This is a genomic window from Pseudomonas sp. KU26590 (assembly GCF_026153515.1).
Taxonomy (GTDB): Bacteria; Pseudomonadota; Gammaproteobacteria; order Pseudomonadales; family Pseudomonadaceae; genus Aquipseudomonas.
The window spans coordinates 1,495,155-1,552,825 of the sequence record NZ_CP110644.1 but is presented as its reverse complement, the minus strand read 5'-3'; the positions used below and the strand labels follow the sequence as shown (position 1 = coordinate 1,552,825).

Annotated in this window: 49 protein-coding genes (2 of these 49 cut by a window edge); 28 read left to right on the top strand and 21 right to left on the bottom strand. The window is 60.5% G+C overall.

Annotation, left to right across the window (positions count from 1 at the left end; translation table 11 throughout):
* The 4 genes from OKW98_RS07045 to OKW98_RS07030 form a co-directional block, all read left to right on the top strand.
* Positions 1-1,814, top strand: partial view of an RHS repeat domain-containing protein gene (locus OKW98_RS07045; RefSeq protein WP_265388526.1) — the 3' portion only. The gene continues 820 nt to the left of window position 1, outside the view; only the last 1,814 of its 2,634 coding nucleotides appear in the window; the start codon falls outside the window, past its left edge; its stop codon occupies positions 1,812-1,814.
* Positions 1,815-1,906: 92 nt separating this feature from the next.
* Entirely contained in the window at positions 1,907-4,351 is a 2,445-nt protein-coding gene (locus OKW98_RS07040) for an RHS repeat domain-containing protein (protein ID WP_265388525.1), read from the top strand.
* A 173-nt stretch (positions 4,352-4,524) separates the two neighbouring features.
* Positions 4,525-6,780 (top strand): RHS repeat-associated core domain-containing protein, encoded by a 2,256-nt coding sequence (locus OKW98_RS07035; RefSeq protein ID WP_265388524.1) that lies wholly within the window; start codon positions 4,525-4,527, stop codon positions 6,778-6,780.
* Between the two features lie 250 nt (positions 6,781-7,030).
* On the top strand, positions 7,031-8,554 hold the full coding sequence (locus OKW98_RS07030; RefSeq protein WP_265388523.1) for a fumarate hydratase: 1,524 nt from the start codon (positions 7,031-7,033) through the stop codon (positions 8,552-8,554).
* Between the two features lie 75 nt (positions 8,555-8,629).
* Here OKW98_RS07030 and OKW98_RS07025 read toward each other — a convergent pair whose 3' ends face one another.
* From OKW98_RS07025 to OKW98_RS07015, 3 genes are all read right to left on the bottom strand, one after another.
* On the bottom strand, positions 8,630-9,787 hold the full coding sequence (locus tag OKW98_RS07025; RefSeq protein ID WP_265388522.1) for a phospholipase D-like domain-containing protein: 1,158 nt from the start codon (positions 9,785-9,787) through the stop codon (positions 8,630-8,632).
* 149 nt (positions 9,788-9,936) lie between these two features.
* Positions 9,937-10,275: an amidase gene (locus OKW98_RS07020; protein WP_265388521.1), complete on the bottom strand. Its 339-nt coding sequence runs from the start codon at positions 10,273-10,275 to the stop codon at positions 9,937-9,939.
* On the bottom strand, positions 10,272-11,366 hold the full coding sequence (locus tag OKW98_RS07015) for a serine hydrolase domain-containing protein (protein ID WP_265388520.1): 1,095 nt from the start codon (positions 11,364-11,366) through the stop codon (positions 10,272-10,274). Before OKW98_RS07015 ends, OKW98_RS07020 begins: the two co-directional genes overlap by 4 nt.
* Before the next feature lie 195 nt (positions 11,367-11,561).
* Between OKW98_RS07015 and olsB the strand changes: the two genes are divergently transcribed.
* Both olsB and OKW98_RS07005 read left to right on the top strand, forming a co-directional pair.
* Entirely contained in the window at positions 11,562-12,317 is a 756-nt protein-coding gene (gene olsB / locus OKW98_RS07010; protein WP_265388519.1) for an L-ornithine N(alpha)-acyltransferase, read from the top strand.
* On the top strand, positions 12,317-13,105 hold the full coding sequence (locus tag OKW98_RS07005; RefSeq protein ID WP_265388518.1) for a lysophospholipid acyltransferase family protein: 789 nt from the start codon (positions 12,317-12,319) through the stop codon (positions 13,103-13,105). Before olsB ends, OKW98_RS07005 begins: the two co-directional genes overlap by 1 nt.
* Here OKW98_RS07005 and OKW98_RS07000 read toward each other — a convergent pair.
* Positions 13,066-13,662 carry an ACP phosphodiesterase gene (locus OKW98_RS07000; protein WP_265388517.1) on the bottom strand — a complete coding sequence of 199 codons (597 nt, stop codon included), beginning with the start codon at positions 13,660-13,662 and terminating at the stop codon, positions 13,066-13,068. The genes OKW98_RS07005 and OKW98_RS07000 overlap by 40 nt on opposite strands.
* A gap of 279 nt (positions 13,663-13,941) precedes the next feature.
* Between OKW98_RS07000 and OKW98_RS06995 the strand changes: the two genes are divergently transcribed.
* Genes OKW98_RS06995 through OKW98_RS06985 form a run of 3 tightly spaced genes read left to right on the top strand, consistent with a single transcriptional unit; the run spans position 13,942 to position 16,562 of the window.
* Entirely contained in the window at positions 13,942-14,250 is a 309-nt protein-coding gene (locus OKW98_RS06995; protein WP_265388516.1) for an ArsR/SmtB family transcription factor, read from the top strand.
* Positions 14,251-14,287: 37 nt separating this feature from the next.
* Positions 14,288-15,454, top strand: a complete 1,167-nt coding sequence (locus OKW98_RS06990; protein ID WP_265388515.1) for an MFS transporter — start codon at positions 14,288-14,290, stop codon at positions 15,452-15,454.
* 58 nt (positions 15,455-15,512) lie between these two features.
* Positions 15,513-16,562, top strand: coding sequence for an alkene reductase (locus OKW98_RS06985; RefSeq protein ID WP_265388514.1), 1,050 nt, complete (start codon positions 15,513-15,515; stop codon positions 16,560-16,562).
* 575 nt (positions 16,563-17,137) lie between these two features.
* Here the strand turns inward: OKW98_RS06985 and OKW98_RS06980 are convergent.
* From OKW98_RS06980 to OKW98_RS06970, 3 genes are all read right to left on the bottom strand, one after another.
* Entirely contained in the window at positions 17,138-17,995 is an 858-nt protein-coding gene (locus tag OKW98_RS06980) for an ATPase (RefSeq protein ID WP_265388513.1), read from the bottom strand.
* A 67-nt stretch (positions 17,996-18,062) separates the two neighbouring features.
* A complete protein-coding gene (locus OKW98_RS06975) occupies positions 18,063-19,061 on the bottom strand; it encodes an NAD-dependent epimerase/dehydratase family protein (protein ID WP_265388512.1) in 999 nt (332 codons plus the stop codon).
* An 87-nt stretch (positions 19,062-19,148) separates the two neighbouring features.
* Positions 19,149-20,048: a LysR family transcriptional regulator ArgP gene (locus OKW98_RS06970; RefSeq protein WP_265388511.1), complete on the bottom strand. Its 900-nt coding sequence runs from the start codon at positions 20,046-20,048 to the stop codon at positions 19,149-19,151.
* 109 nt (positions 20,049-20,157) lie between these two features.
* Between OKW98_RS06970 and OKW98_RS06965 the strand changes: the two genes are divergently transcribed.
* From OKW98_RS06965 to OKW98_RS06910, 12 genes are all read left to right on the top strand, one after another.
* A complete protein-coding gene (locus tag OKW98_RS06965; protein ID WP_265388510.1) occupies positions 20,158-20,556 on the top strand; it encodes an ACT domain-containing protein in 399 nt (132 codons plus the stop codon).
* Between the two features lie 36 nt (positions 20,557-20,592).
* Positions 20,593-21,195 carry a LysE/ArgO family amino acid transporter gene (locus OKW98_RS06960; RefSeq protein WP_265388509.1) on the top strand — a complete coding sequence of 201 codons (603 nt, stop codon included), beginning with the start codon at positions 20,593-20,595 and terminating at the stop codon, positions 21,193-21,195.
* Between the two features lie 442 nt (positions 21,196-21,637).
* On the top strand, positions 21,638-22,729 hold the full coding sequence (locus OKW98_RS06955) for a SagB/ThcOx family dehydrogenase (RefSeq protein WP_265388508.1): 1,092 nt from the start codon (positions 21,638-21,640) through the stop codon (positions 22,727-22,729).
* A complete protein-coding gene (locus tag OKW98_RS06950; protein ID WP_265388507.1) occupies positions 22,726-23,700 on the top strand; it encodes a diiron oxygenase in 975 nt (324 codons plus the stop codon). The genes OKW98_RS06955 and OKW98_RS06950 overlap by 4 nt, the downstream gene beginning before the upstream one ends.
* Positions 23,701-23,707: 7 nt before the next feature.
* A complete protein-coding gene (locus tag OKW98_RS06945; protein WP_265388506.1) occupies positions 23,708-24,931 on the top strand; it encodes an MFS transporter in 1,224 nt (407 codons plus the stop codon).
* A gap of 369 nt (positions 24,932-25,300) precedes the next feature.
* Positions 25,301-25,897 (top strand): superoxide dismutase, encoded by a 597-nt coding sequence (locus tag OKW98_RS06940; protein ID WP_065992213.1) that lies wholly within the window; start codon positions 25,301-25,303, stop codon positions 25,895-25,897.
* A gap of 311 nt (positions 25,898-26,208) precedes the next feature.
* Positions 26,209-28,260: a putative bifunctional diguanylate cyclase/phosphodiesterase gene (locus tag OKW98_RS06935; RefSeq protein ID WP_265388505.1), complete on the top strand. Its 2,052-nt coding sequence runs from the start codon at positions 26,209-26,211 to the stop codon at positions 28,258-28,260.
* Between the two features lie 214 nt (positions 28,261-28,474).
* Entirely contained in the window at positions 28,475-29,830 is a 1,356-nt protein-coding gene (locus OKW98_RS06930; protein WP_265388504.1) for an imelysin family protein, read from the top strand.
* A 268-nt stretch (positions 29,831-30,098) separates the two neighbouring features.
* On the top strand, positions 30,099-30,638 hold the full coding sequence (locus OKW98_RS06925) for an AP2/ERF family transcription factor (RefSeq protein ID WP_265388503.1): 540 nt from the start codon (positions 30,099-30,101) through the stop codon (positions 30,636-30,638).
* Between the two features lie 139 nt (positions 30,639-30,777).
* A complete protein-coding gene (locus OKW98_RS06920) occupies positions 30,778-32,205 on the top strand; it encodes a di-heme oxidoredictase family protein (protein ID WP_265388502.1) in 1,428 nt (475 codons plus the stop codon).
* Between the two features lie 27 nt (positions 32,206-32,232).
* Complete coding sequence (locus OKW98_RS06915; RefSeq protein WP_265388501.1) at positions 32,233-33,297, top strand: imelysin family protein; 1,065 nt, start codon at positions 32,233-32,235, stop codon at positions 33,295-33,297.
* A gap of 1 nt (position 33,298) precedes the next feature.
* Entirely contained in the window at positions 33,299-34,396 is a 1,098-nt protein-coding gene (locus tag OKW98_RS06910) for a DUF1513 domain-containing protein (RefSeq protein WP_265388500.1), read from the top strand.
* 49 nt (positions 34,397-34,445) lie between these two features.
* On the opposite strand, the gene OKW98_RS06905 is transcribed toward OKW98_RS06910, so the two are convergent.
* Positions 34,446-35,123 carry a hypothetical protein gene (locus tag OKW98_RS06905; RefSeq protein ID WP_172609551.1) on the bottom strand — a complete coding sequence of 226 codons (678 nt, stop codon included), beginning with the start codon at positions 35,121-35,123 and terminating at the stop codon, positions 34,446-34,448.
* A gap of 106 nt (positions 35,124-35,229) precedes the next feature.
* A complete protein-coding gene (locus OKW98_RS06900; RefSeq protein ID WP_265388499.1) occupies positions 35,230-35,919 on the bottom strand; it encodes a hypothetical protein in 690 nt (229 codons plus the stop codon).
* A gap of 341 nt (positions 35,920-36,260) precedes the next feature.
* On the opposite strand from OKW98_RS06900, the gene OKW98_RS06895 reads away from it, so the two are divergent.
* Together OKW98_RS06895 and OKW98_RS06890 are read left to right on the top strand one after the other, a co-directional pair.
* Positions 36,261-37,427 carry an efflux RND transporter periplasmic adaptor subunit gene (locus tag OKW98_RS06895; RefSeq protein ID WP_265388498.1) on the top strand — a complete coding sequence of 389 codons (1,167 nt, stop codon included), beginning with the start codon at positions 36,261-36,263 and terminating at the stop codon, positions 37,425-37,427.
* A 14-nt stretch (positions 37,428-37,441) separates the two neighbouring features.
* Positions 37,442-40,477: a multidrug efflux RND transporter permease subunit gene (locus tag OKW98_RS06890; RefSeq protein ID WP_265388497.1), complete on the top strand. Its 3,036-nt coding sequence runs from the start codon at positions 37,442-37,444 to the stop codon at positions 40,475-40,477.
* A 276-nt stretch (positions 40,478-40,753) separates the two neighbouring features.
* On the opposite strand, the gene OKW98_RS06885 is transcribed toward OKW98_RS06890, so the two are convergent.
* The 5 genes from OKW98_RS06885 to colR form a co-directional block, all read right to left on the bottom strand.
* Positions 40,754-40,981 carry a hypothetical protein gene (locus OKW98_RS06885; RefSeq protein WP_108120736.1) on the bottom strand — a complete coding sequence of 76 codons (228 nt, stop codon included), beginning with the start codon at positions 40,979-40,981 and terminating at the stop codon, positions 40,754-40,756.
* A complete protein-coding gene (locus OKW98_RS06880) occupies positions 40,978-41,697 on the bottom strand; it encodes a lipopolysaccharide kinase InaA family protein (RefSeq protein ID WP_265388496.1) in 720 nt (239 codons plus the stop codon). Before OKW98_RS06880 ends, OKW98_RS06885 begins: the two co-directional genes overlap by 4 nt.
* Before the next feature lie 7 nt (positions 41,698-41,704).
* Entirely contained in the window at positions 41,705-42,373 is a 669-nt protein-coding gene (locus tag OKW98_RS06875; protein ID WP_265388495.1) for a class I SAM-dependent methyltransferase, read from the bottom strand.
* Positions 42,374-42,534: 161 nt separating this feature from the next.
* On the bottom strand, positions 42,535-43,857 hold the full coding sequence (locus OKW98_RS06870; protein ID WP_265388494.1) for a sensor histidine kinase: 1,323 nt from the start codon (positions 43,855-43,857) through the stop codon (positions 42,535-42,537).
* Positions 43,847-44,530: a two-component system response regulator ColR gene (gene colR / locus OKW98_RS06865; RefSeq protein ID WP_237250785.1), complete on the bottom strand. Its 684-nt coding sequence runs from the start codon at positions 44,528-44,530 to the stop codon at positions 43,847-43,849. The genes OKW98_RS06870 and colR overlap by 11 nt, the downstream gene beginning before the upstream one ends.
* A gap of 235 nt (positions 44,531-44,765) precedes the next feature.
* Here colR and OKW98_RS06860 point away from each other — a divergent pair, with 235 nt between their 5' ends.
* Complete coding sequence (locus OKW98_RS06860) at positions 44,766-45,509, top strand: phosphatase PAP2 family protein (protein WP_265388493.1); 744 nt, start codon at positions 44,766-44,768, stop codon at positions 45,507-45,509.
* Positions 45,510-46,128: 619 nt separating this feature from the next.
* Here OKW98_RS06860 and groL read toward each other — a convergent pair.
* The 5 genes from groL to OKW98_RS06835 all read right to left on the bottom strand — a co-directional run bounded on the left by groL (position 46,129) and on the right by OKW98_RS06835 (position 50,903).
* The gene (groL, locus tag OKW98_RS06855; RefSeq protein WP_265388492.1) at positions 46,129-47,772 is read right to left on the bottom strand and encodes a chaperonin GroEL; all 1,644 of its coding nucleotides are present in this window, start codon (positions 47,770-47,772) and stop codon (positions 46,129-46,131) included.
* 49 nt (positions 47,773-47,821) lie between these two features.
* Positions 47,822-48,115 carry a co-chaperone GroES gene (locus OKW98_RS06850; RefSeq protein ID WP_037014630.1) on the bottom strand — a complete coding sequence of 98 codons (294 nt, stop codon included), beginning with the start codon at positions 48,113-48,115 and terminating at the stop codon, positions 47,822-47,824.
* A 253-nt stretch (positions 48,116-48,368) separates the two neighbouring features.
* Positions 48,369-48,875 (bottom strand): FxsA family protein, encoded by a 507-nt coding sequence (locus tag OKW98_RS06845; RefSeq protein WP_265388491.1) that lies wholly within the window; start codon positions 48,873-48,875, stop codon positions 48,369-48,371.
* 66 nt (positions 48,876-48,941) lie between these two features.
* The gene (locus OKW98_RS06840) at positions 48,942-49,673 is read right to left on the bottom strand and encodes a HugZ family protein (protein ID WP_265388490.1); all 732 of its coding nucleotides are present in this window, start codon (positions 49,671-49,673) and stop codon (positions 48,942-48,944) included.
* 222 nt (positions 49,674-49,895) lie between these two features.
* Positions 49,896-50,903, bottom strand: coding sequence for a DUF481 domain-containing protein (locus OKW98_RS06835; RefSeq protein WP_265388489.1), 1,008 nt, complete (start codon positions 50,901-50,903; stop codon positions 49,896-49,898).
* 160 nt (positions 50,904-51,063) lie between these two features.
* Here OKW98_RS06835 and OKW98_RS06830 point away from each other — a divergent pair, with 160 nt between their 5' ends.
* Positions 51,064-51,432 (top strand): MGMT family protein, encoded by a 369-nt coding sequence (locus OKW98_RS06830; protein WP_265388488.1) that lies wholly within the window; start codon positions 51,064-51,066, stop codon positions 51,430-51,432.
* 42 nt (positions 51,433-51,474) lie between these two features.
* Positions 51,475-53,040 carry an AmpG family muropeptide MFS transporter gene (locus tag OKW98_RS06825; RefSeq protein WP_265388487.1) on the top strand — a complete coding sequence of 522 codons (1,566 nt, stop codon included), beginning with the start codon at positions 51,475-51,477 and terminating at the stop codon, positions 53,038-53,040.
* 257 nt (positions 53,041-53,297) lie between these two features.
* Here the strand turns inward: OKW98_RS06825 and OKW98_RS06820 are convergent, their stop codons facing one another.
* Both OKW98_RS06820 and OKW98_RS06815 read right to left on the bottom strand, forming a co-directional pair.
* Entirely contained in the window at positions 53,298-54,146 is an 849-nt protein-coding gene (locus OKW98_RS06820) for a mechanosensitive ion channel family protein (protein WP_133772600.1), read from the bottom strand.
* A gap of 152 nt (positions 54,147-54,298) precedes the next feature.
* Entirely contained in the window at positions 54,299-54,784 is a 486-nt protein-coding gene (locus tag OKW98_RS06815) for a YajQ family cyclic di-GMP-binding protein (protein ID WP_265388486.1), read from the bottom strand.
* Positions 54,785-54,956: 172 nt separating this feature from the next.
* Between OKW98_RS06815 and OKW98_RS06810 the strand changes: the two genes are divergently transcribed.
* Both OKW98_RS06810 and OKW98_RS06805 read left to right on the top strand, forming a co-directional pair.
* Positions 54,957-55,877 carry a putative 2-dehydropantoate 2-reductase gene (locus OKW98_RS06810; RefSeq protein WP_265388485.1) on the top strand — a complete coding sequence of 307 codons (921 nt, stop codon included), beginning with the start codon at positions 54,957-54,959 and terminating at the stop codon, positions 55,875-55,877.
* A gap of 62 nt (positions 55,878-55,939) precedes the next feature.
* Positions 55,940-57,671, top strand: the 5' portion of a protein-coding gene (locus OKW98_RS06805; RefSeq protein WP_265388484.1) for a sensor histidine kinase. 317 nt of this gene lie beyond the right edge of the window; 1,732 of the gene's 2,049 nt are visible here — the first part of the coding sequence; its start codon is at positions 55,940-55,942; the stop codon falls past the right edge of the window.

The window sequence follows — 57,671 nt, the reverse complement described above, 5'->3', positions numbered from 1 at the left end:
TCGAGGTATTGCCCCGGGTTCTGGAGTGGACTCATTCAGCGGGAACGGACGCTACCGCGCTCACCCGCGCCTACGAATGGTCCGGCGCCCATAACTTCCTGGGGTTCGGCAGCGAACAGGCATTCGACTGGCAGCAAGGCCGCGACAACCTCTATCAAGTCGACCAGGATTACGAGTACGAAGTGGTTGAAACCCTGGCCGGCCCCCACGGTGACACACTTGCGACCCTCACCCGGACGTGGAACCGCTTCCACTTAATGACCCGCGAAGTAACACGCCGGGGCAGCGCCGAGAGCCGTATCGAAACCACTTTCGGCCTTGACCCCGAGGCCGACTGGGACGGCCAGCCCGCGTGGTACCAGCTGCCGCATCAGCAGACCGTCACCTACATCGACCATAGTCGCGCAGGTCTGCAACGCAGCGAGCAAACCGACTATCGCTACGACGTGTCGGGCAACCTCATATTCACCCGATCGCCCGCCGGTGTAGAAGAGCACAGCGAGTATTACCCCGCCGAAGGCATTCCCGCTTCGGCCGATGGCACCGGTTGTCCGCCCAACGCATTGGGCTTGGTCCGGCATCTGAAGAAGAAGACCATCAAACCTGCGCGCCTCGATGACGGCACTTACGGCGGCGCGCCCGTCATCTCCACCACCTACACCTACGAAGCGCTGGCCTCAAAGCTTGAAGGCGGACCCGCGTTTGTCGTGGTGAACAGCGAGACCGTTCGGGAAGAGAGCCATGGTCGCCTGCTGGAAACCACCACTCAGACCTACGCGACTGAACCGGGACCGCACTATGGGCGTCTCGACAGCAAAGTCACGACACTCAATGGCAAAGCCACCACGACGAGCTTCCGCTATGAGCTGAGCGAGGACGAGCTGGGTACGCACACCACTCTCACCGGTTTCGAGAACACCGAACTCGTGCGCGCGACTCAAAGCGGCGCCCGATCGCTCCTTACGGGAAGGCTCACACGGGAACGGAATCAGGCTGGCGTCGTCTCGCGTTACGCCTACGATGTGCTCGGTCGCGTGACGCTTGCGGTGACCGCCGATGACAGCCGCTACGAAGCCCGGCGCACTTCCACCTACCATGTGAACGATCAGAAAGCACACGATTGCAGGACCGGGAACGAGAATCCGCTGATGATCGAGCATCGTCATTCGACGGGTCAGCGTCGCCGCCAATGGCTCGATGGCGAGGGCCGCACTGTCCGCGTGGAGCTTGAAGACATCGACCACGCCCCTGACGTGTTCCGTGAAATTGCCTGCTGTGTGTTCGACGCCGAAGGCCGCACCGTCAGCGAAACGCAACAGGACTGGCTGCGCGATCCCGAGGATCCGGCGATCGTGACCGCACTCGGACTGACGACCCGGACGCACTACGATGACTGGGGCCAGGCAAGCCTGAGCATTACCCCCGATGGTGTCGAGAGTCATACCGAGCACAATCCGGTGAGCCTCACTGCCAACAGCTGGCAACAGGGTGGATCACTCAAGGGGCCAAGTACGCTCACGCAGCACAATGCGGCTGGCAGCGCGATCAAGGAACAGCTGCACGACGCCGACGGTGTGTTGATTCGGACCAAGGAATGGCAGCGGGACGGACTGGACCGTATTACCCGAACAACCCTCCGGGTACCTGGCGAGGCAGATCGCGTGACGTGCGTTGAGCTGGACGCATACGGGCGCATCGTCGAGCAGCGGCTGGCTGACGACACGGTCGTGAACTGGACCTTCGCCGCTCACAGCGATGACAACCACCCTGAGTCAATCGCCGTCACTGCGCCCCTCGTCACCCTGGCGTCTTGAGCACGGCATCCGAGCACCCGAAGTCATGAACGGGAAGCCTGCGGCAAATCGCAGGCTTCCCACTGGATGGGACATTTCGAAGGATCGAAAACATGAACAACGCCACGATAATCGGTCGTCAGACCTTCGACGGCCTGGGTCGTCAGCTGTCAGTCAGCGTCGGAGGCCATACCTCCCGCTTTCAATACCGCGTTGGGCAGCTACCGCCCTCCTCGACCAGGCTCGCCGACGGCAAGGAGGTCCGATTCACTTATGAGAAGGACCTGAACAATCACCTGCTCGGGGTCGAAGCCGATGGAGAGGCCCCGACGGAAATAACCCGGCATGCACAATTCGGGCACCCTTCGACGATCGCCGGTGAACTGGGCAGCCAGGCCTTTGCATTCAGCCCGGGAGGCCAGGCGACCAAAGACGGCTGGACTGTCGACGGGCAGACCCACACCACCGCATGGCGCTACTCGTTCAGCGGCCTGCTGCAAGGCTTTCACGATGCCAAGGGTATTGCTCATCGGCGCCAGTTCGATTCGTCTGGTCGAGTGAGCGCTACCCGCGTTGGCGAGGTGGACACCACCTATACCTATGACGCCCTGTCTCGACCGGCGACCGTCAGTGTGAGTGTCCCGGAAAGCGGCAGAGTCCTGACCACCGCGATTACCTACGACGCCGTTGGACGTGAGCACACGCGCACCTTCACGATCACGCAAACGGGCGAGGAGGAAAAAACCGACGTTCGAACGATCACCCAGACCCTTGCTTACACAGGACTGGACCAGATTGCTTCTCGAACCTGGGCCGAAGGCGCAGCGTGCAGCGAGGAGCGCTTCGAATACGATGTGCGCGACAGACTGGTGCGTTACCTCGCGGATGAGCACGCGGCGGCACCAGATCCCTACGGCAACCTCATCGTCGAGCAGGTGTTCACCTTCAATGCCTGTAACGGCCATGAGAAGGTGGTGAGCACCTACGCTGACGGGACCTGCGACGAAGCCCGTTTCACCTATGCCGTCGACGACCCTACCCGTCCGGTTAAAGTCACCCACACCCATCCGGCCTGGCCAGCAGAGGTCACGCTGGGTTATGACGCATGTGGTCGCGTGATCAACGACAGCCTTGGCCGCCACCTGCACTGGAACGCCCAGGGACGACTGACTGAAGTCCGTTCACCCTCAGGCACCTGCAAGTACCGCTACGACCCCAGTGGGCAACTCACTGACCGTGAAGTGGACGGCGTCCTGACCCGGGATTTCTACAGCGCCGATCAACTCACCCATCAATGTTGCGGCAAAGACAGCATCGAACTGATCTCCGACCTCAGCGCGTTGTTTGCCGTGAACAAAGTGACAGGAGGCATCCGCCAGACCCTCCTGCTTGGCACCGACGCACAAGGCAGCCTGCGCATTGAGGCCGGCAGCACAGTGCGCACACGGCGCTACACCGCCCACGGCGCCCAGGCATCAGACGTTGGCGACCTTGCATTCGGCTATACGGGCGAGCAGCTCGAACCCTTGTCTGGCCTTTGCATTCCGGGCGGCAATCGACCTTATGACCCGATACTAATGTGCTTTCTCGCACCTGACACCGACAGTCCGTTCGGGCCGGGCGGCATCAATCCATACGCATGGTGTGGCGGGGATCCGGTCAATCGTGTGGACCCTGACGGCCATAGCTGGGTGAACTACGCCATCGCCGGCGCCGGGCTGGCATTGGGGCTTGTCGCGGTGATTCCCGCGGTAATCGCTGCCTTGCCCGTGGCAGGTGCGTTGATCAGTTCCGGGGCAGCCCTGCTGACGACCGGGCAAATAGCGGGACTTGTCGGTGTGGCGCTGGACATCGTCGGCATGGCGACGGGCGTTGCCAGCCTGGCCCTGGAAGCGACCGGCGCTGACGGCGCCGCATCCGGCATTTTAGGCGGCGTTTCCATGGTCGCCAGCCTTGCCGGGGCAGGAATCGGCCTGAAACTGTTTACGCTGAAAAATGCAGGGAGCAGGCTCAAGGCAATGGACATCAAGCAGGGCTGGACCTTGCCCAAACCTGGTCGTCTTGGCAGTGGAGAGTTGCTTGCGCAACACACATCCAGAGGAGTGGACGTCGGTTTCATCGATACCTATCTGGGCAGCAACCGCGCCGCCCTCCTGACGCACGGAGATCTGAAACGCGCGCTGCTGATGGGGCCTGATGGTAAAACAATGCGAGCAGCCGACGTTGCAAGAGAGGTCATAGCCCCCCGACTCCAAGCGCTTGGCACTGGGGCTGATGACACCTTCGTGTTGCTGTCGTGCTGGGGCGGGAAGAACGGTGCTGCGCTGGAGATTGCCAAGGAGCTGGGCCGCCCCGTTCAAGGATTCACTGGGAAGGTGTTCGTCAAAGGCTTCGCCAATCTCCAATTGAACCCTAACGCGGCAAATATACCCACCCAAGCCACCTCCTACCTGGAGCGGATGCGTGCGACGGGCAACCCTTTCAAAGCCTTGAAGACCACTTACAAGGCGGCGAAATCCAATATTTATCACCCTGACGGCACAGTAGTCGCAGGTTGAATCGTGGACAGACTTGTCTGACATTATCTCGAGGGATTGGAACCATGACCCCTACTCTCATCATTGGTCGTCAGACCTTCGACGGCCTGGGTCGTCAGCTTTCGGTGGAAGCAGCGGGCTGTCTCACGCGCTTTCATTACGCGAAAGGACAACTTGCGCCGACGGCCAACACCTTGGCCGACGGCAAGCGCGTCGAATTCACCTACGAGCCGGAATTGAACAACCGTTTGCTCAGTGTCACCCCTCACGACCAGCCAGCGCAGACCATCGCCTATCACCCTTTGGGCATGCCCGCCTCGGCAAGCGGTGCGCTGGGCGCCGAGTCCTTCGGTTTTACCCCGTCCGGGCAGCCCGATCAGGACACGTGGACCGTTGGAGATGCCCGTCATGGGACCCGCTGGCATTATTCGCTGAACGGTTTGCTTCAAGGGTTCGATGACGCGATGGGCACGCCACATCGGCGCAGTTTCGACAGCCATGGCCGAGTTTCGGAAACACGGGTCGGTAATCTCGTTACCTGCTATCGCTACGACGCCCTTTCCCGCCTCGCTGAAATCTCCGTCAAGGATCAGCTCGACGCGGGAAAACTGACCACCGCACTGACGTACGACAGTCTGGGACGCGAGCACACGCGGACCTTCACCGCCGTGACGACCGACGGCCAGTCGCACACCTGCACTCAGACATTGAGCTATTCGGCGCTGGACCAGATCACCTCGCGCACCTGGACCGAAGACTCCCGGACCCTTAAGGAAACCTTCGAGTACGACATCAGGGGCCGCCTGGTCGCCTTTGCCGCAGACGCAGCCCCGCAAGACCCTTTCGGCAATCCCATCGTCAGCCAGGCCTTCACTTACAACTCGCTCAACGGTCATGAAAAGGTGGTGACCACCTATGCCGACACCAGCGTCGATGAGGCCCGCTTCACCTACGCCACCCACAACCCGGTTCAGCTGGAGGTGGTCACCCATACCCACCCGTCATGGCCCAGGGAAGTGAAGCTCAACTATGACGACTGCGGGCGCGTCGTCAGTGACAGCCTGGGACGTCGCATGGTCTGGAACGCCCATGATCGTCTGATTGAAATCCGCCAGGATGGCCGATCCTGCCAGTACGGCTACACGGCTCACGGCCGTCTGGTCGATCGCACGGTCGACGGCACGCTGAGCCGCAGCTTTTACAGCGGCGAAGAACTGACCCACGAAATGACGGGCGACGTCAGCCTGCAATTCAACTCCGGTGAAACGGGCCTGTTTGCCGTCAGTAAAGTCACTGCGGCTCTGCGCGAAACCACGTTGCTGGGAGCAGATGGGCAGGGAAGCGTGCGCCTTGAGTCCCGTAGCACCGTGCAAACACGCCGCTACAACGCTTACGGTGTCGAGGCCCGAAATACGCACGCGGTGCCATTCGGCTACGCAGGCCAGCGCCACGAACCGCTGACCGGCATACAGATTCTGGGGGACTATCGTCCTTACGATCCGGTGCTGATGTGCTTTTTAAGCCCCGACAGCGAAAGCCCTTTCGGCAAGGGCGGCATCCACCCTTACGCTTATTGTGCGGGGGATCCGGTGAATCGGATCGATCCTGATGGCCACAGCTGGGTCAATTACCTCTTGGCGGGGGCAGGTCTGGCGATGGGTATCGCTGCAGCGGTCGCCAGCTTTGGAGCGGCGTCCACGGTCATCGCCTCATTTGGTTATGCCGGGTGGGCCGCCCTGACGCCGAGTGCAGCGATGATCATCGGCGCGGGCGCCCTGGACGTCGCGTCCGTCGCCACAGGGGTTGCAGGGCTGATAAGCCAGGCCACCGGCGCGGATGAGAGCGTCGGCAACGTGTTGGGCTGGGTTTCGTTTGGGACAGGGCTGGCGGCTGGCGCGCTGAGCGGCCTCGCCGGATCGGTCGCCAGGATCGGAGGGCGCAAACCCGGCGGGCCTTCGGCGGCAGTGCGTCGAGAGTCCAGCGCTGAAGTACTCTTTGAAAAAACCCGCGGCGAACATGATGTGACGTTTCATAAAGCACTCTGGGGAGAGAGTGATTTAAAGGGCTTTGAAACACACGGCACGCCAGAAGGCTACCTGATGAACGCCAAGGGGATCTTCGAGCCGGCTGCCAATGTCGCAAAACGGGAGATCGCGCCTCGTCTGGCCGAATACGAGGCTCACCGGCCACTTGTGTTGTTGGCGTGCGAGGGTGGATCCAGCGGCGCCGCACAGGAAATCGCCAACGTACTGCGCAGGCCGGTCATCGGCTACGACGAGGTCATTTACGTTGGCGGTCCCAGCCATATTGGATCGTTTGGGTACCACCAAACCCATACAGGCATCGTGACTACCCTGCCCCTCAAACGGTTGAAAGGCGGAAGAGATCAGGGTTTTCACTTAGGCCCGAATTACGGATTCGCCACGCCGCGGACCTATTCTCCCGCTTGACTCGCCGGCGCCGCAGCGCTGCAGTGGCTGAAGCAGCGCCGGCACCTTGCCATTCAGAGCCCCCTGCTGTTAATACCAATGTTTACCCTGCGGCAGGGTGTCGCGCCGGCGGTCAGGCGCTATACTGCCGCGCCTTTTCCTGCCACGGCGCCTGATGGGCAGCCGGGCCAAAGGCCGTTCGCGCGAGTGTCCATCACACCCTGCGCGAACAGCCCTATTCAAAGTTCCCGCCTGAGAGAGGAGAACGCCCATGACCGTGATCAAGCAGGATGACCTGATCCAGAGCGTCGCCGACGCGCTGCAGTTCATCTCCTATTACCACCCCGTTGATTTCATTCAGGCCATGCACGAGGCCTACCTGCGTGAAGAATCCCCTGCCGCACGGGATTCCATGGCTCAGATTCTGATCAACTCGCGCATGTGCGCCACCGGCCATCGGCCGATCTGCCAGGACACCGGTATTGTTACCGTGTTCGTCCGCGTCGGCATGGACGTGCGCTGGGATGGCGCGACCATGGGCCTGGACGACATGATCAACGAAGGCGTGCGTCGCGCCTACAATCTGCCGGAAAACGTCCTGCGCGCCTCGATCCTTGCCGATCCGGCCGGCGCCCGCAAAAACACCAAGGACAACACCCCGGCGGTCATTCACTACTCCATCGTTCCGGGCAATACCGTGGAAGTGGACGTGGCGGCCAAGGGCGGCGGCTCGGAAAACAAATCGAAAATGGCGATGCTCAACCCGTCCGATTCGATCGTCGACTGGGTGCTCAAAACCGTGCCGACCATGGGCGCTGGCTGGTGCCCACCGGGCATGCTCGGCATCGGAATCGGCGGTACCGCCGAGAAAGCCGCGGTCATGGCCAAGGAAGTCTTGATGGAATCCATTGACATCCACGAGCTGATCAAGCGTGGTCCATCCAGCCGTATTGAAGAAATGCGCATCGAGCTGTTCGAGAAGGTCAATCAGCTGGGCATCGGCGCCCAGGGCCTGGGCGGTCTGACCACCGTGCTCGACGTCAAGATCATGGATTACCCGACCCACGCAGCGTCCTTGCCGGTGTGCATGATCCCTAATTGCGCCGCCACCCGTCACGCCCACTTCGTGCTCGACGGCTCCGGCCCGGCTTCGCTGGAAGCACCGCCGCTGGACGCCTACCCCGAGATCGTCTGGGAAGCCGGCCCGTCGGCTCGTCGCGTCAACCTCGACACCCTGACGCCGGAAGACGTACAGAGCTGGAAGCCGGGCGAAACTGTCCTGCTCAACGGCAAAATGCTCACCGGTCGCGACGCGGCGCACAAGCGCATGGTCGAGATGCTCAACAAGGGCGAAACCCTGCCGGTGGACCTGAAGGGTCGCTTCATCTATTACGTCGGCCCGGTCGATCCGGTCGGTGATGAAGTGGTGGGGCCTGCCGGTCCTACCACTGCGACGCGGATGGACAAGTTCACCCGCCAGATCCTCGAGCAGACCGGCCTGTTGGGCATGATCGGCAAATCCGAGCGCGGCCCGACCGCCATCGAAGCGATCAAGGACCATAAGGCCGTTTACCTGATGGCCGTCGGCGGCGCCGCTTATCTGGTCGCTCAGGCAATCAAGAAGTCGCAAGTGCTGGCCTTCCCTGAAATGGGCATGGAAGCGATCTACGAGTTCGAGGTCAAAGACATGCCGGTCACTGTTGCAGTCGACAGCAAGGGCGAGTCGGTTCACATCACCGGTCCCGCCATCTGGCAGAAGAAGATCAGTGAAAGCCTGGCGGTAGAAGTGCAGTAAGCGTTTCAAACGCTAAAACGGAAAAGCCCGACCTGCGTGTCGGGCTTTTTTGTGGGCGACATCAATGCAAGGCGCTTATCCCCGCCGATCCAGCACATTCACCACCAATCGATCCAGCCACCCCCAGACCCGCTCCTGGGCCCGTCGCCACAGCGGCCTGGATTTCCAGCCCTCCAGCGTAATTTCACTGCTGACGGCAAAGTCCTTGGTGAAGCTGGCCGCCACCGCGTCGGTCAGCGCGGGGTCAATGGCTTCGAGGTTGGCTTCCAGGTTGAAGCGCAGGTTCCAGTGATCGAAGTTGCAGGAGCCTACGCTGACCCAGTCGTCGATCAGCACCATCTTAAGGTGCAGGAAGCACGGCTGGTATTCGAAGATGTTCACCCCGGCCTTGAGCAAGCGCGGGTAATAACGGTGGCCGGCGTAGCGAACCGACGGGTGATCGGTGCGCGGCCCTGTGAGCAACAAGCGCACATCGACGCCCCGCGAGGCCGCTCGACGCAAGGCGCGGCGAACTTTCCAAGTCGGCAGGAAATACGGGGTCGCCAGCCAGATACGCGTCCTGCTGGTGTTCAGCGCGCGCACCAGCGACTGCACGATGTCCCGATGCTGACGGGAATCGGCGTAGGCCACACGGCCCAGACCCTGCCCGCCGTCGGGCGCCTCGGGCAAGCGCGGCAGACCGAAGTTTTCCGCTGGGCGCCACGCCCGTCGGCGAGGGTTGGCGTGAAACTGGCGGTCGAACAGCGCTTGCCAGTCGATCACCAGTGGGCCACGAATCTCGACCATCACTTCATGCCACTCACTGGTGTTCAGGTCCGGCCGCCAGAATTCATCGGTGACCCCCGTTCCACCCACCACTGCCAGTTCTTTGTCGACCAGCAGCAGTTTGCGGTGGTCGCGGTAGAGGTTGCGAAAGCCCCGCCGCCAATGCACAGGGTTATAGAAGCGCAGGATCACCCCGGCGTCGGTCAGTTGCTTGCGCAGGCTGAGCGTGAAAGCCGCTGCGCCGAAGCCATCGAACAGACAACGCACGATGACCCCGCGACTCGCCGCACTGACCAGCGCCTGCACGATCGCTTCGGCGCAGGCGCCGGCTTCCACCAGATACAGTTCGAGCTCGATCTGCTGTTGCGCGCCTTCGATCGCGGCGATCATGCGCGGAAAAAAAGCAGGACCGTCGATCAGCAGGTTGAACTGGTTTTCTTCGCGCCACGGGAAAATCGCGCCCCTCATGGGCGGCTCGCCGTGGCGATCAATAGGCGGGCTTGAGCAGCGCTTGCCGCGCGGGCAGGCGAGGATGGAATGCGAATGGACATGCAGACTCCAGAGGGTGCGATACGCAACCCTATCCGGCTGTCTGACCGCAGGCAAACTTCAACGTTCTACGGCACCGGCGATGACAACCGGCAGCCCTGGCGCTGGCCTTCCCAGCGCGCTTCGCTCTCCCGACCAAGCCCGGTGGCGGTGATGCGCTTGTTCAGGGCGTCCTCGTTGATCGTGCTGGGCAACCACTGTTTGACGTAGCTGTGGCAGTACTCCGCCGGGTTGTTCATGACGAAGCGACACGAGCAATATTCCTTGGCGGTGTAGGCGCTGATGATGCTGGGGAACACCTGCAGTTGAACGCGCCAGTTCCAGATCAGGACGGCAATGATCAGCAGCACCAATAGGCCGAGACTGCTGAACGGGCGGCGTCGGATAAATGCTTTACGAGCGTTCATTGATCACCCTCCCCGGTCACCGCCTTCAGCGCCAGCTTGAGCAGCTGGTTGTGGTCATAGCTGCCGTCGCGATCGTCGGCGTACCGAACGATCACCAGTCCTGCGCTGGGAATCACGTAAAGCGCCTGCCCCCAATGCCCGAGGGCGGCAAAGGTGTCGGCCGGTGCGTCTGGCCACGGGCCAGGTTTGCCATCGGCAGTCTTGTTCAGCCACCACTGACCGCCGGGGGCTTCATCGGTTGGGGTCGGGGTGAGGGATTTGAACGGCGTGAGGTTGAAATCAACCCAGGCCCTGGGCAGCAACTGGCGGTCTTGCCAGCGCCCGCCGCGTTCCATCAGCAGGCCAATGCGCGCCAGGTCACGGGCCGTCATGTACGCGTAGGACGACCCGACAAAAGTGCCGGTGGCGTCACGCTCCCATGTGGCGCTGGTGATGCCCAGCGGGTCGAACAACGCAGTCCACGGGTAATCCGCGTAAGCGCTGTCGCCGACCATGCCTTTCAGCGCAGCGGCGAGCACTGTGCTGTCGCCGCTGGAATAGCGGTATGAAGTGCCGGGCGCACTAGCGGCAACGTGTTCGGCGGTGTATCGCGCCATGTCACCGCGACCTAGGGTGTAAAGCATCGCCACGACTGACGAGTTGAGCGGCGCGTATTCGTAATCTTCCTGCCAGTCCAGCCCAGAAGCCCAGTGCAGCAGGTCCTGAAGTTTGATATCCGGATGCGCGCCGAACGGCGGGTAGAACCGGGCGACGGGGTCTTCAAGTTTGAAACGGCCTTCACCAAAGGCGACGCCCAGCACGCTGGCCAGGATGCTTTTGCTGATCGACCAGGTCAGGTGCGGGGTGTCTGCCCGGGTCACGCCGCCATAGCGTTCATACACCACTTCGCCGTCGTGAATGATCAGCAGCGCGTCTGTGCGCACGCCCTTGCGTTCAACCTCGTCGCGGGGCGGGAAGGCGTAAGTCTCGAGGGCACCCACGGCAGCGTTTCGACTGACCGGTTGCGTCGACCAGTCCTGTGAGGGCCAGGTTTCGGCGGCAGCAGCACAGGTGACGAGCGACAACGCGAGGGCAAACAGCAGACGGGTCATGGAAGGGTCTCGGGCTCGGATGAAGGCAACCTTAGCAGTCAAAAATGACAGCTCAGGGAACCCAAACCCCTGTCACGCAACCATCACCAAAGTTTAATAGTGGTGACACGGCCTCTCCCTAGCCTGAATTCGGACAGCAATGCTCGAACAATCAGTCGACCCGCCTGGACGAAGGCTGGATTACGGAGATGCCGCATGACTCAGATCGCCAGCATTCGAGACACCCGAACCGAACGTCGCCTGCAGGCAGAACGCCTGGTCGGTGAGAAGGCCCTGCAGGAAGCACAGGCTTTGCGCTTCAGTGTGTTCAGTGGTGAATTCAACGCCAAGCTCAAGGGGGCCGAGCTGGGCCTGGATATCGATGATTACGACGTTCACTGCATGCACATCGGCGTGCGAGACCTGAGCAGCGGTCGCCTGGTCGCCACCACCCGTTTGCTGGACCACAAGGCCGCCAGCACCCTGGGCAAATTCTACAGCGAAGAAGAATTCAGCCTGCACGGCCTGCGGCATTTGCAGGGCCCAATCCTGGAGTTGGGTCGGACCTGCGTTGATCCGTCCTACCGCAATGGCGGCACCATCGCCGTGTTGTGGAGCGAACTGGCCGAGATCCTCAACGAAGGCGGCTACAGCTACCTGATGGGCTGCGCCAGCATTCCGATGCAGGACGGCGGCATTCAGGCCCACGCGATCATGCAACGCCTGCGCGAACGTTATCTGTGCACCGAGCACCTGCGCGCCGAACCGAAGAATCCCCTGCCGACGCTGGACCTGCCCAACAACGTAATCTGCGAGATGCCGCCGCTGCTCAAGGCCTACATGCGCCTGGGCGCGAAGATCTGCGGCGAACCGTGCTGGGACGAAGATTTCCAGGTCGCCGACGTCTTCATCCTGCTCAAACGTGACGACTTGTGCCCCCGCTACGCCCGCCACTTCAAGGCAGCGGTGTGATGAGCACGTGGCGCAGTCATGCGCGCGTGATGCGGGTGCTGTGGGTCATTGCGCTGGGCCTGAGCATCGCCGGCACCTTTGCCCTGATGGAGCGCCTGCGTATCGGTAATTCCATGGTCCGTCGCCAGCGCTGGACCGCCTGGTTCATGGCGCGCCTGAGTGCCGCGCTGCCGTTTCGCGTGAAAGTCAGCGGCAAGCTGCCGAGCGAGCCGATGCTGTGGGTGAGCAATCACGTGTCGTGGACCGACATCCCGCTGCTGGGCATGCTGGCACCACTGTCGTTTCTGTCCAAAGCCGAAGTGCGCACCTGGCCGGTGGCGGGCTGGCTGGCGTTGAAAGCCGGGACACTGTTCATCCGCAGAGGCTCGGGCGACAGCAAGCTGATTCAGAAGCAGATGGGCCAGCACTTGCTCGGCAAGCATTCGCTGGTGCTCTTCCCGGAAGGCACCACCACGGACGGCCGCAGTTTGCGTACGTTTCACGGGCGCCTGCTGTCCAGCGCGATTGAAACCGCCGTGCCGGTGCAGCCGGTTGCCATTCAATATGTGCGTGACGGCCAGCCGGATCAGATTGCGCCGTTCATTGGCGACGATGACCTCCTCTCGCACCTGCGTCGGTTGTTTGCCAATGAGGTCAGTGAGGTGCACATCCAGCTGCTCTCGCCCATCGCGTCCCAAGGTAAAGAACGCGCGGCACTGGCGTTCGAAGCCCAGCAGGCGGTGCAGGTCGCGCTGTTCGGCGAGACGGTTCAACCGGCGATGGTACGTTCCGCCGCCAAAGCCGCTTGAGCAAACGCCCGAAGCTCAGGGTAAAACGCGCTGAAGTCGTCACTAAGCGGTCGATACAGCGCGTGCAGTTCCTGATAGACGCCGGCCAGCCCTTCCGGCTGTGACAGGCGTCGCGAGATGCCAGCCAGCGCATCGCCCACCACCGCAAATTCACGGTACGAACCCAGCCAGTCTTGCGCTGCCATGCGCGGCGCAATCAGCGCCAGACGCTCCGGCAACGCGGGCTCGTCGGCCAGCACGCGGTAAACCTTGCGGGTGAAGGTATCCAGCGGCTCGTCGGAATACACGTGCCAGTCCCGCGCCAGGCAATGGTCGAAAAACACATCCAGCGCGATGCCGGCATAACGCCGACGGCCATCGGGAAAGCGCCCCAGTGCTTGCTTGATCAGCGGGTGCGAATCGGTGAATGCGTCGATTCGCCGATGCAGACGTATCGCGCTCTCGATGTCGGCCGGGAAACGCCCGGGCAGCAGCCCTTTGACAAAATCGCCGTACAGGCTGCCCAGCAATTGCGCCGGCGCCTGACCGCCCAGGTGCAGGTGTGCGAGGTAATTCATGGTGCTTGCCTTATTGCTGCGGGTCTTCTTTTCGCGACGGATTCCGCTGCATGTGCGGGGAGTCATTCGCAATGACGCTCGTACAGTCGCCACATTCCCTGCGCCTGTAAAGCGCGATTGCCTGTGAACGCTCCACCCATAGATCAAGCCAGCACCCTATCGTTATAACCCGATATAACGATTTAGCCAGTGCTAAGCACCTATTCATATTTGTATATCGCGATTTACAGATATAAGGTTCGCCCCATCGCGATACAGCGCACCTGCACTGAGAACGACATGCCTACCGACATCGACATTGACGACATCATCAAAGCCCTGGCCCACCCGGTTCGCCGGCAGATTCTGGACTGGCTCAAAGACCCTGCCACGACCTTCCCCGATCAGCGACACATGATCGACAACGGTGTCTGTGCCGGCCAGATCGACCAGCGCGCCGGTCTGTCGCAGTCGACCATCTCAGCTCACCTGGCAACGCTTCAACGAGCGGGATTGATCACCAGCCACAAACACGGCCAGTGGCATTTTTTCAAGCGCAACGAAGACGTCATTCAGACGTTCTTGCAGCAACTGACGCAGCGGCTTTAAGCCCTTCGCCACATACCCGCCTTTCAGGAGACCCAACGTGCCCCTTTCACTCCTCATTCTGGCCCTGAGTGCCTTCGCTATCGGGACGACCGAGTTCGTCATCATGGGCCTGCTCCCCGACGTCGCCAGCGACCTGGGCGTCAGTATTCCCGGCGCCGGCTGGCTGGTGACTGGCTACGCCCTGGGCGTCGCGATCGGCGCGCCATTCATGGCGATGGCCACCGCCAGGCTGCCGCGCAAAGGCGCATTGGTCACCTTGATGGGCATCTTCATCATCGGCAACCTGCTCTGCGCTGTGGCGGCGGACTACAACATCCTGATGTTCGCCAGGGTGGTCACCGCGCTGTGCCACGGCGCGTTCTTCGGCATCGGCTCGGTGGTAGCAGCGGGCCTGGTCCCGGCCAATCGCCGCGCCTCGGCCGTCGCGCTGATGTTCACCGGCCTGACCCTGGCCAACGTACTCGGCGTGCCGCTGGGCACCGCACTGGGGCAACAAGCCGGTTGGCGCTCGACGTTCTACGCGGTCACGGTGATTGGCGTCATCGCGTTCATCGGCCTGATTCGCTTCCTGCCGAGCAAACGCGATGAAGAGAAACTCGACATGCGTGCCGAACTGGCTGCGCTCAAAGGCGTGGGCATCTGGCTGTCGCTGAGCATGACCGCGCTGTTCGCGGCTTCCGTGTTCGCGCTGTTCACCTACGTCGCGCCGTTGCTGGGCGAAGTCACCGGCGTCTCACCGCTGGGCGTGACCTGGACGCTGATGCTCATCGGCCTCGGCCTGACCCTGGGCAACATCATCGGCGGCAAACTCGCCGACCGCCGACTGGCCGCCACGCTCATCGGCGTATTCATCGCCATGGCGGTGATCTCCACGGTGCTGAGCTGGACCAGCACGGCGCTGATTCCGGCTGAGATCACCCTGTTCCTCTGGGCCACTGCCGCGTTCGCCGCCGTGCCTGCCCTGCAGATCAACGTGGTGACCTTCGGCAAGGCCGCGCCCAATCTGGTGTCCACTCTGAACATCGGCGCCTTTAACGTCGGCAACGCGCTGGGCGCCTGGGTCGGCGGCAGCGTCATCGCCCACGGTTTCGGCCTGACCACCGTGCCGCTGGCAGCCGGCGCACTGGCGGTACTCGCGCTGCTGGTCACGCTGATCAATTTCCGTCAGCGCAGCGATGCCGAAATGGCCCCTGCGACGAACTGATTTACCGAATTTGAAACCTGCGGATCCACCTTTTACCGACTGCACTGAGGATTTCACGATGACCACGATTTTTGACCCGATCAAGATGGGTGACCTGGAACTGGCAAACCGCATCGTCATGGCGCCGCTGACCCGTTGCCGCGCCGACGAAGGCCGCGTACCCAACGCGATGATGGCCGAGTATTACGTTCAGCGCGCCTCGGCCGGTCTGATCATCAGCGAAGCCACGTCGGTCATGCCGATGGGCGTTGGCTACCCCGACACCCCGGGCATCTGGTCCAATGATCAAGTGCGCGGATGGTCCAACATCACCAAAGCCGTGCACGCGGCCGGCGGCAAGATCGTGCTGCAACTGTGGCACGTGGGTCGCGTTTCCCACCCGACCTACCTGAACGGCGAAACCCCGGTTGCACCGAGCGCCATACAGCCAAAAGGCCACGTGAGCCTGGTGCGTCCGCTGTCTGACTTCGTCACCCCGCGTGCGCTGGAACTGGCGGAAATCGAAGAAATCGTCGACGCCTACCGCGTCGGTGCCGAAAACGCCAAGGCTGCCGGCTTTGACGGCGTCGAGATCCACGGCGCCAACGGTTACCTGCTCGACCAGTTCCTGCAAACGAGCACCAACACCCGCACCGATGCTTACGGCGGTTCGCTGGAAAACCGCGCGCGTCTGCTGCTGGAAGTGACCGACGCCGCCGTTGAAGTCTGGGGCGCTGGCCGCGTCGGCGTGCACCTGGCACCCCGCGCTGATGCCCACGACATGGGCGACGCCAACCTGGCAGAGACCTTCACCTATGTTGCCCGCGAGCTCGGCAAACGCGGCATCGCCTTCATCTGCGCCCGCGAACGTGAACTCGACGACAGCCTGGGCCCACGCCTGAAAGAAGCCTTCGGCGGCGTGTTCATCGCCAACGAGAAATTCACCAAAGAAAGCGCCAACGCCTGGCTCGCCAGCGGCAAAGCCGACGCCGTCGCCTTCGGTGTGCCCTTCATCGCCAACCCCGACCTGCCGGCACGTCTGGCCAAAGATGCCCCGCTGAACGAGCCTCATCCTGAAACCTTCTACGCCAAAGGCGCCGAAGGCTATCTGGATTACCCGACGCTGTAAGCGGGAAGGACGCAGAGCGTCACGGGATGCATTCCCGCGCAGAGCGTCAGGCCGGTTTTAACAATAAAACTGATGGCGCACTCACTGGCCCCTTCCCGGCTAAAGCCGGTCCCACGAAAAGCGATGCGTGCAGTCAGTGGGCCCGGCTTCAGGTGACGCGGAGCGTCACGGGATGATGCCCACGCGGAGCGTGGGAACAATCAGCATGCAAAGCCCCGTACAACCAGTAGGACCGGCTTCAGCCGGGAAGCTCTTGATCTGCTTTTGATCTTCCTGCGCAAAAAGCCCAGACACCGCCGATCGCGACTTGGGTGCAGGCTGAACGCAGGTTTCGCGCAGTGGGCCGAGCCGCATGGATGCGGCGAGAGCGCCGTCAGGACAGGGATGTCCGTTCGGCGCGGGCCCACGGAGCGAGACAGGAGTGAAGGAACCCGACGAAGTCGGGCCCAACCAGGAGCAGGGCCTTTTTGGTTACTTTTTCGGCTCTTGGAAAAAGTGACCCGCCGTAAGGGCGGAACCACACTCAGCAACACCGAGATGATGGATATACACGCCGTCACCCAGGACTACCCGAATCATTGCCCCCGCGCACTCATCTGCTGCGACAACGTCTGAATCTGACTCTGCAACGTATTGATCGTCCGCGTCATCTGACCACGAAACGCATCAAACTCCGCCGTGCTGGCACCAGACGAAGCCGCTGCCGCGGGACGATTATCCTGCTCGCTCTTGAGCACAATCATGTCCTGCTCCAGACGCTCGATGGCCTGGCTGTTGTTGCTCTTCTTCAGATTCGCCACATCAGCGCTGAGGCTCTTGAGCTCATTGTCCAGACGATCCTGGCTCGACTGCACCGACTTACCATCCGGAACCGCCGCCTTCAACGCCGCCAGCTCAGTCGCCACCGCCTTCAACTGATCCTGCAACTGCTGATTGACCGCCTGCTGCTGTGCACTCTGCGTACTGATCTGCTCCAGCCGCTTGTCCAGCCCGCCCTGCAAACCCGCCACACCCTGCTGCTGCTTGCCTTGATCAGCCAACTGATCCTGCAACTGCTTGATCTGCGCTTTCAACGCCTCACTGCTGCTCGCCATCGACTCCGTCGCCACCACCTTGCCGGAAATATCCTGCAAGCGCCCGGCCGCCTCCTCACTGATCCGCGCGAAGCTTTCCTGCGTCGCCACCAGTTGCTGCTCCATCAACGAGACCTGTTGAAAACTCCACCAGCCCAGGCCGCAGAACGCGATAAACAGCACACAGATCAACGCCCACAACGCACCGGTACCGGGCGCCTTCACCTTCACCACCGGCGTATCGCGGGAATACACGGTCGTGCGCTCGCGGGCGCCGGGCGGCGGCAGAAAATCATCGTCATCGTCTTTGGCGCTGAGGCTCGGGACGTCGTCGACGTCGTCATAGGGATCTTTGCGCATGGGTCTACCTTTGAAAAAACCGCTGAATCTGAATGGCTCGCAGTATAACCACGGATGTTGACGTCTCTTACAACGCGACGCCGTGCTGGGCTTTCCACCAGCCGCAGAACTCGTCGAGGGCGGTCCACACGCTGACGTCAGGCTGGTAATCCAGATAATGCCTGGCGCGACTGATATCAAGCGTGAAATCCCGGCTCATCACCTGCATCCCGATGCGCGACAGCGTCGGTTCAGGTTGCCCCGGCCAAATCAGGCACGCTGCCTCGTTCATGGCTGCGGCGGTGTACGCCAGGCCGTAAGACCGATAACGCCTCACCGGCGGCAATTCCATCTGGCGCATGACGTAATTGACCACGTCCCAGAGCGGGACCGGCGCGCCATTACTGATGTTGTAAACCTTGCCCAGCGCTGACCCTGCGGCAAGCAGACTGCTGAGCAGCGCTTCATTGAGGTTTTGAATGCTGGTGAAGTCGACCTTGTTCAAGCCGTTGCCGATGATCGACAGGCGCTTCTTCTGCTGCATCTGCAGCAGTCGCGGGAAAATGCTCGTGTCACCCGCGCCCGTCACAAAACGCGGGCGCAAGGCGATGACTTCCAGACCGAACTCCTCGGCACCAAACACCTTCTGCTCGGCCATATATTTGGTCGCGGCATAGTGATTGCCGAAGCGCTTGGGCACTTGCTCCTCACGGATATCGAGGTGCGATCGGCCATCGAAATAGATCGACGGCGACGACAGGTGCACCAGCCGCCGGACGCTTTGTTTCAGGCATGCTTCCACGACGTTTTCGGTGACCTGAACATTGCCCTGATGGAAGTCCTGACGCCGTCCCCATGTGCCGACCGCCCCCGCGCAATGGACCACGGCTTCGACGTCGTCACACAGCGCGTGAACAAGCTCCGGATCGCAGAGATCGCCCTGAATGAACTCGGCGCCGCGCCGTACCAGATGCTCGACACCCTCAGCGCGGCGGCCGTTGACCCGGACGCTCAAGCCTTGCTCCAGCGCGAAACGCGCGAAACGTCCGCCGATGAAGCCGCCTGCGCCGGTGACCAGAATTTTCATTGCCTGCTCCGATTAATCTTCTTTTGCCTGTGATCGCCGCGGCTGTTCTGCAACGATCCCACAATCTGCTGCGTCGCCTGTTGACGCTCACTTGGCTTGCAACGGCACCAGCCACTGCCCTGCTTTTTTCACCAGATGGTCCGTCAGCTCTGTGAGCAACCGACCGCCATTGCGCCAATGATGCCAGTACAGGGGCACATCGATGCAGTGATCGGCGAGCAACTCGACCAACTGAGCGCTCGCCAATTGCCCACGGACCTGCAATTCCGGCACCAGGCCCCAGCCCATTCCGGCTTCGACCATGCGCGTGAAACCTTCGGAAGAAGGACACAAATGATGCTCGAAACCGCCTTCGACCCCCAGGGAAGCGAGGTAGCGGTGCTGCAGGAAATCATCCGGGCCGAACACCAGCGCGGGCGATCCGGCCACCGCCTGCGGCGTCACGCCCTGTGGGAAATGCCGGTCAATAAAGTCAGGGCTGGCCAACGCCCGATAACGCATGGCCCCGAGCAATACACTCCGCGCCCCCGCCACCGGCCGTTCACTGCCACACAGACACGCGGCCACTTCACCGGCGCGCATGCGTTTGAGGCCGACGTCCTGATCCTCGACCACGAGATCCGTGAGCAATTGATGCTCGGCACAGAAGTCCCCGACCGCGAGGGCCCACCAGGTGGCCAGGCTGTCGGCATTCAGCGCGATGCGCAAACGTTCGGGCATGCCGCCTTCATCCAGCGCCGGCACCACGCTCTGCAGATCCCGCTCCAGCAAGCGCACCTGCTGCACATGGTTGAGCAGCCTGCGGCCGATCTCTGTCGGCGTGGGCGGCGTCGCCCGGACAAGCACTGGCTGACCGACCCGCGCCTCCAGCAGCTTGATACGTTGGGATACCGCCGACTGCGATAGGCCGAGCACCTGAGCGGCACGCTCGAAGCCGGCTTGCTCGATCACCGCCGCCAGCGCGGAAAGCAGTTTGTAGTCGAACATCAGTTTCTCTAATGGGTGATGAGTTTTATTGGTTTTTCTTATACTCGGTGTAGAGCAACAATCGCCAACACTGATTCACGGCACACCCTCAATGAACGGCGAACTAACAATGACTGGCGAAACCTCTCTCAACGCATTGCTGCGCAGCATGGACCCCGAACTGAACGACGGTGACTACGTGTTCTGCACAGTGGCTGACGGCAGCCAGGTGCAGGGCGTCGAGGTGATCGGCAGCTTCCGGGAGCGCGAGGGCCTGACCATCATCCTCGAACGCAGCCAGGCACAGCGACTGGGCCTGGACTGCGATTACGTCATGGCCTGGATCACCCTGACCGTGCATTCCTCACTGGCGGCAGTCGGGCTGACCGCAGCGTTCGCCAGCGCACTGGGCCAGGCGGGCATCAGTTGCAACGTAGTCGCGGGCTTTTACCACGACCACCTTTTCGTGGGTAAGGACGACGCGCAGAAGGCCATGACCACCTTGCGCACACTGGCCACGAGCGCCTGATCGCGTCCACCCCTGAACTGAACGAGGCCCGACATCATGTGGCAAAGCTACCTCAACGGCCTGCTGGTTTCCCTCGGGCTGATCATGGCCATCGGCACCCAGAACGCCTACGTGCTGGCGCAAAGTCTGCGTCGCGAACACCACCTTTCCGTGGCCTTGCTGTGCATCGTGTGCGACGCCCTGTTGGTGGCCGCCGGCGTGTTCGGGCTGGCCAATGTGCTGGCCCATAACCCCACGCTGCTGGCGGTGGCGCGCTGGGGCGGCGTGGTGTTTCTGCTGTGGTACGGCGCCATGGCCTTGCGCCGCGCGTTGTCGCCGCAGAGCCTCGCTCAGGGCGATATCAACGGCCAGCGCTCACGCCGCGCGGTACTGCTGACCGCCCTGGCGGTGACCTTGCTGAACCCGCACGTTTATCTCGATACGGTGCTGCTGATCGGCTCGCTTGGCGCACAGCAAGCAGTGCCCGGCGCCTATGTGGCCGGGGCGGCCAGCGCTTCAGTGTTGTGGTTTTCGACGCTGGCGATCGGCGCTGCCTGGCTGGCCCCGTGGCTGGCACGCCCCACTACTTGGCGCCTGCTGGACCTGATGGTCGCGATGATGATGTTCAGCGTGGCGGTGCAGTTGATCAGAACGGCGTAATCAGGCTTCTCGCCAACACCGGGCATGACATCACTGACCTGACAATCCGGCCGTATATTTCTGTCGCAAGAGAGTTGCTTATAACCCCCGCACTCACTTGGCGCACAAAAATATTGAACATCAACAACCACCTACCGATGGCATAAAGTTCAAGCACCTCGATTGTGCACCGCGCACCCGCAACGCACCAAAATATGAATTTAAACTTTCTAATTACATTGTTGACACACATGGAAATATATTCAAATCTAGCGCTGCCGAATGGTTCGGCCCGTCAATTAGATAAGGAAAGCACCATGACCGTTATCAATCTTGAATCTAAAGCCTTGGCAAACTGGACTCAACTTGCAAGCCCGGTGAAAACGCCGAGCAAGTGACGTGCGGGCCCGGAAGTGATACTTCCGGGCTTTTTTTCTTTTAAAGTGCCTCATGGAAGAGAACAGTGCCATCCTATATCAGCTCAACCATTTTTTTCCTGATCAAGAACAACCAACTGGTGCTATGGGACTACGCTGCGCACAAGCAGTATTCCATTCCCCAAGCGTACCTTTCACGGTTATTGCACCTCAGTCAGAATCCCCATGAAGATCCGGACAAGGATCATGCAATCGATCATGACCTGCTCGCGACGGGTCTGTTGGCGGAGCATTCATTTCCCGTGGTTGATTGGGGGTGGGATGATCTTTCCAAGATTTTCCATTTTGGGACAAGTCGTATCGACTATGCAGAGCAGCCAAACAACACTCGGGAGTGGGCAATTGCGTACCAGGCTGCCTGCGACAACGCAGTCGAAGTGCCTGTTCCAAAATTAAGGCATGAAGCTCAAGGCAGGAAGATAATAAATAGCATTGAGTTGGATGTCCCTGGCACCGCTCAAACCCATGACCTGCAACAGACATTACTCCAACGTCGCAGCGTAAGAGAGTTCCTGCAGGAGGCGATCACAAAAAAACAACTTGAGTCGATACTTTATTACTCCCTCGCTTACTTACCTTCGCGGTCTGCCGACGTTAGTAAGCTGTGTCCCGAGGGGCTGCGAGATCGCAGGAGCAGTCCCTCAGGCGGTGGGCTCAACTCGATCGACGGATACGTTTACATCAGAAACGTGGCAGAGATTCCTGCAGGGTTCTATTACTACAATCCTGCGTGCCACCGTTTGGAGTTAATCAGCAGCGACCGTGACTTTAGTATAGGTAGAGCACTCAATGGACAGTTTTTCGCAGAGGACATCCCCTTCGGAATCTTTCTAACCTGCCAGTTCGACCGCCTCTGGTGGAAGTATCCTCATTCAAGAGCCTACCGCGTAGCGCTTCTTGATGCAGGTCATATATCGCAAACCGTGCAGCTCGTCTCGACTTCATTGGGTCTTGGTACGTGGGTCTCTGCAGCGATTGATGAATCCTGTCTGGAGCCAGTCATGAATCATCTCGACCGGTCAGCACCCCTTCTGTTTGTCGGTGCCGGCGTCAGCACTGGCCGGGATATGCCGACAGCCCTGGAAGAACTGCACGCCAACGGGGAGAGTACCCAATGATGATTAACAGCTGTGCCAAGACTGAACGCGACGCGCTGATGGTCTTTGGAGACTGGGACAAGGCTTCTACCGTACGCTCGCAACCTTATGCCTATGACCTTTCAGGCTGGACACGGGAAGGAGAACTCCGCAAGGACTGGTTTGTGCCAACCGCGCTTCCCTGGCTGGCTGACGAAGCCGTTCACTCCCGCGGAGAAGAGGTCAGGCAGGCATTGCTGGCGAGGTATCTAGTGATGTTTTTAGACTATACAACTGAACTGGAGACTCGGATTGTCAATCGCTCGATTCTCTCAATCGCCCATGATCGAGTCGGTTTTGGATTATCTCCGGCGCTGAAGCTGACAGGGCTGAAATTGTATGCAGATGAAGCCTACCATGCCGTGATTTCAGCAGCCGTGGCTAATCAAGTATGCACTGTTTACCGTATCGAGAACCGCGAGATAGCGTCTGAGCGTGTTCAGAATATTCGTGCACTGGCACGCACCGTTGACCCGGTCCACACTGAACTGGCCTGGTTCATCATCGGCTTCGTCTCAGAGACCGTGATCACCAAAGAATTCCTCAAAATCTCCAAGGCAACTATATACCAACCCGTCTACCTGATGCTTCGTGACCACCTAGAGGATGAACTAAAACACTCTCTCTATTTTTCCAATCTGTTTAGCATTGTCTGGCAACGCGCGTCGACTGCTCAGCAGACGTTCATTTCAACCTTCATCATCCACGCCATTTACGAGTTTTTTAGACTGCATACATCATGGCTGTATGAAACCCTTAGATGTGTGGGCATTGACGATACCAGCGCGCGGATTATCCATGAACGGCAACAAGGAGCTTTGCCACACCGAGTCAGAGCAAAAGCGGGCTGCACCGCGACAATAACGGCAATGAAGCGCAGCGGTTTTTTTAAAGACACTCAGAATGTAGAACGCTTCGTTGATGCTGGACTTCTCTCACTAAACGACAGTTGAATAGACCATGAACAAACCGGCCGGACCGTCCTCAAAAAAGTCTGCATTGTTTCTGCTTTCGTTAATGGTTGTGCTGGGCATGTTCCCCCTTGATGTGATGCTCCCCTCCTACCCTGCACTGGCAAATGCCTTTGGAATGAAGATAAATGAGGTGACGCTTTTTGTTGCAATGTTCGCAGTGGGGTTCTCCGGTTCACAAATTTTGATCGGGCCTCTTTCAGATAAGTATGGACGGCCCATCATGTTGAAAATCGGGCTTGTGATATCACTGATGGGTGTTATGGGATGCCTACTTTCAAACACTCAAACCGCCTTCGCCATAGCGCGGGTCGTGCAAGGCGCTGGGTGCGGGTGCTTTGTGCTAGCCCAGGCCATCGTCCAGGATGTATTCACTGTCGAAGACCGGCAAAGAATTCGTATCTATTTGCTTTCCTTAAGCGGCATCTGCATCTCCTTCTCACCTTTGCTCGGGACGTATCTGCAATATGCGCTGGACTGGCAGGGAAGTTTTTACTTATTTGCAACCCTGGCGTTCATTCTTCTAGGCCAGATCATCTTCTATTTTCCTAACTTGCAGGATCTGCCGTTATCCGCTCGAGACGAGAAACTCAATATCGTGGCGCGCTACGCAGACATTGTTACCTTCAGGCCCTTTGTATGTTCCTGGTTAACGTCCGCGCTGGCATTCTCTTGCCACTTCGGCTTTATCGCCGTCTCCCCCATTATTTTCCTGGATACACTGCAGGTATCGTCTCTTGCCTACGCGCTTGTGCTGTTACTTTATGGAGCCGCGTATGTGGTAGGGGGATTGGTCGCTACACGGCTATCCAGGACCTTGGTCATCGATGCCCAGATAAAGATAGGGTTGGCGATCTCGGGGCTGTCCGGGTTGATCATGGTCAGCATGATTCAACTTCAGCTTTCGATTGCCACGGTCGCCATCCCAATGATTATCTGCACGATTGGAACTACCCTCGTCAGGCCAGCAGCGGCCTCGCGCGCAATGGAGATGTTCAGCGAAAAAGCGGGGGCGTCTTCTGCAGCGGGCGGCACCATCATGTTCGTGACTGCCGGGTCAGTCAGCGTGATCCTCTCCAACGCACCACTGCCCCCTCTGGAAAGCCTTTCAATTTTCATTTTAATTGCTACTGCGCTTGGCTATGCGCTCAACAAATGGGGTGTCCCCGACGGTCCGGTTCTCGTAGATCCACAGGCGGGGTCCTCACATTAATCACCGGCCAGCAGGCACGATAACGGGCGCTGCGCTCCCGCCCGCAAGGCGAAACAGCAGGACGGGGAAACACCCTCGACTCTTGACCCGTCAATCTTTTTAACAAAATACCGATGGGTGCCGAGAAATTTTGCCCAGTTGCGGCCGTGCCACCCGTTGGCCAGAGCGACCGCTGCCTGCACTCGGTCATTTCAGCGCAATGCTCTGGAACCTCTATCCCACACAGTTGTTGCGTGGTTAAGGTCAGGGGCCGGTGCTATGATCCAGCCCCTGCGCTGCAAAGAGTACAAACTCGCCAGCGTAAGTTCTGTCTGGCCGCCCGTGATCGGCCTTGCGCAAACCGCAACTGACCTGATTAGGAGAATTACCATGGCTTTTGAATTGCCTCCGCTGCCGTACGCACATGATGCTCTGGCACCGCACATCTCCAAGGAAACTCTGGAATACCACCACGACAAGCACCACAACACCTATGTCGTGAACCTGAACAACCTGGTGCCAGGCACCGAGTTCGAAGGCAAGACTCTGGAAGAAATCGTCAAGACCTCGTCGGGCGGTATCTTCAACAACGCCGCTCAAGTCTGGAACCACACGTTCTACTGGAACTGCCTGGCGCCAAACGCCGGCGGCCAACCGACTGGCGCTCTGGCTGACGCGATCAACGCTGCTTTCGGCTCCTTCGACAAGTTCAAGGAAGAATTCAGCAAAACTTCCATCGGCACCTTCGGCTCCGGCTGGGGCTGGCTGGTGAAGAAAGCTGACGGCTCCCTGGCACTGGCCAGCACCATCGGCGCCGGCAACCCGATCACCAGCGGCGACACCCCGCTGCTGACCTGCGACGTCTGGGAACACGCTTACTACATCGACTACCGTAACCTGCGTCCAAAGTACGTCGAGGCGTTCTGGAACCTGGTCAACTGGAAGTTCGTTGCCGAGCAGTTCGAAGGCAAAAGCTTCACCGCCTGATAAATGCTTGAATGCTCGAATAAAAAAAAGCCCGGCACGTCCGGGTTTTTTTTCGCCTTCTGTTTGTCGTTTATGTATTGTCTGGAAGCGGCAGCGGACTACTATCAAATTTCGTGCTGATTCAAACGGCTGGGCTCAAGTTTTCCCAGGGTATGACCGACACAGTGCCGATAGCCTGAGTGGTCTGCGTATTAACTGTTTTCCCGATTGATGGGGTCACGCGCAAGCCAGAAGCGCCTGATACGAATGCCTGCATTGACAGTGTTTGAACGCAGTCAAGCCGCTATCAGCATGGATGAAGGAATGGCCATTTGAAGCTGGAACTCAAACACAGCTTGTCGGTGAAGCTGCTTCGCGTTGTGCTGCTTTCAGCGCTGATTGTGGGGGTCGTGCTCAGTTGCGCACAGATCGTCTACGACGCGTACAAAACCCGCCAGGCCGTTGCCTCGGATGCGGCGCGTATCCTCGACATGTTTCGCGACCCGTCGACGCAGGCCGTCTATAGCCTGGACCGGGAAATGGGCATGCAGGTCATCGAAGGGTTGTTTCAGGACAAAGCTGTGCGTCTGGCGTCAATCGGTCATCCCAACGAGACGGTGCTCGCCGAGAAATCCCGCGACCTCGACGCCACCCCCACCCGCTGGCTGACCGATCTGATCCTTGGCCAGGAACGCAGCTTCACCACGCAACTGGTCGGCCGCAGCCCGTACAGCGAATATTACGGCGACCTGCGCATCACCCTGGACACCGCCACCTACGGCGAAACCTTCCTCACAAACTCCCTCATCATCTTCATCTCCGGTGTGTTGCGCGCGCTGGCAATGGGGCTGGTGTTGTACCTGGTTTATCACTGGCTGCTGACCAAACCGCTGTCCAGAATCATCGAGCACCTGACCAGCATCAACCCCGACCGCCCCAGCGAGCACCAACTGCCTTTGCTCAAAGGTCACGAAAAAAACGAGTTGGGGGTCTGGGTCAACACCGCCAATCAACTGCTGGCGTCCATCGAACGCAACACCACCCTGCGCCACGAGGCGGAATCCAGCCTGCTGCGCATGGCCCAGTACGACTTCCTCACCGGTTTGCCCAACCGGCTGCAACTGCAGAAGCAGCTGGACAAAATCCTCGTCGACTCCGGAAAGGTGCAGCACCGCGTCGCGGTGTTGTGCGTCGGCCTGGATGACTTCAAAGGCATCAACGAACAATTCAGTTATCAGGCCGGCGACCAGTTGCTGCTGGCCCTCGCCGATCGACTGCGCAGCCACAGTGGACGCCTCGGCGCCCTTGCCCGCCTGGGCGGCGACCAGTTCGCGCTGGTTCAGGCCGATATCGAACAGCCCTACGAAGCCGCCGAGCTGGCGCAGAACATCCTCGACGATCTGGAAGCGCCCTTCGCCGTCGATCAGCAAGAGATTCGTCTGCGCGCCACCATCGGCATCACGCTGTTCCCCGAAGATGGCGACAGCACCGAGAAGCTGCTGCAGAAAGCCGAACAGACCATGACGCTGGCCAAGACCCGCTCGCGCAATCGCTATCAGTTTTATATCGCCAGCGTCGACAGCGAGATGCGTCGGCGTCGCGAGCTGGAAAAAGACCTGCGCGAAGCCATGGCCCGCGAGCAGTTTCATCTGGTCTATCAGCCGCAGATCAGCTATCGCGATCACAGCGTGGTCGGTGTCGAGGCGTTGATCCGCTGGATTCACCCGGAACATGGCTTCGTGCCGCCGGACCTGTTCATCCCGCTGGCCGAGCAGAACGGCACGATCATCGCCATCGGCGAGTGGGTGCTGGATCAGGCCTGCAAACAGCTGCGCGAATGGCACGATCAGGGCTTCAGTGACCTGCGCATGGCCGTGAACCTGTCCACCGTCCAGCTGCACCACGCCGAACTGCCGCGGGTGGTGAACAACCTGCTGCAGATCTACCGCCTGCCGCCCCGAAGCCTGGAGCTGGAAGTCACGGAAACCGGCCTGATGGAAGACATCACCACCGCCGCGCAGCACCTGCTGAGCCTGCGCCGCTCCGGGGCATTGATCGCCATTGATGACTTCGGCACCGGTTATTCATCGTTGAGCTATCTGAAAAGCCTGCCGCTGGACAAGATCAAGATCGACAAGAGCTTCGTACAGGACCTGATCGATGACGATGACGACGCGACCATCGTGCGCGCCATCATCCAGCTCGGCAAAAGCCTGGGCATGCAGGTCATCGCCGAAGGCGTTGAGACCGCCGAGCAAGAGGCGTACATCATTTCCGAGGGTTGCCACGAAGGTCAGGGCTATTTCTACAGCAAGCCGCTTCCGGCGCGCGAGCTGCTGGTCTACCTGAAACAGGCGCAGCGCACTCATAGCGAGGCGCTGTAGCACACCCGCCTTCCGACACGAAGGCAGCCGTTGCGCAGTTGCCCCTCGCCATTCTGACGCCGCAACGCGGTCCTCCCCTGAAACAGCTTGAAATATCTCCCGTCGCCGGCCTGGGCAAATGGCCTTTACACAGAATGCAAATCTTTCGCATTATGTCGCAGCATTTTTTGGCGTTCGCCACCGTTCACACCTCTTCTCGATGCAGGATTCCGTCATGATTCGTATGCCCCTGGCAACCGCAAGTCTGCTGGCTGTCGCTATTGCTCTGGCCGGTTGTGATCAAGGCAAGGACAAGCCCGCCGCTGCAGCGCCTGCCCCTGCACCGGCCGCAGCCGCCGCCCCGGCGCCAGCGCCGACCTCCGCCGCAGCGCCTGCCCAATCCAGCGAAGCCGCCACCAAAGCCGTGGTCGCCAATTACGCCAACATGGTATTTGCCGTCTTCAGCGACGCCGAATCCACGGCCAAAAACCTCAGCACGGCCGTCGACGCTTTCCTCGCCACACCCAATGACCAGACCCTGAAAGCAGCGCGTGCAGCGTGGGTGGCGGCGCGCGTGCCGTACATGCAGAGCGAAGTGTTCCGCTTCGGCAACACCCTCATCGACGACTGGGAAGGCCAAGTGAACGCATGGCCACTGGACGAAGGCCTGATCGACTATGTCGCCAAGGATTACCAGCACACGCTGGGTAACCCAGGCGCCACCGCCAACATCATCGCCAACAAGTCCGTGCAGGTGGGCGAGGACAAAGTCGACGTCACGGAAATCACCCCTGAAAAACTCGCCAGCCTGAACGAACTCGGCGGTTCGGAAGCCAACGTAGCAACCGGTTATCACGCCATCGAATTCCTGCTCTGGGGCCAGGACCTGCACGGCACCGGCCCTGGCGCCGGCGAGCGTCCGGCCAGCGACTACATCGAAGGCCAGGGCGGCACCGGCGGCCACAACGACCGCCGCCGCGCCTACCTGAAAGCCGCCACCGACCTGCTGGTCAGCGATCTTGAAGAAATGGTCAACAACTGGAAGCCGGGCGTTGCCGACAATTACCGCGCCACGCTGGAAGCCGAATCGGGCGAGAGCGGGCTGCGCAAAATGCTGTTCGGCATGGGCAGCCTGTCGCTGGGTGAACTGGCGGGCGAACGCATGAAAGTCGCGCTGGAGGCCAATTCCAGCGAGGACGAACACGATTGCTTCAGCGACAACACCCACAATTCGCACTTCTATAACGGCCTGGGCATCCGCAACGTCTACCTGGGCGAATACACCCGCGTCGACGGCAGCAAAGTGACCGGCCCAAGCCTGTCGTCGCTGGTGGCCAAGGCAGACGCTGCTACCGACCAGACCGTGCGCGCCGACCTCGACGCGACACAGGCAAAACTGCAGGTCATCGTCGACCACGCCAACAAGGGCGAGCATTTCGACCAGCTCATCGCGGCGGGCAATACAGCAGGCAACGAGGTGGTGCGCGACGCCATCGCCGCGCTGGTCAAACAGACCGGCGCCATCGAGCAGGCGGCCGGCAAGCTGGGCATCACCGACCTGAACCCGGACAACGCCGACCACGAGTTCTGATCCCCTCCTCGTCCGCTTCAACACCCGTGGGGCAGCCCCTTCTGGGGTGAAGTCGGCCCTGCTGCAAACGAATGCCGACCCGACCACGGGCCGGCATTTTTTCCGTCAATCGACGCCGGAAAGCCCCACCAAAACGGCCTTATCCGGGGACCGGTCTGTAAGCTTTGTAGGGCGTTTCCTGTTCGTTCCTTGTCGGATTGAACACGCCTGCCCCGCCGCCGATCATGCGCACTTCCTTGACCCCACCCTATCCAGGAGGAGACAGAAAGTGCCCAAGAGAAACAATAAAAGGCGCCGCGTCAGTAAGCTCAAAGCCAACGATTACGGTATCCACCTGTTGGTCGGCATCAAGGGCCCGCGTGCCTGGAAGGTGACCATCTACCGCGACGGCAGAACCTTCAACCGGCTGTTTTCCTTCTCCCGCTACGGCGGCCGAGACCCGGCACGCCAAGCCGCCGATGCCTGCCGTGACCAGTTGCTGCTGGCCCACTTGCCCAAGCTCAGCCGCGACATCCGTCAACGCATCATCGCCACCAACACCAGCGGCTATCCGGGGGTGCACTACCGCTGCTACACCGGCATCGCCTATTGGGTGGCGCGGACCACCCTGCGCAACGGCAGCAGTGTCACCAAGTCGTTCAGGGTCGAGCATTACGGCTACGAGCGGGCCAAGGAGCTGGCGATCCGCGAACGCGAACGGCAACTAGACGGGATTGGCGACTACCGGTCGTTCAAGGTGGTCGAGGGCGAACGGCGCCTGATGCAATTACTCGTGGAAAACCCGGCCCTGGAGATCGCCGGTGCATGAGTTTTGCCGGCCCGTTTCCTGCGGATGATTTGGTAACAACACGTTACGAGAGGACCTTCAAACGCTAATCTCTCTTATTCATCAAACACGGGGCTGGTAAGCTTGCTCGCCCCGATTTCCACCCCTTTGCAGGACCTGTATGACTGCGCGGCTCCGTCCTTCGTTTCTCCTGCTGATGGCGCTGGCCGTCAGTGGGTGCGATGACGCCCCGCGTTTCACCGCCGCCGAGCCGGGCGAGTCGCGTTCTGGCGGCGCCACCACCGTCAACAAAAGCGACCGCAACGCGTTTTCCCTGCCTTCGGCCAACCTGTCGCCCACCCGGCGGCTGGACTTCAGCGTCGGCAACAGTTTCTTTCGCAATCCCTGGGTGATCGCCCCCTCGACCACCACCGCGCGGGACGGTCTAGGTCCGCTGTTCAACACCAACGCCTGCCAGAACTGCCACATCAAGGACGGGCGCGGCCACCCGCCCGAGTCCGGCGCCGACAACGCCGTGTCGATGCTGGTGCGCCTGTCGATTCCCGACGACCCGGCATTCGCCGAGCACATCAAGCAGTTGGGCCTGACGCCTGAGCCCGTTTACGGCAAGCAACTCCAGGACATGGCCATCCCCGGCGTGACGCCTGAGGGCAAGGTGCGGGTCGACTACGATTCGATGACCGTGCATTTTCGCGACGGCACCCCGGTGCACCTGCGCCGCCCTACCCTGCAGATCACCCAGCCCGGTTACGGCCCGATGCACCCGCAGACGCGAGCTTCCGCGCGCATTGCTCCGCCGATGATCGGCCTCGGGCTTCTGGAAGCCATCCCACAAGCAGCGATTCTGGCCAACGCCAACCCGAACGATGAGCAGGGCACCGGCATTACCGGCAAACCCAACTGGGTCTGGGACGACGCGCAGCAGAAATCCGTCCTCGGCCGTTTCGGCTGGAAAGCCTCGCAGCCGAGCATCAAACAGCAGAATGCCCACGCACTGGCGGGTGACATGGGCCTGACGTCCACACTGATGCCGGTCGACGACTGCACGCCGTCACAGACCGCGTGCCTTGCCGCGCCCAACGGCAATGGCCCGAACGGTGAGCCGGAAGTCAGCGACAACATCCTGCGGCTGATCACTTTCTACACGCGCAACCTCGGCGTTCCGGCGCGTCGCGACGTGGCTGAGCCGCAGGTGCTGGCGGGCAAGAATCTGTTTTTCAAAGCGGGCTGCCAGCAATGCCACACCCCGCAATTCACCACCTCCGCCGACGCCGCCGAGCCTGAGCTGGCGAGTCAGGTCATCCGCCCCTACACCGATCTGCTGCTGCATGACATGGGCGAAGGCCTGGCCGACAACCTCAGCGAATTTCAGGCCAGCGGCCAACAGTGGCGTACGCCGCCTTTGTGGGGCATCGGCCTGACGCAAGCCGTCAGTGGCCACACCCAGTTTCTGCACGACGGGCGCGCCCGCAACCTGATGGAGGCCGTGCTTTGGCACGGCGGCGAGGCGCTGCCGGCGCAACGTCAGGTGCTGGCCTTCGACGCCGAGCAACGCGCGGCGCTGCTGGCGTTCTTGAATTCTCTCTAACGTATTTCTGAAGATAAGGAGTCGGGCATGTTCCGCCCCAAGTTGTTGCTCACCAGCCTCGCCGCATTGGCACTGGGCGCGTGCGCGCCGTCGGACCCGCAAGCCGTGACGTCTGCCGCCATCGCCAGTCAGGTCATCCTCCCGACCTACAGCCGTTGGGTCGATGCCGACCGGCAACTGGCGATCAGTGCGCTTTCCTACTGCCAGGGCAAATCAGACTTGGACACCGCCCGCGCGGACTTCCTCCACGCACAAAAAGCCTGGGCCGAGCTGCAACCGCTGCTGATCGGCCCACTCGCCGAAGGCAATCGCGCCTGGCAGATTCAGTTCTGGCCGGACAAGAAAAACCTCGTCGGTCGTCAGGTGGAACAACTGGTCACTGCACAGCCGCAGATCAGCGCCGACGCCCTGGGCAAATCCAGCGTGGTGGTTCAGGGCCTCTCGGCGTATGAATACATTCTGTTCGACGCCGACATCGACATGGCCAACGCCGAGCAGAAAGCCCGTTACTGCCCGCTGCTGGTGGCCATCGGCGAGCGTCAGAAGGCGTTGGCCGAAGACATCCTCAACAGCTGGAACAGCAACGACGGCATGCTCGCTCAGTTGAGCAAGTTTCCCAATCAGCGTTACGCCGACTCCCACGAAGCCATTGCCGAGTTGCTGCGCGTGCAAGTGACCGCGCTGGACTCGTTGAAGAAAAAGCTCGGCACCCCGCTCGGCCGTGGCACCAAGGGCGTGCCCCAGCCGTTTCAGGCCGAAGCCTGGCGCAGCAAGGCCTCGCTCAGCAGCTTGCAGGCGAGTCTGGCCAGTGCGCAGACCGTCTGGGCCGGCGTTGATAACAAGGGTTTGCGCGGGCTGTTGCCGAAGGAGCAGAAGCCTTTGGCCGAGAAGATCGACGCCGCCTACGCTGAGAGCAATCGACAACTGGCCGCGCTGAAACCGCCGCTCGCGGATCTGCTGGCCACCGAAGAAGGCCGCCAGCAGCTCAACGCTTTCTACGACAGCCTCAACGTGGTCCATCGCCTGCACGAAGGCGAACTGGCCAAAGCGCTGGGCATTCAACTGGGCTTCAACGCCAATGATGGTGACTGATATGTTGCGACGTCAGGCTCTGGGTCTGGGCAGCCTGCTGCTTAGCGCCGTCACGTTTGGCGGCTGGACGCTGTTCGCGAAAAAAGGCGAAAGCCCGCTGCTGCTGTCCGCCCGGGACGACGGCAATGGCCAGCACTTTGCCGTGGGTTATCGCGTCGACGGCACGCAGGTGTTTGCCACCGCCGTCGCCCAGCGCTGTCACGACATCATCAACCACCCAAACCTGCCGATCGCGCTGTTCGTCGCGCGCCGGCCGGGGACCGAAAGTTACCTGATCGACTTGCGCGACGGTCGTCTGCTGCAGACCATCACCTCGCAACCCCATCGACACTTCTACGGCCACGCGGTCATTCACAAGGATGGCGAATGGCTGTACGCCACCGAAAACGACACCACGGAACCGGGCCGCGGCCTGTTGGGCATCTATCGATTCGTGGATGAGCGGCTGCAACGCACCGGGGAAATTTCCACCCACGGTGTAGGGCCGCATCAGGTGTCATGGATGCCGGACGGCGAAACCCTTGTAGTCGCCAACGGCGGCATTCGCACCGAAGCCGAGAGCCGCGTTGAAATGAACCTCAACGCCATGGAGCCCAGTCTGGTGCTGATGCAACGCGACGGCACGCTGCTGAGCAAAGAGACGTTGTCGCAGCAGATGAACAGCGTGCGGCATATGGCGATCGCCAGCGACGGCACCATCGTCGCGGGGCAGCAGTTCATGGGGCCTTCCCACGAATCCGCCGAGCTGCTCGCCATCAAGCGGCCGGGCCAGCCGTTTCAGGCCTTCCCTGTGGCGGAGCAACAGTTGCAGGCCATGGCGCATTACACGGCCAGCGTCGCCATTCACAACGACCTGCGGCTGGTGGCGCTGACCGCGCCGAGGGGCAACCGATTCTTCATCTGGGACCTGGACAGCGGTGCGCTGAAGCTCGACGCACCGCTGCCCGACTGCGCGGGGGTGGGCGCCGTGCCGGACGGCTTCGTTGTGACCTCGGGTCAAGGGCGCTGCCGTTTCTATGACTGCCGCGAGACGGTGCTGGTCGCCAAACCGCTGGAGCTGCCGGCAGGGTTGTGGGACAACCATCTGCATTTGGTTTGATTGGGGATATGCGGCGGCCAGGCGGCGGCTGTGCAATGAGAAACCTCATTCATTTGCCGTCGCCCCCCAGGCGAACCTTCTGCATCTTTTCAAAGTCAGGCACCGCTCGTCCGTCGAACTGCTTCGTCCCATCGGGATAAACGAAAGTGATGTAATCACCCCTTTTGTGTTTTTTGGGCTCCGCCGATCGCACCACATAGTCTCTATGCAGTACGGGCTCGAAATATATGTTTCGAGCTTGACGTGCCTCGTAGGTAAACGTACCTCCTTCCTCATCGGCAAGCATGGCCCACTTCTGATGCCCCCGAATGTAACTTTCGTGTATCCATGGATAGTAATCTTTCACAACATTCAGATCAGGCCCCTCTGCCGTCCAGGAATAGCCCGTTTGAAGTTGAGGATTATTGTGATCGAACACCACAATGATGTTCCCACCTGCCCCCTCTATGACGTCCTCCCCCAAGACATTGGGCACAGGGTACGAAACGCCGAACCTTACGTTGCTTAAATGCCACTCGCATGGACCACCACCGTCAACAAATAACTGTGCGGTAAAGGTGTCGTCATTTCCTGCACGCTTGAGCTCCATCTCATACCCGTTGTATCCATCAAGCGGTTCGGGACGCCCGTTACTGTCGTGCGCAATGCGTTTACAGATTGAGGACCGGTACATGACATGCATTGAGTCAGTTATCAGGTCCTTGGGCACCTTGACCGTAATAGTCACCTTCTCGCCTCCCGGGGTGGGAGAAAAGCTGAGGTCTTTCGCGCAGCCACCCACGGAACCGAATATCAGAAGACAGGCCACGGTAGTTCTTGAACATGAAGCAATACTAAACATTCCATGCCCCTGATGTACTGACACTCGCATCAAGACGCAGCAAAGCTTCGGGGCCGCCTTCTGCTTGCCGCGTCACTTCCAGTGCAGCACAGACTTCCTCATGCATCACAAGAAACAGACGATTGCGTTCAAGCTCATCCAATACATGCCGTCGGTCGAGCGCTTCGTAAGGCGCGGTGAAACCCGAGAAGCTTGCGTCTGGAAAATGATAAACAGGCAATGGCTTGCGCTTCGCCAATTCAGGCCTGACAACCGGCAGCCCATCGCACAACTGCCCGATTCGCAGGTAGTGGTAATCATGGCCTTGCTCATGCGCTGTCTTTTCAACAGGCGAAAAACCTGAACGCTGCTCGCCATACAGCGGCGTGCTCTCACCGAACCCGGGCCTGTCGGGCTCTGGGCGCACAGCTCGCAAACGCCTTTGTGGCAGCACCTGAGCCAACGGCGTTGCCGGCATCAGCAAGGTCATGTCGAGTGGGTAAAGATCCTCAAGCCGAATAACACCTTCGGCATCGGTGATACCTGTGTATTCGGGAACGCATCCATCCCGCCACGGCAGATTGGCCAATGGCTTGCCGAGTTCGTCCACCAGTTGAAATTCAACCCAGTGTTTTTTCTGCGGGCCGGCGGTCACGGCCTTGTAGGTGCAAAATATATCGGTTTGGTGCTGTCTGTCGCTCATGACGGATCCTTCCTCATTGAAAGTATGAAGTTGCTTCAGGTAGTCGTGCATCGCGGCAGGCGGTAAGTCCGCTGCGCGTCAAAGCGAGCGAAGATGCGTGATTTGAAAGTGCGACTCCATAGGGGAAACACGAAGGGGACGCGTCCTAACGAAGATCCGGAATCGCCCTACACGAATCCAGATTCAGGGCACCACATTTATCAACGGTGCTGCCGGAGCGGGCAGGCGAGCTCCTACAGTCCGCGGGAAGCGCCCTCAAAATCCACCACTGCCACTGGCAACTAAATCGCGACAAGACTAACGTGCTCGCCTGATTCATCGGTTTTCCAAGGAAGTGGAATATGTTGCGTCGCCGCATGTTGATCATGTTGGGCATTGTCCTGATCGTGGTGCTGGCCCTGGGCGGGTACAAGGCGTTTTCGGTCTATCAACAGATCCAGCAATTCACGGCGCCGAAGCCGCCGATCAATGTCGCGGTGGCGGTTGTCGAGGAGCGCCCGTGGCAGAATCGTCTGCCGGCCATCGGCACGCTCAAGGCATCGCAAGGCGTGGATCTGTCGCTGGAAATCGCGGGCACGGTCAAGGCCGTGCAGTTCGAGTCCGGGCAGAAGGTCAAGGTCGGTCAGCCGCTGGTACAACTCGACAGCGATGTGGAAAAAGCCCTGCTCGGCACCGCCGAAGCGGACCTCGGTTTGGCGCAGGTGGAGTACGGACGCGGCAGCAAACTGGTGGGCGAATCCGCCATCTCGCGCGGCGACTTCGACAAGCTCGCGGCCACGCAGAAAAAAGCCGCTGCCACCGTCGCGCAACTCAACGCCTCCCTGGCAAAGAAGCGCATCCTCGCGCCCTTCAGCGGCACCATCGGCATTCGTCAGGTCGACGTCGGCGATTACCTTGCCAGCGGCACGGTGATCGCCACGCTCCAGGACCTGAGCAGCCTGTACGCCGACTTCTTCGTGCCGGAGCAGATGCTGCCGAAACTGGCCCTCGGCCAACAGGTGCAGGTGAGCGTCGCGGCCTACCCTGACAGCGTCTTCACTGCGCGCATCAGCGCCATCAATCCCAAGGTCGAAGACACCACCCGCAACGTGCTGATTCGCGCCACCCTGCCCAATCCCGACAGCCAACTGCTGCCCGGCATGTTCACCAGCCTGCAGGTGCTGCTCGGGCAAGACACGCCGCAACGGGTGCTGCCGGAAAGCACGATCACCTACACGCTGTACGGCAATTCGGTCTACGTCGTGGTGCCAAAAAAGAACGCCGACGGTCAGCCGGAAAACAACAGCAAAGGCGAGCCTCAGCTCATGGTCGAGCGGCGCTTTGTCGAGACCGGCGAGCGTCGCGGCGGGCTGGTGATCATCAGCAAAGGATTGAAGGCCGGCGAGCAAGTGGTCACCGGCGGTCAGCTCAAACTGGATAACGGTGCCGCTGTTGCTATCGCGGCGGACCCGGCGACAGCGCCAAAAACCACTCCGGCGGCGCAGAACAGTCAGCCCAAAGCGGACTGATCAAGGAATCGATCATGGCCTTTACAGACCCGTTCATCCGTCGCCCGGTGCTCGCCAGCGTCATCAGCCTGTTGATCGTGCTGCTGGGTTTTCAGGCGTTCAGCAAGCTGACCATCCGTCAGTACCCGCAGATGGAAAACGCCCTGATCACCGTGACCACGGCCTATCCCGGCGCCAACGCCGAAACCATTCAGGGCTACATCACTCAGCCTTTGCAGCAGAGTCTGGCAAGCGCCGAAGGCATCGACTACATGACCTCGGTCAGCCGGCAGAACTTCTCGGTCATTTCCATTTACGCGCGCATCGGCTCAAACAGCGACCGCCTATATACAGAGCTGCTGGCCAAGGCCAACGAGGTCAAGAACAAGCTGCCCCAGGACGCCGAAGACCCGGTACTGAGCAAGGAAGCCGCTGACGCCTCGGCGCTGATGTACATCAGCTTTTACAGCGCCGAACTGAGCAATCCGCAGATCACCGATTACCTGTCCAGAGTCATCCAGCCGAAGCTGGCGACGCTGCCGGGCATGGCCGAAGCCGAGATTCTGGGCAATCAGGTGTTCGCCATGCGCCTGTGGCTCGATCCGGTGAAGCTCGCCGGTTACGGCCTGACCGCCAACGACGTCACCGAGGCCGTGCGCAAGTACAACTTCCTGTCCGCGGCGGGCGAGGTGAAAGGCGAGTACGTGGTCACTAGCGTCAACGCCAGCACCGACCTGAAATCCCCCGAGACCTTCGCGGCCATCCCGCTCAAGACCGTGGGCGACAGCCGCGTGCTGCTGGGCGATGTGGCGCGGGTGGAAATGGGCGCAGAGAACTACGACACGGTCAGCTCGTTCGACGGCACGCCTTCGGTGTACATCGGCATCAAGGGCACGCCCAGCTCGAACCCGCTGGACGTGATCAAGGAAGTGCGGCGCATCCTGCCGGAGCTGGAAGCCCAGTTACCGCCGAGCCTCAAGGCGTCCATCGCCTACGACGCCACGCTGTTTATTCAGGCCTCGATCCATGAGGTGGTGAAGACCCTGATCGAAGCGGTGCTCATCGTCATCGTCGTGGTGTTTCTGTTCCTGGGCGCCCTGCGTTCGGTGCTGATCCCGGTGATCACCATCCCGCTGTCGATGATCGGCGTGCTGTTCTTCATGCAGTTGATGGGCTACTCGATCAATTTGCTCACGCTGCTGGCGATGGTGCTGGCCATCGGGCTGGTGGTGGACGACGCCATTGTGGTGGTGGAAAACATCCACCGTCACATTGAGGAAGGCAAGACGCCGTTCGATGCGGCGATCGAGGGCGCTCGCGAGATCGCCATGCCGGTGGTGTCGATGACGATCACCCTGGCAGCAGTGTATGCACCCATCGGTTTTCTGCAGGGACTGACGGGTGCGCTGTTCAAGGAGTTTGCGCTGACGTTGGCCGGCGCGGTGGTGATCTCCGGCATCGTCGCGCTGACCCTTTCGCCGATGATGTGCGCCGTGCTTCTGCGCCGGGACGAGAATCCCAGCGGTCTTGCGCACAAGCTCGATCACGCCTTCGAAAGCCTGAAAGGCCGCTACCAGCGCGTCCTCCATGGCACGCTGAACACGCGGCCGGTGGTCATTGTGTTTGCGGTGCTGGTGCTGTGCCTGATTCCGGTGTTTCTCAAACTGAGCCAATCGCAACTGGCGCCGGACGAGGACCAGGGCATCATCTTCATGATGGCGACCGCACCGCAGCCGACCAACCTCGATTACATGAACAAATACACCGACCAGTTCATCAGCATTTTCAAAGCGTTCCCGGAGTATTACTCGTCATTCCAGATCAACGGCTTCAACGGCGTGCAAACCGGCATTGGCGGTTTCCTGCTCAAGCCATGGGATGAGCGCAGCCACACGCAAATGGAGTTGCTGCCGCAGGTGCAGGCCAAGCTCAACGGCATCACCGGGCTGCAGATTTTCGGCTTCAACCTGCCGTCGTTGCCCGGCACCGGTCAGGGGCTGCCTTTTCAGTTCGTGGTCAATTCACCTGGCGACTACGCTGCGCTGCTGGAAGTGGCCGATCGCATCAAGAAACGCGCTTCGGACTCGGGCAAGTTCGCGTTTCTGGACATCGATCTGGCCTTCGACAAGCCGGAAGTAGTGGTCGACATCGACCGCGCCAAAGCCGCGCAGATGGGCGTGTCGATGCAGGACCTTGGCGGCAGTCTGGCGACGCTCCTCGGCGAGGCGGAAATCAACCGCTTTACCATCGACGGGCGCAGCTACAAGGTCATCGCGCAGGTCGAGCGCGCCTACCGCGACAACCCGGCCTGGCTGGCGAATTACTACGTCAAGAACGCCGACGGCAAGATGCTGCCGTTGTCGACGCTGATCACCGTCAGCGACCGGGCCCGGCCGCGGCAGCTCAATCAGTTCCAGCAGCTCAACTCGGCGATCATCTCCGGCTTCCCGCTGGTGAGTCAGGCTGAGGCAATTGAGCTGGTGAAACAGATCGCTATCGAAGAATCGCCGCCGGGTTTTGCCTTCGACTACGCCGGCGCGTCCCGTCAGTACGTCCAGGAAGGCAATGCGCTGTGGGTCACGTTCGGCCTGGCCCTGGCGATCATCTTTCTGGTGCTGGCCGCGCAGTTCGAGAGCTTCCGCGATCCGCTGGTGATTCTGGTGACCGTGCCGCTGTCCATCTGCGGCGCATTGATTCCGCTGTTCCTCGGCATCTCGTCGCTGAACATTTATACGCAGGTGGGCCTGGTCACGCTGATCGGGTTGATCAGCAAGCACGGCATCCTGATCGTGGAATTCGCCAATCAGCTGCGCCGCGACAAGGGCCTGACGGCGCGGGAAGCGGTGGAGGAAGCCGCAGCGATTCGTCTGCGGCCCGTATTGATGACCACCGCCGCGATGGTGTTCGGCATGGTGCCGCTGATTCTCGCGACGGGCGCGGGCGCGGTCAGCCGGTTCGACATCGGTCTGGTGATTGCCACGGGCATGTCGGTGGGGACGTTGTTCACGCTGTTTGTGCTGCCATGCGTGTATACGCTGCTGGCGCGGCGCGATGATGCGCAAGCCCGATAGCAGCGCCATCGGCGATGCGGGTAGCCATACGAGTACCGGTGCCTGACTCAAATCCGTAGGAGCCGGCTTGCTGGCGAACGCGACCGTCCCGATACATCGTCGGCGTTTGGCGTAAACGGTTCGCCAGCAAGCCGGCTCCTACAGATCACATCAAGCCGATAGATCTCATCAAGCCGATGCCCTGAGTACAAGAGGCACGCCAAGCACTGACACTTCAGGCTGCAACAAAAAAGGCCCCGATCTTCGGGGCCTTCTGGTCAGCGCAACAGGAAGGAATCAGCCTTGCGGTCCGCTCCCTTGGGCCAGGCCGAACATCAACAGCAGCAGATCGTGATCGGGCCGGGCCGTGTCAGACATTTTGGCCACCCGAGGCAGCGGGCAATGGCCTTCACCATGCACGGCACTCAAAATCTTTGGCCCGGGCTGATCCCAGGCGGCCAAAGCGATGGAGGTCACTCCCAACGCCCCGACCAAAAACAAACCTCGCGCCATTTCTAACTTCATCGCTGTAAACCTTTGATGGGCCTGCCAAACGCGGTCTCGTAAAAGTAGACCAGCTTGGTCCAGTCTGCAGGCTGAAACGACGAATGGCGACGTAGCTGTTTCATGTCGTGCTGAGCGGCGGCATAGGACGTGAGGCGCTGGCGGCACTTCTCGAGATCCAGCAGCGCGACCTCAGCCTTGGCATTGGCGCCCTCGCCCACGACGCGGACGAACACATGCTTGATGTAAATGCAGCTGTGCTGCCAGCGACCCTTGTGCATACGGGCCAGATTGCTGGCGATTTCCTGAAGCATCTGCTCGTACACCACTTCGCCGTGCTGCTCGCGACCGCCGGCGCGCAGCCAGTTTTCAAATTCGTCGAAGCCATCCAGCGAGGCCGTGACCAGCAACGCACGCCATTCGTTGTTCTCATCGCGCTCTGCGCCACAGAACACCATGCGCGGCACATTGACGTCGAGCTGGCGAAGGCCTTCGAGGGCATCTCGCTCGCGCAGCACCGTCGGACGGCCAAACGGGTGCAGCCAGCTGCGATAGATGTGGCCTGTCTGGCGCTTCACATACAGCAGCCGACCGTTTTCCGAGACGACACGCTGCACGCCACTTTCACCGCCACGGCGCACATTGGGTTCTTCGACCCACTCGCCCCGCGTGTTCCAGAAATAGGCGAAGCGGTCCTTGGCGGGAACGGCTAACTCTGTTGCGAAATCCACGGCCATCCTGTTCTTACCTCTTACGTAAAAGATACACACGCCACATGGCGTACATCGGCAGGAAATCCAGGCGCTCCTGAATCCGAAACCCTGCCTGTTCAAATTCGGCCTCTACGGTCGCCACCGGCAGCACGAAGCGATTCTGATAATCACGTTGCTGCCGGGAGCCCTCGGCGCGGCGACGCTTCCAGGCCTTGAAATTGCCATCAACCCACAACGACACGATCACGCTGTCCCGGCTCACCCGGTGAAACTCTTTCAGCAGCACGGCGCGGTCTTGCGCATTGCCGATGTGGTGCATCAGGCGCATGCAGAAGATGCTGTCGACGGCGTTGTCCGGCATCTCGATGGCAAACGCCGATGTCTGCAACGGCTGGACGCGTTTGACGACCTCGGCGGGTTGCGACTCGCAGGCGATCTTGACCATCGCTGCCGAGTTGTCCGCCCCGATGATCACCCGGTTGGCTTTCTCCGCCAGGACCGGCCAGAAACGTCCGGCGCCACAGGGCAGGTCCAGCACCAACCCCGGTTCGCCTGCCAGTGCCAGTGCGCGGCGAGCCAGCTGTTTGTCCCGGCGATCAGACAAGCGTCTTGCCAGTCCGTCGTTGTGTTTGCGCAAGTACCTTTTAGCGTGTTCGTCGTCGTATTTACGTGAAAAATCCAGCTCGATCCGCTTGCTCATGACTGCATCTCCAGAATTGAGATGGCCAAACTAGGCAGCGGAGCGTCACGTTCAGGTCACATCAATGTGAAAAAAACGTGCGAAAAAGTGAACATATGTTACGAGATTATTCAAGGACTTAGGGCCAGCATACGGCCATGTTCCGATGAGCCTAAGCACTTTTACACAGGCGATACATTTGCCGACGGCGACCGTATCGGCTCTTTAACAGGGCGCGAACCCATGTCTACGCTGAACCGACAGCCATTGGGCTCCATGGTGTCCAGGCTCACCGACCACCCCTGGTTTTCGCAAATGCGCTGCACCAACGACAGTCCCAGGCCCAGACCTTCGCCTCGTTGCTCGGTGCCGCGCACGAACGGCTGAAACATCGCCTCACGTTTTTCTTCCGGGATACCCACACCAGAATCCTCAACCATGAACCCGCCTTCGCGCAGTGTCAGGCGGATAAAGCCGGTGTCGGTGTAGTGCAACGCGTTGCGCAGCAAGTTGCCCATCACGGCATAGAGAAAGGTGGCGTTGTAAGCGGTTTCGGAGGGCTCGCCGGGCAGGTATTCCAGGGTCAGGCCTTTGCTTTCGATCGGCTCGCGCCACAGGCTGATGAGCTGTTGAGCGGCTCCCTGCAGCGTCAGTTGCGGGTAGAGGGCAAGGTCGTCGCGTTGAGTGCGGGCCAGCATCAGGAACGTCTGCACCAGATCGCGCATTTCTTCGCACGCCCGCGCCACGCGTTCGACCTGGGCCCGTGCGCGCTGATCCAGCGCCGGGTTTTCCAGCAGCAGCTCACAGGAACTGGCCAGCACCATCAACGGCGTGCGCAGCTCGTGGCTGACGTCGCTGGTGAACATCCGCTCGCGGGTCAGGGCATCACGCAGACGGCCCAGGGTCGCGTCAAAGGCCACCGCCAGCTCACCCACTTCGTCGGCGGCGTAATCAGGGGCCAGCGGCGGCGCAAGGCCGAGCAACTGATCGCGATGACGCACCTGCCGGGCCAGCCGCACCACCGGCGCCATCACCCGACGCGCCAGTATCCAGCCGAGGAAAATCGCCAGCGCCAGCGCCAGCACAAAGCCCACCAGCACGACGGCGAACAGCACGCGCTCACGCTCTTCAAAATCGCTTTGGTCCTGAAGCAGCACATAGTGGCGACCGTCGACGATCTCAACCATGGCGTGGTAGGACAACGGCCCGCGAAAGACTTCGTGAAAGCCCGACTCCAGATGACGAAGATCCTTCGGCAGCTCGAAGTCCCCCGGACCGCCGCTGAAGTAAAACAGCTGATCCGGTTCCGGGCGATGGTTCCAGTCGTTGACGCTGTCCATCAGCAGCAGACGGTTCAGGTCGCCGCCCAGCCCCGCTGAAATCAACTTCTCTTCGACCAGGTGCACCGTCGCGACAATGCCCATGGCGAAGCACCCGGCAACCAACGCACTCATCAGGGCGAAGGCAATGATGATCCGCTGGGCAAGGCTCTGCTTAAACTCCATCACGCCCCTCGGCGAGGCGGTATCCGACACCGTGAACGGTCTGCAGCAGCGGCTTGGGGAACGGCTTGTCGATGACCTGACGCAACTGGTGAACATGGCTGCGCAAGCTGTCGCTGTCCGGGCAGTCATCGCCCCACAGGGCTTCTTCGAGGACTTCACGACGCAGGACGTGCGGGCTCTTCTGCATCAACACCGCGAGCAACTTAAGCCCAACCGGGTTGAGTTTGAGCAGACGCCCTTCGCGGGTCACTTCCAGGGTGTCGAGATCGTAAATCAAATCGGCGACCTGCAAGGTCCGCCGCCCGCCGCCCTGAGCACGACGCAACACCGCTTCGATGCGCGCCGCCAGTTCCGACAGCGCAAAGGGCTTGAGCAGGTAGTCATCCGCGCCGGAGCGGAAACCCTGAAGCCGGTCGTCAAGCTGGTCGCGGGCAGTCAGCATGATCACCGGCGTATCGCGACGCGCGTCTTCACGCAGGCGCTTGCACAGGGTGTAGCCGTCGATGCCGGGCAGCATGATGTCGAGCACGATCAAGTCGTAATGCTCGGTGGCCGCCAAGTGCAGGCCGGACAGACCGTCTTGCGCGCAATCAACGGTGTAACCCTTCAAACCGAGGTAGTCGGCGAGGTTTGCCAGGATGTCGCGGTTGTCTTCAACCAGCAGAATTCTCACGGCGCGTATCTCCCTATGCGGTGTGGCGAGACCCGGGACACGGCGCGAGATGCCGCTCAACAAGGTCAGAGTTGGCGGCAGCTTACGGCGATGCGCGCTCAAGGGCCAGCGCCGACGTGCATAACGTTTTTTTCACTCGCGGTTCACAGCGCCACGACAGCGTTCTGCTCAGACTTCGCACCGCTCCGGCTCTATATACTCCCGCTCTCCCCTCGCCCACTACACGGGATTTGCCATGTCACACGCACTCGAACGGCCCGCCTCACGCCCGATCAACTTCTGGGTTTACCTGGGCATCCCGGCCGTCACCGCCATCGTCCTGATATTGCTGGAACTGACTTCGCTGGACATGGACATCGCCAAACTGGCCTACGACCCGGTCGCGGGCGAGTTCATCGGTCGGCACAGCTTCTTTCTCGAAGACATCCTGCATGACCGCGCCAAACAGGCCGTCATCGCGATTGGCGTGTTGTCCTTCGTCAGCTTCATCGCCTCGTTCTTTGTCAGTGCGCTGAAGCCCTGGAAGCGTGAACTGGGTTGCATGGTGCTGTCGATGGCGTTATCCACCAGCTTCGTCACGCCGGTGAAAGTGGTGACATCGGTGCAGTGCCCGTGGAGCCTGAAAGAATTCGGCGGCCAGGAAACCTACAGCGAACTCCTCAGCTCCCGCCCCCAAACCGACAAACCCGGCCGCTGCTGGCCCGGCGGTCACGCGGCGACGGGCTTTACCTTGTTCGCCCTGTTCTTCGTCTTCCGCGACCGCAAACCCCGCCTGGCCAAAGCCGGCCTGATCTTCGCGGCGGGCCTGGGCACCGTCTTCTCCATCGGCCGAATGCTTCAAGGGGCGCACTTCTTCTCCCACAACATCTGGACAGCCGTGTTCTGCTGGCTGCTTTGTTTGGGGGCGTACTACTTCGTGCTGTACCGGCCGGCGAAGAAGAAGGACGTGGCGGTGAGTGGAGAAGTGGTTTCGGGGTAGTAGCTATTTCAGGATGACGCGGAGCGTCACGGGATGCATGCCCACGCAGAGCGTGGGAACGATCCAGATCGATCTCATCCGGGCACGGCCAATTTGTAGGAGCCGGCTTGCTGGCGAACGCGGTGGGTCAGCCACGACAGTGTCGCCTGAAACGGCGCATTCGCCAGCAAGCCGGCTCCTACAGAGGAATGCATTCACTCAGTAGGACCGGCTTTAGCCGGGAAGCCGTTGATCTGCATCTGCTTTTGATCTTCGTACACAAAAAGCCCAGTCACCGCCAAACGCGACTTGGGTGCAGGCTGAACGCAGGTCTTGCGGAGTGGGCCGAGCGGCATGGATGCCGCGAGAGCGCCGTCAGGACATGGATGTCCGTTCGGCGCGGGCCCACGGAGCGAGGCCGGAGTGAGGGTACTCCGACGAAGGAGGAGCCCAACCAGGAGCAAGCACCCTTGGTTACTTGGGGTGCTTTTCCAAGTAACTCGCCGAAGGCGAAACGTCTGCCGTTAGGCAGACCCCAACGCGCACTTCCCCGCTGAACCCGCTCTTACTAAAAACAGAAAAGCACCCATAAAAAAACCCCGCCGAAGCGGGGTTTTTTCTACATCGGGGTACGGCTGGCTTACATCATGCCGCCCATACCACCCATGCCGCCCATATCAGGCATACCGCCACCCGCTGCCTTATCATCAGCCACATCAGCAATCATCGCCTCAGTAGTGATCATCAGACTGGCGATCGACGAAGCAGCCTGCAGAGCAGAACGCGTCACCTTGGCCGGATCGAGAATACCCATCTCGATCATGTCGCCGTACTCGCCGCTCGCAGCGTTGTAACCGTAGTTACCAGTACCTTGCTTGACCTTGTCGACCACAACACTAGGCTCGTCGCCCGAGTTCGCAACGATCTGACGCAGAGGCGCTTCAACAGCACGACGCAGCAGAGCGATACCGACGTCCTGATCAGCGTTGTCGCCACGCAGTTCGGAAATCGCCTGCAGCGAACGAACCAGAGCAACACCACCGCCAGGCACCACGCCTTCTTCAACGGCTGCACGGGTTGCGTGCAAGGCGTCTTCAACGCGGGCTTTCTTCTCTTTCATTTCAACTTCGGAACCAGCACCGACCTTGATCACTGCAACGCCGCCCGACAGCTTGGCCAGACGCTCTTGCAGCTTCTCTTTGTCGTAGTCCGAAGACGTGTCGCCGATCTGCTGACGGATCTGCGCGATACGACCGTCGATGTCGGCACGAACGCCAGCACCGTCGATGATCGTGGTGTTTTCTTTGTTCAAGATAACGCGCTTGGCATTACCCAGGTGTTCCAGGGTAGCGGTTTCCAGGCTCAGGCCGATCTCTTCCGAGATAACGGTACCGCCAGTCAGAACAGCGATGTCCTGCAGCATGGCCTTGCGACGGTCGCCGAAGCCAGGGGCCTTGACCGCTGCAACTTTCACGATGCCGCGCATGTTGTTCACGACCAGAGTCGCCAGTGCTTCGCCTTCAACGTCTTCAGCCACGATCAGCAGAGGACGGCCAGCTTTCGCAACGGCTTCCAGAACGGGCAGCATTTCGCGGATGTTGGAGATCTTCTTGTCAACCAGCAGCAGCAGCGGGCTGTCCAGCTCGGCAACCATGGTGTCCGGCTTGTTGATGAAGTACGGGGACAGGTAGCCACGGTCAAACTGCATGCCTTCAACAACAGACAGCTCGTTTTCCAGACCCGAACCTTCTTCAACGGTGATAACGCCGTCTTTGGTCACTTTTTCCATGGCTTCGGCAATGATGTCGCCGATGGAATTGTCCGAGTTGGCCGAGATGGTACCGACCTGGGCAATTGCCTTGGTGTCGGTGCAAGGCTTGGACAGCTTCTTCAGCTCGGCAACAATGGCGATGGTCGCCTTGTCGATGCCGCGCTTCAGGTCCATCGGGTTCATGCCGGCAGCGACGGCTTTCAGGCCTTCGTTGACGATGGCTTGAGCCAGAACGGTGGCGGTAGTGGTACCGTCGCCAGCGTCATCGTTTGCACGGGAAGCAACGTCTTTGACCAGCTGCGCGCCCATGTTTTCGAAACGGTCTTTCAGCTCGATTTCTTTGGCGACCGACACACCGTCTTTGGTGATCAGAGGAGCGCCGAAGCTTTTTTCGATGATGACGTTACGGCCTTTTGGGCCCAGGGTTGCTTTTACTGCGTCGGCCAGGACGTTGACACCAGCCAGCATTTTTTTACGGCCAGCATCGCCGAACTTAACTTCTTTAGCAGCCATGATCGTTATTCCTTAAATACTTTGTAGTAACGGGAAATGGGGTATCAACTCAGCCTTCGACGACCGCGAGAATTTCGTTCTCGCTCATCACCAGCAGGTCTTCGCCGTCTACTTTCACAGTGTTGCTGCCGGAGTAAGGGCCGAACACCACTTTGTCACCCACTTTCACGGCCAGCGCGCGTACTTCACCGTTGTCCAGGATGCGACCGTTACCGACGGCGAGGATTTCGCCACGGTTAGGTTTTTCAGCAGCCGAACCAGGCAGCACGATACCGCCAGCAGTTTTTGTTTCTTCTTCGCTGCGACGGATTACGACGCGGTCATGCAGAGGACGAAGCTTCATTGTCGATCTCCTAATTATGGTTTTTAAACGCCCGGTGCGAACACCGGCGGGTTAAAACATCCGGGCTTGCCGGTTACGGTTCGCGAGCGAACCGCAGAATACGGTCTGACGAAACGCGCCAGAAACCTTGCGGTGACCCATACATAAGGGCGAGCAAGCCGAATTCAAGGCTGACCGCAGAAATTTTTTGCATGAATAGCGGTCGCGAAAACGAGCACGGCACCCGCAGGTGCCGTGATGTGGAGACTTTTGATTACTTTTTATCCAGTGGCTCGTATTCGCCTTCGATCACTTCACCCTCGATGACTTCGGGGCGGCGTGCCTCAGGACGGGCAGCACCGGGGTGCATGGGGCCTGCCGAATTGGCCGCATGCATGTTCTCGGCAAACGCACGCTGGCGCGCAGCCTGGGCCTCTGCGCGGTTGCGCACCTTGCCGACGATCAGGCGACGGGTAAACGGCATCAGAAAAAGCAGGCCCAGCACGTCACTGATGAAGCCAGGCAGCACGAGCAAGCCACCGCCGATGGTCATCATCAAGCCATTGAGCATCTGCTGCGCGGGCAGCTCGCCACGGGCCAGACTCTGACGGGCGCTCAACGCGGTGGCCACACCGGCGATCCGTACCACGAAAACACCGAGCATCGACCCGGCAACGACCAGCAGGAAGGTCGGCAGGAAGCCGATCGACATCCCGACTTTCACCAGCACGAACAGCTCGAGCACCGGAAAAAGCAATAAAAGCAGAAGAAAAACGCGCATCAAGGTGAGTTCCTAAACGGAAGAAGGCTTCCAGTAGACCTTACGTGAAGTCGCAAAGTCGTTAATTCAAGCCTCGGCCTGTTCAAGTGTGGGCCATTTTTCAGCGTGAGCCAGTTGAACCAAGGCCTGGCGGACGTGTGTCGGCGTATTACAAGGTTCTGCGAAGGCCAGCCAGTACAGACTTTGACCTACGCGCAGGTGCATGCCCTCGCTGTCGATGCCCACCAGCGTGGCGGGCTCGGTCTTTGGCAAACCGGCCAGCTCGACGTAGTGGGCGATGGCCTTGGCGTGATCGTCATTCATATGCTCGACCATGCCGACCTCGGCAGCCCCGGCGAAGGGATTGGCCAACGCCGCGTCGTCCAGCCAGTGAATCGCGCCAAAGCCGCCGATGAAACGATAGCGCACCGGCTTCAGCACCCAGAAATCGAAATCGTGGGCGCTGTGGTAACTCTCGGATTCCGGGAAATAACGGTAGTAGCGCTGCGCGGCCGCTACAATCTGCGCCTCGTCGCTGAGCTTCTCGGCCTCGGCCACGAGCGTGACGCGACCGACTGCCTGCACATCCTCGGCGCCGCGCTCGCCCACCAATAGAGAGCACTTGGCGTCGAGCTGCAGGTTGTGGGTGTGTTGCGCGATGCGGCTGATGAGGATCAGCGGACGGCCTTGATCGTCCAGGCAATAAGGCACCACCGAGCCAAACGGGTAACCGGGCATCGACTTGGAATGGGTCGACAACACGCCACGGTATTCCTTGAGCAGCAAGGTACGGGCTTGCCGGTTGGCACTGGCGCTCATGTGGGGCTCCTGAACAGTAAAACGAAGGCATCGAGGGACGCGAAGCAGCAGACGGCGACCCATGCCACACGATAATCGTTATCGCCGGCAGGTGCCAGATTGAGCGGGGGTGACGATTGGGCGGAGAGTTCGCGTAAAAAGAAACGCTTAAAAAAAGAAACAAGCCGACGCGCGCAGATCAGGGTGTGATCTGCGCACGCTCATGCCTTGATGAGGCAGCTATTACCAGGAAACACCAAAACCGGCGGTGTAGCGGGTTTTGTCCAGGTCGCCGTTGTCGGAGCCGCTGATCACGTCTTTCTCGGCCTTGAGATTGAGGGACGCCCACTCGGTGACTTTGTAACGCAGGCCCACTTCCGTCTCGAGGCTGTAGTCAGCCACGCCGCTGAGAGGCTTACCAAGTTCACCGTTGGTGAAGAACTCGACCTTCTTGCCGATCAGGTAACGGTTGTAGTCCCAGGTGCCGGACACGGAGTAAAAGTTGTCCTTCTCGCCGTTGGAGTATTCGAAGTCAGTGCGGTTAAGCAGACCGCCGACTTTGAATGCGCCCAGTTCGTCGTCCCAGAACTGGTAGCCCGGACCGGTACCGACGGTGCGCTGACGGGACAGGTCTTCAATGGTGTCACGCTTGTAGGTGATGCGACCGTCCCAGAACCACTTGTCCGTGAAGAACCGGTCGACCGAGTATTCGGCGTCCCAGTTATTGGTGGTGGTCAGGTTGTCCTGCGACTCGCGGTTGTATTCGCCCTTGGCGTTGTGGCGCCACTGGCCATGGGTCGCAGAGGTCTTGAAGGCAATGTTGTAATCGTCGGTGTCGTTCTCGGCGCGCTGGAAGTCGAGCGCAGCGTCGATATTGCCCTTCCACACCAGGTCAGTGACCACCGGCTTGGGCTTGATGATCTGCTGAATGATTGCCAGTTCCACCGTCTTCGGCGCATCGCCGTTGGCCAGCGTGACCTTGCCGTCTTCGGCCGGTTGCAACGATTTGGAGATCTCGCCGGTGGTGGCGTCCTGCTTCACCAGAAGGTGCTGGTCACTTTCCAGCGTCTTGATTTCCTTCCAGTCCAGCGGGACGTCGCCTGCATATTTGGTATTGATCAGCAGCTTGCCGCCGTCGAAGAACTTGATGGTACCCGTCATTTTGTCGCCGTTTTTCAACCAGACGGTGTCAGCGAGCAATGGGGTAGAAGCAGTGGCAACAGCAACGCACAACAGGGTTCTGGACAACATAAGCAACGACAACGCTCTGGTTCGCGGGAAATCGGGCATTATCCGGATGGACAACGTCTTGGCAATCGGCAGACCGCCGGCACAGGTAACACTGACAGTAGGATGTTTCCCTAGTTCCTTGTCGAAAATTTCCGTTCATCCCTTTTACAGGAACGAATGCGTGATCGCACAATCTCCCGCGCATGACGACCCCACCGGCCTGTCCCCTGCAGAGGCACGGCGCACGGCGTTATACCTCACGCTGCATCAAGTACCTGAAGGCAAAGTGGTGAGTTATGGTCAACTGGCCGAGCTGGCCGGTCTGGGACGAGCGGCGCGCTTCGTAGGCAGGGCCTTGAGCCAGTTGCCGGACGGCAGCAGCCTGCCCTGGCATCGCGTGATCGCCGCTGGCGGGCGCATCAGCCTGGCGCCCGGAACAGTGTCGGGCGAGGAGCAACGCGCACGTCTACGTGCCGAGGGCGTGACCATCCGTAACAATCGTGTGGATATGCAGCGTCATGGCTGGCGCCCGACAGAGCACAACGGTTAGAGTGCGCGCTTTGTTTACGTAACCTGAGGCAGATTCCAGCCCATGCCCCGCAAAACCTGGCGCGCCGCGCTCGCCGCATATGCCAGCCCCTCTACGTTTGTGCTCTTATTGCTCGGCTTTGCTGCGGGCATGCCCTACATGTTGGTATTTTCCACGCTATCGGTCTGGCTGCGTGAAGCCGGCGTCGCGCGTGAAACCATTGGCTACGCCAGCCTGATCGGTCTGGCCTATGCCTTTAAGTGGGTCTGGTCGCCGCTGCTCGATCAATGGAGCCTTCCTTTGTTGGGCCGGCTCGGCCGACGGCGCTCGTGGCTGGTGCTCTCGCAATCACTGGTGATCCTGGGCCTGATCGGCATGGGATTCTGTGACCCGCAGCAGCATCTGTCATGGCTGATCGCGATTGCGGTGGTGGTCGCGTTTTCATCCGCGACCCAAGACATCGCCATTGACGCCTACCGGCTGGAAATTGCCAGCGACAGCCAGCAAGCCACGCTCGCCGCCAGCTACATGGCCGGCTACCGCGTCGCCGCCCTCCTCGCCACTGCCGGCGCGTTGTACTTCGCCGAAGGCTTCGGTTCGACCGGCTTCGCCTACAAACACTCGGCCTGGGCCGGCACGTATGTGCTGTTCGGTCTGCTCATGGTGCCCGCGCTGATCACCAGCCTGATCATGCGTGAACCGTCCGTACCGATTCGCACGCAGCTGTCGGCGGTGCGATACGGCTTTGCCCATCAACTGGCCTCGGTATTCGTGCTGATCATTCTGCTGGTCTCGGTGCCGGCGATGTTCACCCAGCTGTACAACACTGATTTCGCCAGCGTGCTGTTTCAGGGGACCACCTGGAAAGACCTGCTGATGGAAGACCGCGCCTTTCTGCGCGCGATCCTCTACACGCTGCTGACCGTGGCCTGCCTGTCGTCCATGGGCCGCCGCGGCCTGGCGCCGGTGCTGACGCCGATCAACGACTTCATCCTGCGTTATCGCTGGCAGGCCTTTCTGCTGTTGGGGCTGATCGCCACGTATCGCATGTCCGACACGGTCATGGGCGTGATGGCGAACGTGTTCTACATCGATCAGGGTTTCACCAAGGATCAGATTGCCAGCGTCAGCAAGATCTTCGGCCTGGTGATGACGCTGGCCGGCGCGGCGTTTGGCGGTCTGGCGATCGTGCGCTTCGGCATTCTGCCGATCCTGTTCATCGGCGGTGTCACGTCTGCAGCGACCAACCTGCTGTTCCTGATGCTGGCCGACATGGGCCCGAACCTGAAGATGCTCATCGTCACGATCTCGCTGGATAACTTCAGCTCGGGCCTCGCCACATCGGCGTTCGTGGCGTACCTGTCGAGCCTGACCAACCTCAAGTTCTCGGCCACCCAATACGCGCTGCTCAGCTCGATCATGCTGCTGTTGCCGCGTCTGATCGGCGGCTACTCCGGGGTGATGGTGGAGAAGCTGGGGTATCACAGCTTCTTCCTGGCGACCGCTTTGATGGGCGTGCCAACGTTGTTCATGATCGCCCTGCACTGGGCGCAGGAAGCACGCCGAGAAGCGCGGGAAGAGCGGGAAGAAGCCGAAGAGCCCGCCAAGCCTGCGGATTCAACTCTGTAAGGCGAACCCGACTCTGTAGGAGCGTGGCTTGTCCCGCGATCGGCTGCGAAGCAGTAGTAAAGCTTGCGACGGCCTTCGTTGCTGACGCACCGCACTCACCGGATTGACTGCCGCTGCGCGCCAAATCGCGGGACAAGCCACGCTCCTACGCCCTTCGGGCAGAAGCAAGCCTCAATCATGCAAAGGCACCAACACCCACTCAACAAAAAGCCCCGCACGCTCACGAGTCGGGGCTTTTTGGTTTCTGCGATCGAGCGTTACGCCTTTGCGGGCTGCTCATCCTGCACCACACGAATCACCCGCTGCGGGAACGGGATGTCGATGTTGGCCGCACGCAGACGGTCGCGGATTTCCGCGTTGAAGCGGTTCGACACGTCACCGAAGTCACCGGTCTTGGTCCACACACGCAGCGACACGGTAATCGAGCTGTCGCCCAATGCCGCGACCACCGCCTGTGGCGCCGGGTCCTGCAGGATGCGGGGATCATCCGCCATGTCCATCAACACTTGCAGCGCCTGCTTGAGGTCGGCGTCGTAGTCGATGCCCACGTCGAAGGTGATCTTGCGCGTCGGCTGACGGTTGGTGTTGGTGATGATGCCGTTGGACAGGTTGCCGTTGGGCAGGATCACCGTCTTGTTGTCGCCGGTGCGCAGCACGGTGTGGAAGATCTGAATCCCGTCCACGGTGCCGGATACACCCTGCGCTTCAATCCAGTCGCCAATGCGGAACGGACGGAACAGCAGAATCAACACACCGCCAGCAAAGTTTGCCAGGCTGCCCTGCAACGCCAGGCCGATAGCCAAGCCAGCTGCACCGATTGCAGCGACAAACGAGGTGGTTTCCACCCCGATCATTGAGGCGACGCTGACGATCAGCAGGATCTTCAGAATGATATTGGTGATGCTGCTGATGAAGCCCTGCAATGCCAGGTCGACGTGGCGCAGCGCCAACAGCGCGCCCACGCGGGAAGTCAGTCGATTGATCAGCCACCAGCCAACCAGCAAGACGACCACTGCCAGCAGCACTTTGCTGCCGTATTGCATGACCATCGGGATCCAGGCCTGAGACGCCTTCACCAGATGGTCTACCTGGCCGTTTAAATCCAAGTCCATCTATTTCTCCTCGGGGTCGCGACATGGAAGGCTGAAGCAACGGCGCCGAGTGGGCCCGTTATTTCAGCGAGACCTGCATTCGGACGCACAGGAACCCCTCGGGTTCCTGAGCCAACATGAAATCGCAGGGTACATCGCGAGGGCAATCAGTCGCGGAAGTTGTTGAATTGCAGCGGCATGCCGAACTCGTGACCACGCAGGGCAGCGATTGCCTCTTGCAGGTCATCACGCTTCTTGCCGGTGACGCGCACTTGTTCGCCCTGAATCGCGGCCTGAACCTTGAGCTTGGCGTCCTTGATGTGAGCGACGATCTTCTTCGCCAGCTCCTTGTCGATGCCTTCCTTGAGCGTGGCCTCCTGCTTCATGACCTTGCCGGACGCAAAGGGATCTTTCAGTTCCAGGCACTGCACATCGATCTTGCGCTTGACCAGGGCCAGCTTGAGGATCTCGATCATGGCTTCGAGCTGAAAACCTTCTTCGGCCGTCATCTTGATCAGCAGGTCTTTTTCCGTGAACTCGAAGCTGCCTTTGCCTTTAAGGTCGTAGCGGCGGTCCAGCTCCTTGATGGCGTTGTCGACGGCATTCGTGACTTCGTGTTTATCCAGTTCGGACACTACGTCGAACGAGGGCATTTAGATTCTCCAATTGATACGGCGCGGCTCAACATATGGATGGAGCACGCCTGACTTGACGATATGAAAGCCCGGTCATTATAACGAGACTTTTCCCACGTTCATGTGAGCCTGCGATGTTGATTTCGTTTTCCTTGCGCACCGAGATCTTCGTCATCGGGCGTGTTTTCTTTTGAACCCCGTTTGCTGGCACGTTCTGGGCGCGGGCAGCCTGGGCAGTCTCTGGGCCACGCGACTGGCCCGGGCGGGTCTGCCGGTGCGGCTGATCTTGCGCGACGAGGCCCGACTGGCGGCCTACAACGCGCAAGGCGGTCTGGCGCTCAACGAAAAGGGCCAGCGCCGGACGTTCGCCATTCCGGCGCAGGCCGTCAGTGCAGATGAACCCATCCAGCGGCTGCTGGTGGCGTGCAAGGCCTATGACGCTGAACGCGCGGTGGCAGCCGTCGCCCATCGCCTGACCGACAAGGCTGAGGTGCTGCTCCTGCAAAACGGTCTGGGCAGTCAAGACGCGGTGGCCGCCATGATCCCGCACGCGCGCTGTATTTGTGTCTCCAGCACCGAAGGTGCCTACCGCGATGAAGACTGGAGCGTGGTGTTCGCCGGACAGGGCTTCAACTGGCTGGGCGACACACAGGGCGGCGCGGCGCCGACATGGGTGGACGCGGTCAAGCAGGCGGGCATCCCGCATCAGTGGACGGCTGACATCGCTGAACGCCTCTGGCGCAAGCTTGCGCTCAATTGCGCCATCAACCCGCTGACCGTGTTGCATCAATGCCGCAACGGAGGGCTGCAGGCTCATGCAGAGGAAGTGACGGCGCTGTGTGCCGAGCTTGGCCAAGTGCTGCACTGCTGCGGTCAGCCCGGCGCGGCTGAAGGTTTGCTGGATCAGGTGCAACAGGTGATTGCCGCCACCGCTTCGAACTATTCCTCGATGTATCAGGATGTCGCCCAGGGCCGTCGCACGGAGATCCGCTACCTGCTCGGGCATGTCTGCGCTGCGGCGGCTGCGCTTGATTGCCCGACGCCAACGCTGAACCAGCTACGCCTGCGCCTGATCGAACACCTCAACGCCCGGGGCCTGCCCAGCGACTGACGGGTTTGCTCAGGGGCGGAACAACGCTAACCTGCCTGCTCCTCATTCCGGTGACCTGCCCCATGCCATTGCGCCAGCGCCTCGAAAACCTGCCGGTCGGTCAAAAGCTTCTGGCCGCCCTGCTGGTGTTGCTCACCACCGTGCTGGTGGTCGCCAACCTGACTTTCATCAGCGCCGCCTATTACATTTCTCAGGAAGCGATGGCGCCCCAGGCATTGCAAACGATCGGTCGGCTGATCAGCAATCCGGGGCTGTCCGAGCAAGCCCTGTCCTCGGCCTACAACGCCCAGGCGCTGCTCAAGGAACTGAAAAACTACGGCCCGTTGCGCGCGGCGGCGGTCTACGACAGCAGCGGTACGCGTCTGGCGCAGATGCAGCAAGGTGACAAACTGCGCATGCCCGACCACTTTCGGGATCTGGAGAGCTGGCGCATTACCGAGTTTCGCAACACTCAGGTCATCCCCATTCCCAAAGCCGGGCAAGCCCAGGGGCATCTGTTGCTGGTCGCCAGCAGCGAATTGCCGACCGCGTTCTACACCGGCACGCTGACCGCCAGCATCGGCATCCTGATATTCAGCATCCTGCTCTGGGCCGGCGTTGCCCGGCAGATTCGGCGCTTTATCACCGAGCCGATCTATCAGCTTGAAGACCTGTCGCGGCGGGTCACCCGCGAGGAGAACTACGCGCTGCGGGCGACGCCCGGTAACAAGGACGAAATCGGGTCGCTGGCCGAGGCGTTCAACACCATGCTGTCGCGCATGGAAGCCCGTGAGCAGCAGCTCAGACGCGCCCGCGATGACTCCCAGGAAGCCTACGATCAGGCGCAGGGTCTGGCGGAAGAAACCCGCCACACCAACCGCAAGCTGGAGCTTGAAGTTCAGGTGCGCAGCAAGATCGAGAAGAAGCTCACGGGGTTTCAGAACTACCTCAATAGCATCATCGACTCCATGCCCTCGGCGCTGATTGCCCTGGACGAGCAGCTATACGTTACGCAGTGGAATCAGGAAGCCGGCGCCCTTTCCGGTACGCCGCTGGACGAGGCCCTTAACCAGCCGATTTACTCGGCGTTCCCGCCGATGCGGGCGTTTTTGCCGCAGATCAAGCAGACCGTCGAGCGTCACACCGTCACCAAGATCGAGCGCGTGACCTGGGTCAAAAGCGAAGAGTCCCGCCATTACGCCCTCACCTTCTACCCTCTCACCGGCGATGCCGGCCGTGGCGCGGTAATCCGCATCGATGACATCACCCAGCGCCTGTCGCTGGAGGAAATGATGGTGCAGTCGGAGAAAATGCTCTCGGTGGGCGGACTCGCCGCCGGCATGGCCCACGAGATCAACAACCCCCTCGGTGCGATCATGCACAACGTGCAGAACATCCGCCGTCGGCTGTCGCCCGACTTGCCGAAGAATCTGGCGCAGGCCGAGCAGGAAGGCATCGAACTGGCGGCGGTGAATCAGTACCTGATCGCGCGCGAAGTGCCTCAGTTGCTTGATGGCATTCAGTCAGCCGGGGCGCGGGCGGCGAAGATCGTCAGCCATATGCTCAGCTTTAGCCGACGCAGCAACCGCCAGTTGGCGCCTTGTGATCTGCCGGCACTGATCGATCAGGCCGTGGAAATCGCCAGCAACGACTTTGACCTGACCATCGGTTTTGACTTCAAGGGCCAGAACATCATTCGCCAGTTCGATCCTGGCCTGGGCCCGGTGCCTGCGACGGCCAACGAACTGGAGCAAGTGCTGCTCAACCTGCTGAAGAATGCCGCTCAGGCCATCCACCAGCGCGAAAATCCCGGGG

Coding starts and splice junctions, on each gene's coding strand:
- OKW98_RS07020 (WP_265388521.1), bottom strand. CDS start 10,275: ATGAACGCTCGTAAAGCATTTATCCGACGCCGCCCGTTCAGCAGTCTC.
- OKW98_RS06875 (WP_265388495.1), bottom strand. CDS start 42,373: ATGAGCAAGCGGATCGAGCTGGATTTTTCACGTAAATACGACGACGAA.
- OKW98_RS07000 (WP_265388517.1), bottom strand. CDS start 13,662: ATGAATTACCTCGCACACCTGCACCTGGGCGGTCAGGCGCCGGCGCAA.
- OKW98_RS06995 (WP_265388516.1), top strand. CDS start 13,942: ATGCCTACCGACATCGACATTGACGACATCATCAAAGCCCTGGCCCAC.
- groL (WP_265388492.1), bottom strand. CDS start 47,772: ATGGCTGCTAAAGAAGTTAAGTTCGGCGATGCTGGCCGTAAAAAAATG.
- OKW98_RS07030 (WP_265388523.1), top strand. CDS start 7,031: ATGACCGTGATCAAGCAGGATGACCTGATCCAGAGCGTCGCCGACGCG.
- OKW98_RS06890 (WP_265388497.1), top strand. CDS start 37,442: ATGGCCTTTACAGACCCGTTCATCCGTCGCCCGGTGCTCGCCAGCGTC.
- OKW98_RS06950 (WP_265388507.1), top strand. CDS start 22,726: ATGATGATTAACAGCTGTGCCAAGACTGAACGCGACGCGCTGATGGTC.
- OKW98_RS06900 (WP_265388499.1), bottom strand. CDS start 35,919: ATGAGCGACAGACAGCACCAAACCGATATATTTTGCACCTACAAGGCC.
- OKW98_RS06885 (WP_108120736.1), bottom strand. CDS start 40,981: ATGAAGTTAGAAATGGCGCGAGGTTTGTTTTTGGTCGGGGCGTTGGGA.
- OKW98_RS06915 (WP_265388501.1), top strand. CDS start 32,233: ATGTTCCGCCCCAAGTTGTTGCTCACCAGCCTCGCCGCATTGGCACTG.
- OKW98_RS06850 (WP_037014630.1), bottom strand. CDS start 48,115: ATGAAGCTTCGTCCTCTGCATGACCGCGTCGTAATCCGTCGCAGCGAA.
- OKW98_RS06910 (WP_265388500.1), top strand. CDS start 33,299: ATGTTGCGACGTCAGGCTCTGGGTCTGGGCAGCCTGCTGCTTAGCGCC.
- OKW98_RS07015 (WP_265388520.1), bottom strand. CDS start 11,366: ATGACCCGTCTGCTGTTTGCCCTCGCGTTGTCGCTCGTCACCTGTGCT.
- OKW98_RS06965 (WP_265388510.1), top strand. CDS start 20,158: ATGACTGGCGAAACCTCTCTCAACGCATTGCTGCGCAGCATGGACCCC.
- OKW98_RS06845 (WP_265388491.1), bottom strand. CDS start 48,875: ATGCGCGTTTTTCTTCTGCTTTTATTGCTTTTTCCGGTGCTCGAGCTG.
- OKW98_RS06840 (WP_265388490.1), bottom strand. CDS start 49,673: ATGAGCGCCAGTGCCAACCGGCAAGCCCGTACCTTGCTGCTCAAGGAA.
- OKW98_RS06940 (WP_065992213.1), top strand. CDS start 25,301: ATGGCTTTTGAATTGCCTCCGCTGCCGTACGCACATGATGCTCTGGCA.
- OKW98_RS07025 (WP_265388522.1), bottom strand. CDS start 9,787: ATGAGGGGCGCGATTTTCCCGTGGCGCGAAGAAAACCAGTTCAACCTG.
- olsB (WP_265388519.1), top strand. CDS start 11,562: ATGACTCAGATCGCCAGCATTCGAGACACCCGAACCGAACGTCGCCTG.
- OKW98_RS06970 (WP_265388511.1), bottom strand. CDS start 20,048: ATGTTCGACTACAAACTGCTTTCCGCGCTGGCGGCGGTGATCGAGCAA.
- OKW98_RS06945 (WP_265388506.1), top strand. CDS start 23,708: ATGAACAAACCGGCCGGACCGTCCTCAAAAAAGTCTGCATTGTTTCTG.
- OKW98_RS06870 (WP_265388494.1), bottom strand. CDS start 43,857: ATGGAGTTTAAGCAGAGCCTTGCCCAGCGGATCATCATTGCCTTCGCC.
- OKW98_RS06975 (WP_265388512.1), bottom strand. CDS start 19,061: ATGAAAATTCTGGTCACCGGCGCAGGCGGCTTCATCGGCGGACGTTTC.
- OKW98_RS06930 (WP_265388504.1), top strand. CDS start 28,475: ATGATTCGTATGCCCCTGGCAACCGCAAGTCTGCTGGCTGTCGCTATT.
- OKW98_RS07005 (WP_265388518.1), top strand. CDS start 12,317: ATGAGCACGTGGCGCAGTCATGCGCGCGTGATGCGGGTGCTGTGGGTC.
- OKW98_RS06985 (WP_265388514.1), top strand. CDS start 15,513: ATGACCACGATTTTTGACCCGATCAAGATGGGTGACCTGGAACTGGCA.
- OKW98_RS06960 (WP_265388509.1), top strand. CDS start 20,593: ATGTGGCAAAGCTACCTCAACGGCCTGCTGGTTTCCCTCGGGCTGATC.
- OKW98_RS06835 (WP_265388489.1), bottom strand. CDS start 50,903: ATGTTGTCCAGAACCCTGTTGTGCGTTGCTGTTGCCACTGCTTCTACC.
- OKW98_RS06815 (WP_265388486.1), bottom strand. CDS start 54,784: ATGCCCTCGTTCGACGTAGTGTCCGAACTGGATAAACACGAAGTCACG.
- OKW98_RS06980 (WP_265388513.1), bottom strand. CDS start 17,995: ATGCGCAAAGATCCCTATGACGACGTCGACGACGTCCCGAGCCTCAGC.
- OKW98_RS06895 (WP_265388498.1), top strand. CDS start 36,261: ATGTTGCGTCGCCGCATGTTGATCATGTTGGGCATTGTCCTGATCGTG.
- OKW98_RS06825 (WP_265388487.1), top strand. CDS start 51,475: ATGCCCCGCAAAACCTGGCGCGCCGCGCTCGCCGCATATGCCAGCCCC.
- OKW98_RS06880 (WP_265388496.1), bottom strand. CDS start 41,697: ATGGCCGTGGATTTCGCAACAGAGTTAGCCGTTCCCGCCAAGGACCGC.
- OKW98_RS06920 (WP_265388502.1), top strand. CDS start 30,778: ATGACTGCGCGGCTCCGTCCTTCGTTTCTCCTGCTGATGGCGCTGGCC.
- OKW98_RS07040 (WP_265388525.1), top strand. CDS start 1,907: ATGAACAACGCCACGATAATCGGTCGTCAGACCTTCGACGGCCTGGGT.
- OKW98_RS06860 (WP_265388493.1), top strand. CDS start 44,766: ATGTCACACGCACTCGAACGGCCCGCCTCACGCCCGATCAACTTCTGG.